Source organism: Paenibacillus rhizophilus (assembly GCF_003854965.1).
Lineage (GTDB): Bacteria > Bacillota > Bacilli > Paenibacillales > Paenibacillaceae > Paenibacillus_AQ > Paenibacillus_AQ rhizophilus.
Window position 1 is genome coordinate 1 of sequence record NZ_RQPI01000023.1, and the last position, 47,400, is coordinate 47,400.

A 47,400-nucleotide genomic window follows, 5' to 3' on the forward strand; every position below is an offset into this window, starting at 1 on the left:
ATTAGGCACGCCGCCAGCGTTCGTCCTGAGCCAGGATCAAACTCTCCAATAAAGTATTGAAAGAGCGATTCGCTCATTTTGAAACATCTGACGAGAATTTGCATTCTCTTCATTTTGGAACTCGCTAGAAGCGAATTCCCACTCACTCGTTGTTCAGTTTTCAAAGATCAATTTCTCTTCCAGTGCATCGCCGTGTCTCTTGCAGCGACCTTTATAATATATCACAGTCTAGTTACTATCGTCAAGCTTTTTTATTTTTTCTTTTTAAAAGCGCTTTTCGATAGCTTGCTGCTTCATATCATGTCCGAAGAGCCGAGTATTAATGTATCACATAACGCGAATGCGCGTCAACTACCCAAATAAGGTAATTTTTAAACCTACGAGCATGGCTACTCCCGGGAGCCCCAGAACCGACACCGTTCCTATCGTTGCAGGGTTCAATGGGATATACACTCCTCCGGCTAATTGGGTGAAATCGACGATATACAGACCTAACGCCGCCAGGATCAGGTGGGAGCCGAAAAGGCCCAGCCACCCCCAGCCCAATCTTTTTTTAAACAAAACTGCCACCAGCAGCACTGCGGAGAGAATCAGTATGCCTGTCGCTATTATTTTCATTGCAGCTCCTCCTTATCTTCAAACGGTTCTCGTAGCCGGTCGCGGTTTAATCCGATTCTTTTGGCATGCTTCAGATGAATTTGATACTTCCGTTCAGCGGCCTCCAAAATAAAAATGGCATAATCGATCTGGTCTTGGCCTACGGCTTCATCAAACATCAGGTGAGCTCTTTCCCACTCCATATGAGCCTTCCTTACCTCGGTAAAAACATCCCACTCCTCCCGGCCCTCCTCCTGCCCATTACCGTTCTGCCTGCGCCATGCGCTCAACCAACCCATCCCGATTCCTCCTTTATAGTGAATTTACTGTGAAGACCACTTTCATCTCCATACATTCTCATTCATATCGGGACAAGGACAAACTTAGAACTATGAAGTAGCAGCTTCGCGTAGCGTTTTTATGGACAGGCACCGCTTCGCGCCGGAATATAGGGTGTTTTACCAAAATAGATGTTATAAAAAGTTTCCAAATAAAAAAGAAGCCTTTAAGCAGGCTTCTTGGGCAAAATAAGATTTTATTGGATTAAAACAACTCGCGCCGGCCCTCCAGCGCCTTGGACAAGGTCACCTCATCCGCATATTCGAGATCGCCGCCAACCGGCAGACCATGGGCAATTCTTGTTACTTTGACTTCAAAAGGACGGACGAGCCGGGAGATATACATCGCTGTAGCCTCTCCCTCAATATTGGGATTCGTCGCCAGAATAAGCTCCTGCACTCTTTCGTCGCTGAGCCTTGTCAGCAGTTCCTTTAACCGGATATCATCGGGTCCGACGCCCTCCATTGGAGAGATAGCGCCCTGCAGAACATGATAGTACCCGTTAAATTCTTTGGTCCGCTCCATGGCGACAAGATCTTTGGAATCCTGCACCACGCAAATTACCGAGGCGTCACGCTTCTTGTCCTGGCAAATCCGGCACGGGTCGGTATCGGTAATGTTGCAGCAGACCGAGCAATAGTGAAGATTGCGTTTCACGCTGACGAGAGCTTTGGCAAAATCAATCGTCTCGTCTTCTTTCATGTTCAGCACATGAAAGGCAAGCCGGGCGGCCGTCTTGGGGCCGATTCCCGGCAAACGCGTAAAAGCATCGATCAGCTTGGCAAGCGGTTCGGGGTAATACAATAGGCTATCTCCTTTATGTTTAGCTTAAGCTTTTGCCCTTGTTTAGAACAGGCCCGGGATCTTCATGCCTCCGGTGAATTTGCCCATATCCGAATTAGCCAGCTCATCCGCTTTGGTCAGGGCGTCGTTTACCGCCGTAATCACCAAATCCTGCAGCATTTCCACATCTTCCGGATCTACCGCTTCCGGCTTGATTTCGATGGACAGCAGTTTCTTGTGTCCGTTAACCTGAACGGTTACAACCCCGCCGCCGGAGGAGCCTTCCACCGTCTTGCTGCCAAGCTCTTCCTGGGCCTTCAGCATCTGCTCCTGCATTTTTTTGACTTGCTTCATCATTTGGTTCATATTATTCATTCGTTATCGTCTCCTTTAACTGCGCGCATTTGGCGCATATGGTATGCTGCGGGTCAATCTTTTATGACAACGAGGTCCTCGCCAAAAAGCTGAATGGCCTCGTCAATCCAAGGTTCCTTGGAAGCCTCTCCGGTCTCATGCTCATGCTCCAGACGGAGTTCCTCCTTGTCCAGAGGCTTCGCCGATTTCACGGAAGCTTCGTTCCAATCGCGGAGCATGACAGTGACCAATCGGTACGGCTTGCCGAGACGGGTCTCCAGAACGCGTTCGATAACCTGCTTATTTGCCGGCTTCTCGGTCGTTTCCCGGTGTATCGTATTCTTGAAAGCAACCAGTACCGCGTCGTCGGTCATCGATACGGGTTCTCCATCGACAAACCAGGCGTGAACCGTTACCTTCTCTTCCTTGACGGCCTGAAGCACCTGGCCCCACTGCTTATACACAGCCGCAAAATCGCCGCTGTCCTTGCCCGCTAAGAATTTATCCATTTGGGGCGGCAGCTTGGAGGAGGAAGACACCCGCGGAGCAGAGGAAGAACGGCTGCCCGCTGGTTTCGGCGCGGCGTTATCCCGGCCATTTGCTGCAATACCGCCGGACTGAAGCGCCTGTTCCAGCTTTTTCTCCAAGGCGGCAATCTGCCGCTTGAGCACATCCAGCTCCCCGTTATCGGCCGGTGATGGGCTTCCGCCCATATGCGCCTGCGTCCCGAGAGTATTATCACTCTCCTTCGGACTGCACAGCTTCATAAGCGCTACCTCAAACAGGGTCTGAGGATGCGTGGCGTATTTCATCTCGCTCAAATAACGATTCAGCGTATCTACAGTTTCGAACAGCCGCTCACGCGAGAAGGCCGCAGCCATATCCTGAAACTCCGCAGGATTCAGCACTCTGTCGGTCAAACCGGCAGAGCCCGGCACCATTTTGATCATAAGCAGATCACGGAAGTAATGAAGCAGGTTCTCCAGGCATTTGTCGGCGCTCTTCCCCTCGTGCATCAGTTGTTCGACCAATTCGAGCAGTTGACCCATATCGCTCTCCAAAATAGCTTTGGCCAGGCGGGCAAATTGTTCCGCCGGTATGCCGCCGGTCATGCCCAGCACCTGCTGATAGGTCACATGTCCATCTGTAAAAGAGGAGATCTGATCCAGAACGCTGAGCGCGTCGCGCATCCCCCCGTCCGACAGACGGGCAATATACTGCAGTGCGTCGTCCTCGGCGGAAATGCCCTCCTTTTCGCAGATGACCCTCAGGCGGGCTGTCTGTTCCTCGAGCGAAACTCTACGGAAATCAAAGCGCTGACAGCGCGATATAATCGTCGCAGGCAGTTTATGAGGCTCCGTTGTCGCCAAAATAAACATGACATGCGCAGGCGGTTCCTCGAGCGTCTTCAGAAGAGCGTTGAAAGCCTCCGTAGTCAGCATATGCACTTCGTCAATAATATACACTTTACGCCGCACCTCGGTAGGTGCGTACTTCACTTTATCCCGCAGGTCGCGGATTTCCTCCACGCCCCGATTGGACGCAGCATCGATTTCCTGTACATCCATCACCGCGCCCGAAGCAATTCGCAAGCAGGAAGGACATTCATTGCACGGCTCCGGGCCCGGGCCCCGCTCGCAGTTGACCGCTTTGGCCAATACTTTGGCAGCAGTCGTCTTGCCGGTGCCCCGAGGGCCGCTGAACAGATAGGCGTGTGAAACCCGCTGCTCGCGAATCGCGTTCTGAAGCGTCTGGATAATGTGCTGTTGTCCGACCATGTCCTGAAACGCTTGAGGCCGCCAGGCACGGTACAACGCGATGTGTTCCACTTAAGCATTACCCTCTTTCAACCGCCGCTTCCCGGGCGTTAATCGCTTCATTAATTATACTATATTCTCCGGTCCATGACCAAAAACAAAAAGCATCTCCGCTTGTCGCAAAGATGCTTGTTATTATCCTAAATGTAAACCGCGCACCTGTTATTGATGGCTGCGATCCGAGCGGCAACCCTACGCCGCTGCTCGGGCTAGGCTGCCCTCCGGCACAAGAGCAAACTTGCTTATGGCTGCTTCCTTCCGGACCTGACCAGGTTCACAAGCACTCATTGCGGAGGACCCAACCGTCAACACAGCACGTAGGGACCAAGCCTCACATCGACAGCACCTCTAACAGGAATTCAACCTCGCTATAGCGGATTGCGAGTTACAGGGCACCGCTACCTCCCCGTCTAGCACGGCGAAGATAAGTATAGCCTACGCCGGGGCAAAAATCAACTGGATAAGAAAACCGTCCTCGCCGTCTTTATAAAGACGGTTTGTTCTCTCTGGAAGCATACACAATATAATGAGTTTAGAAAAAAACGAAGCCCTCTGCCATAAAGCAGAGGGCTTTCTACCGATTCTTGCCGACCAGCGGCAGACCGGATTAGATTCCGTATTTCTTCTTGAATCTGTCGACGCGGCCGCCGGCATCCAGGAACTTCTGCTTGCCAGTGAAGAACGGATGGCATGCGGAGCAAATTTCGACGCGAAGATCCTGTTTCACAGAACCGGCTTCGAACGTGTTGCCGCAGGCGCAAGTTACAGTTACGACATTATATTTCGGTTGAATTGCAGTTTGCATTTAAATTTCACCTCTTTTGCCCTGAGCCTCAGGCGGACCCAGAGTTAATATAAGACACATAAATGTAGTTTAGCACGAACAAAGCAGGGAGGCAATAGCATTCCATCCCGAATTATTCATTGCCGCTTCATGGCGAAACCCGCACTATGGCTTTTTTCTGCCGCGCTTCTCCTGCCGGAGGCACATGCGTATACGAGCCGATGACCACTTCCGGCAATTCCTCACGGAAAATTTCGAGCATCGTCTTCATTCCCAGGATCTCTCCTTGGGGCGGCGGGATCAGCTCAAGATAGCTCTCCGGGTCAATATTTAGATTGCGCATCTGGATCAGCTTGAGCCCGGTGCGCTTTACAAACTCAACCATGGCTTCAACCTCTTCTTCCCGATCGGTGACCCCCGGAAATACCAAATAGTTGATGGAAGTGTATACGCCCTGAGAGGCTGCATATATCAGCGACTTCTCCACATTGGCAAGAGTGTAGCCGCGAGGCTTGTAATAGGCGTTGTAGTGATCACCCAGCGCGCTGATCGTGCTGACGCGCATTAAATCGAGTCCGGCGTCGACAATCCCGCGAATATGATCGCTGAGCCCGGCGTTGGTATTGATGTTGATGTAACCCATATCCGTAATCGACCGGACTTCACGGACCGCCTCTATGATAAGCTTCGCCTGCGTGGAAGGCTCTCCCTCGCAGCCCTGACCGAAGCTGATAATCGATTCCGGCGTCTTCAGATGCTCCAGCATCACCTGTACAATCTCGTCGACTCTTGGCCGGAAATTCATCCGCGTCTGCGGCGAGACAAAGCCGCTGTCATCCGGCTGCTCGGAAATACAGCCGAAACAGCCCGCATTGCACGAATACGACACCGGAACGGCGCCCTCCCATCGGTTCAAAAAGGTATTGGAGGAGGTCAGGCATTCATAGCCGAGCGCACAGTTCGAGAGATGTCCGTACAGACGGTTCTCGGGATATTTCGCAGTCAGGCTGCCAACCCCGCTGTGCACAGCGTCCCGGTCGCAGTTCATCGGATTCCATTTCTGGGGATCGTCGGACTGCTCGGCGGCCACATAGAAGCCACCGTCTTTCCATACGACGGCCGAATAACCGAACAGCGGCAGCTTGTACGATTTATCGGTCTTGATATATCCCGGCAGACAGAGGCGGGTAAAGCCCTGCGGAAGCAGCGCTCCTACCGCCTGCGAGCCTTCCGGCAGCGGCAGCATTTCGCCGGTGGACGGGTTCATTCCGACGGCTCTCGTATTCGGCAGAAGAGAAAGCATCGCCCCTTCCGGCAGCGGAATCAGTTCTTCCTCCAACAGTTCGACAATCATATCCCCGCTGCGGGCCAGCCCGTACAGCTCGGGATGATCGTATACGTTTCCTTGCCCGTCGGCATATACCAAATGCATGTTATTCTCCTCTTGATCTTATTTCTTAGGTTGTAGTCGTTACGGAAGCCGGTTTTGTGCGCATCGGGCGCCGGGCGGAAGCTCCGCTGTTCGACGTCCCGCCGCTGCTTGCGGTGCCGCTGGCCGATTCCTTGCTGTCGGCCGTATCGAAGGAGGCCAGGAACTCGGCATTCGTCTTGGTGTTGCGCAGCTTTTTGATAAAGTTCTCTACAAAGTCGTAGGAGTCATTCATATTTTTACGGATGGTCCAAATAGTATCCAGTTCTTCCTTGCTCAGCAGCACTTCTTCGCGGCGCGTGCCGGAACGGCGGATATCGATGGCCGGAAAAATGCGGCGTTCCGCAAGCTTCCGGTCAAGATGCAGCTCCATGTTGCCCGTACCCTTGAATTCTTCATAAATAATATCGTCCATCCGCGAGCCGGTATCAATCAGCGCCGTCGCGAGAATGGTGAGACTTCCGCCTTCCTCGACATTCCGCGCCGAACCAAAAAAGCGCTTCGGCCGGTGGAATGCCGCCGGGTCGATCCCGCCGCTAAGCGTACGGCCTGAAGGAGGGACAACGAGATTATAGGCGCGCGCAAGGCGAGTAATGCTGTCCAGCAGTATGACGACGTCTTTTTTGTGTTCGACAAGACGAAGCGCCCGCTGAAGCACCAGCTCCGCCACCTTGATATGATTTTCGGGAAGCTCGTCGAACGTCGAGGCGACCACTTCGCCTTTTACGGAACGCTGCATATCGGTAACTTCCTCGGGACGTTCGTCAATCAGCAGTACAAACAGTTCAATCTCGGGGTTGTTCGTGGAGATGCTGTTGGCAATTTCTTTGAGCAGGAGCGTCTTGCCGGCTTTGGGCGGAGCGACAATCAAACCGCGCTGTCCCAGCCCAACGGGTGCAAGCAGGTCCATGATGCGGGTGGACAAATGGGTAGGCGTTGCTTCAAGCGTAAGCTTATCTTGAGGATATAACGGCGTAAGGGCCGGGAAATGAAGGCGTTCGGCAGCAGTGGCCGGATTCTCGCCATTGACGGCATTGACTTGCAGCAGCCCGAAATAACGCTCGTTCTCCTTGGGCGTCCGACATTTGCCGGATACCAAGTCTCCGGTCCGAAGGTCGAATTTGCGGATTTGCGAAGCCGAAATATAAATATCCTCCGCGCTGGGCAAATAGTTGATCGGTCTAAGAAAACCGTAGCCCTCCGGCAATATTTCCAGCACGCCTTCCATAAACATCAGACCGCTCTGTTCCGCCTGGGCGCGCAGAATGGCAAAAATCAATTCTCTCTTCTTCATCTGCCCATAATAGGGAATCTGATATTTCTTAGCCAACTTGTATAATTCGGTCAGCTTCATTTCTTCCAAGTCGGAAATTTGAAGATCCATGTAATAACCACCTATTCAATTTATAAGTTCATAACAATAACGTGAACGCGCAAACTAAAAAAGCCAACAGTAAAGCAAATCTGGCATATCAGAAAATTAGAATGACAAAATGCAGAGGGTGGGTGAGCGGCAACTGGACGCGCCGGGCGCCGATGGATAACCGCAGGACCTTGCGCTTGCGGTATATGCCTGAATTCAGAAGCGAGGAATCGGTTGAACAGCATCATATAATCGTCGGTTGTGCTGCAATACTTGATTTCGCATGGATTGTTTCGGTTGTATAATAAAAATCCTCATTAGGATAGCATTACCCAAAATGGAGGAAGATATGCAGATTATTGCAAATCTTTTTTGAAAAATCGGGGGAATTCCTTAACGAATCGCATGGCGGCCGCCAATAAATGATATGTCTTCGCTATTGGCGGCCCTCCATGCGTTCCGCTTCAGAATAAAAGCGCTTGAGGACTATTCTTCCTCCCGCCAGACCTCGGCACCCAGTTCACGGAGATTGGATACCAGATTGTCATAACCGCGGTCGATATATTCGACCCCCGTCACTTCCGTTATGCCGTCTTCAACGGTCAGTCCGGCAATGACGAGCGCAGCGCCGGCTCTAAGGTCGGCTGCTTTGACTTTGGCCGCATTCAGTCTGTTGCCCTCAATAATGGCCGACCTTCCTTCAACACGTATCTTCGCTCCCATACGCAATAGCTCCGGAACATGCTTGAAGCGGTTGCTGTAAACGAAATCGCTAAGCACACTCACGCCTTTCGCCTGGGTCAGCATCGTGGTCATCGGCGATTGAAGATCGGTAGCGAAGCCGGGATAGACAAGCGCCTTGACATCGGCCGGTTCGTAGACCGCTTTACCGATGACGCGGATGCTCTCATCGAGTTCTTCCACTTCGACGCCCATCTCCAGCAGCTTCGCCGTCAATGCCTCCAGATGCTTGGGTATCACATTGTCTATAAGCACGTTGCCGCGCGTGGCAGCTGCAGCGATCATGTATGTTCCTGCTTGAATTCGGTCGGGGATAATGGAATGACGGCACCCGTGCATCTCTGATACACCCTCGATCCGGATCGTTTCGGTTCCGGCGCCCTTAATAACGGCGCCCATGGAATTAAGTAAAGTGGCTACATCTATAATCTCAGGCTCTTTAGCCGCATTTTCGATAATGGTAGAGCCTTTGGCCCGGGAAGCCGCAAGCATAATGTTAATAGTCGCACCGACGCTGGATACGTCGAGGTAAATCTTTGCGCCGCGCAGTTCCTTGGCATATAAATGAATGGCGCCATGTTCGTTGGAGACGGTCGCACCAAGCGCTTCGAATCCCTTGATATGTTGGTCGATAGGTCTTGGTTCGAAATTGCAGCCTCCGGGAAGTCCGATGGTCGCTTCTTTGAAGCGTCCGAGGAGTGCTCCCATCATGTAGTAAGAAGCCCGAAGCTTCTTGACAGGACCGTTGGGCATAGGAATGGAAATGATTCGGGAAGGATCGATTCTCATTTGGCTGCCCGACCAGGATACTTCGGCGCCAAGCTCTTGAAGAATTTCAGAATAGACGGCCACATCGCTAAGGGAGGGCAAATTATCCAGAACAACTTCCGATTCTGCCAAAATCGCCGCAGGTATGAGCGCAATCGCACTGTTCTTTGCTCCGCTGATCGTCACCATGCCTTGCAGCGGACGCCCACCGCCAATCATTAATTTTTCCATTGATTATCTGGTTCCCCCTAGATGTATTGCAGCTGCTTTCGATAATAATAGCTGACGCATCATAAAAAATGGCGGGAAAGCACAGCGGGGCTGCCTGAAACGCAGCCCCGCTGCCCGCATCGCTTGATCCGAAAGGATATGAATTATCTGTATTTAAATGGAAAGACACCGTCTAAGCGGTGTGCTCTCCAAATGACGCTATTCCATTCATTATAACCGATTGAAGCTGACTTGCCCATTATACACGATTAAGCTTTGTTGTTGGAACCGAATTCGCGGATTTTGCCGATAACCGTTTGTTTGATGGCTTCGCGGCCCGGTGCGATGAACGTACGAGGGTCATAAGCGTCCGGTTTGGCTGCCAATACTTCGCGGACAACCTTGGCGAATGCGATTTGGTTCTCGGTGTTTACGTTGATTTTGGAAGTGCCAAGGGAGATCGCTTTGTCAATGTCATGTTTCGGGATGCCTGTGCCGCCATGAAGAACAAGCGGAATTTGAACAGCGTCGCGAACTTCTTCCATTTCCTTAAATCCAAGGTTAGGCTCGCCGAGGTAAGGTCCATGTACGGAACCAAGCGCCGGAGCCAAGGCATCAACGCCAGTTTCTTTTACGATAGCTACACACTCATCCAGTTTGGCGTACATAATGCCGCCAATAACGTCGTCTTCCTGTCCGCCAACCGTACCAACTTCGGCTTCAACGGAAACACCTTTGGAGTGAGCGTAGTTAACGACTTTCTTGGTCATTTCGATGTTCTCTTCGATCGGATGGTGGGAGCCGTCGATCATAACGGAAGTAAATCCGGCGTCGATAGCTTCTTTACACTTGTCAAAGCTGGATCCATGGTCGAGGTGAATCGCTACAGGAACCGTAATTTTCATGTCTTGAATAAGACCTTCCACCATTTTAACCACAGTGTTGAATCCGCCCATATGACGCGCTGCGCCTTCGGATACACCGAGAATAACAGGGGATTTCTCTTCTTCTGCTGCGCCCAAAATTGCTTGGGTCCATTCAAGGTTGTTAATGTTGTATTGACCAACCGCGTATTTTCCTGCAAGAGCTTTGTTCAACATGTCTGTCATCGATACCAATGGCATAATTCATCCTCCTAAAAATGGTTTCTCGCTTTTTTATTAAGCCGACATCACATACAGGCCTATTATAGCACAACCTGTCTCAAATACTAAATAGTTTAGACAAAAAAATGTCCCGGCGGGACGTAATTCGCCCAGCCCTCTGGTGTTAAGATAATGTTGCGATCCGGTCTTCTTTTTATTACCCCAAATGATCCACAAGCATACATCCGGAAAGTATCATGTGACTGCCAATCCCGAGCCGGCGGAAGTCCCTCAAAAAAGGGACTCTGCTTATCGCAGAATCCCCGGCTTTAACTGTAATGGTCGACAGAGCCTGTGCTTAAATGCATATTGACCGCCACCCGCATTTCATCAATATCGAACGGTTTGGTAAAATGCATAAGTGCCCCGAGCTTCGTCGCTTCCTTGATCATGTCCAGCTCACCGTACGCCGTCATCAGATTACCTTGATCTCCGTATTGATCTCTTTAATATGCTTTAAAATTTCCAGTCCGTCCATTCCCGGGATTTTCATGTCGAGGAGAACCAGATCGGGGCAGTCGCTGCGCACAATATCCAAAGCCGCTTTTCCGTTAGCTGCTTGAAAAGTCGTGTAGCCTTCGCTATTAAAAACCTCCATAAGCAGGATTCGAATCCCGTTTTGGTCATCGACGATCAATACTTTCTTTTTCTTTTTCTCCATTCGTAACCCTCCCCAGATATGTGGCCGATCCACCTTACCGCGTCCGACAGTCTTCGCATAAATCCATACGAAGAACTATAATTCGTGCTTGACCACGAAACTCCTGCTATATGGAAAAAAATGCGTAATTATACGTCTTAAAACAGTACAAATGCAGGTTGCCGCCCCCAAGTGGAAAGACCGCTCCACAAAGTTCGGCCTGGACCTTAACCATACTCAGGGATTGCCTGGCCCCGTAGCCCCTAAAAAAAGAGCCTCCCGCAAGGGAAGCTCTTAATGTCCGGAGGTCCGGATTATGGAAAACGCCGGCCGATCTTACAATTGCTCCGCATGAACGAGCGAGGCTTTGACAAATTCACGGAACAGCGGCTGAGGACGGTTCGGACGGGAAATGAATTCCGGATGGAACTGAACCGCCAGGAACCACGGATGACCCGGAAGCTCTACGATCTCGACCAAACGTCCGTCCGGGGAAGTACCGGAAATCAGCAGGCCTGCTTTTTCGATTTGATCGCGGTAGGAATTATTGAACTCGTACCGGTGACGATGGCGTTCATACACAAGCTCTTCTCCGTAACAGGATATGGCCAGGGAATTCGGCTGAAGCTTGCAAGGATAAAGACCCAGACGCATCGTGCCTCCAAGGTCCTCGATATCCTTCTGCTCGGGCAGCAGGTCAATGACAGGGTATGGCGTTGCCGGATCAATCTCCGAGCTGTTCGCTCCCGCCATTCCCAGGATCGAACGGCCGTATTCGATAACGGATACCTGCATTCCCAGACAAATGCCGAAGAAAGGCACACCCTTCTCGCGGGCATAACGGATCGCGGAAATCTTGCCTTCGATGCCCCGGTCGCCGAAGCCGCCAGGCACCAGTATTCCGCCGACGCCGCGCAGTATCTCGTCCACATTCTCGTCGGTTATCTCCTCAGCGTTCACCCAGCGGATGTTGACTTCGGAATTAGCGTCGAATCCCGCGTGGGAGAGGGACTCGACTACGCTGAGGTAAGCATCGTGCAGTGCCACGTATTTGCCGACAATCGCGATCTCCACGTTGCGCTCCAGCTTGTTGATGCGCGCAAGCAAGGCTTCCCATTCACGCATATCCGGCGCCGGCGTAGTCAGCTTCAGATGGTTGACGACAATCTCGTCAAGTCCTTCGTTGCGCAGATTAAGCGGAACCTCATACAGCGTCGAAGCGTCGCGGCATTCCACAACCGCATTCGCGTCGATGTCGCAGAACAGCGCAATCTTTGCCTTCATGTCTGCGGAAAGCTCGTATTCCGTGCGGCAGACGATCACATTAGGCTGAATTCCGATGCTGCGAAGCTCTTTGACGCTGTGCTGGGTCGGTTTGGTCTTCACTTCGCCCGCAGCCTTGATATAAGGAATGAGGGTTACGTGGATATACATTACATTTTCACGGCCGATATCGCTCTTGATTTGACGGATGGCTTCAAGAAAAGGCAGACTCTCGATGTCGCCGACGGTGCCGCCGATCTCGGTAATGACGACGTCCGAACCGGTCTCGCGGCCTGCGCGGAATACCCGTTCCTTGATTTCGTTCGTAATATGGGGAATGACCTGGACCGTGCCGCCCAGATACTCTCCGCGTCTTTCCTTGCTGATTACCGAAGAGTACACTTTACCTGTCGTCACGTTGCTGTTCTTGGACAGGTTGATGTCGATGAACCGCTCGTAGTGCCCGAGGTCAAGGTCGGTCTCCGCTCCGTCATCCGTAACGAATACTTCACCGTGCTGGTAGGGACTCATCGTTCCCGGGTCCACATTAATGTACGGATCGAATTTCTGGATCGTCACCTTAAGACCCCTGTTTTTGAGCAGCCTGCCTAGCGAAGCAGCCGTAATTCCCTTGCCCAGGGAGGACACAACGCCACCCGTTACAAAAATATACTTTGTCAATGCATAACCCTCCTAAATAATATCCGTAAAATCAGGCGATATATGATGTTATCGTAACCCGTTTTCAGAGCGGCAAAACGGAGAAATTCAAAATCACCTAAATCTCTCGGGGAAGCCCTCACGTTGGTCCGACTTGCGTCATAACAGCGTTATCCGGCATCAAAATGATATCTAAAAAACAAAAAAGTGACACCCGCAGAACCGGGGGCACTTTTTATTTTTGAAAATATAGAATTTAAATTCATCATAAGCCCATCAAATAGTTTACTCTGTCGGCTTTGTTGATGTCAAGAAAGAATTATTGGACGAGAAACGTCTTAAATTTTGTCGTCGTCTTCATCATCCGAAGCTTCATCGTCGGCCTCTTCCTCGGCTTCCTCATCGTCCTCTATATCCTCTTCCTCTATATCCTCATCGTCTATTACGACTTCTTCGTCGACTTCCTCATCGCTGTCATCGTCGGAATACAGATCGTCGCGGTCCTCGTCGATCACGTCAAAGTCTTCGTCATCGCCGGAGTAAGAGTCTTCTTCTTCGGTGAAATCGTCATCGTCATCATCGTCTTCATCATTGATGATGCGCGGACGCTTGGAGTTGCCGATCGGATCGTCGGAGCGCTCCAGCGGATACCAGCGCTTCAGACCCCACAGGTTGGTTCCGACACAGGCAAAACGCCCGTCGATATTAATTTCGGTATATAACTGGGCAATCGTATCGTTGATCTCTTCTTCGGACATTCCGCGCAGCTTGGCCACCTCGACCATCAGATCACGGTAATAGAACGGCGTATTGGCCGTTTTCAGAATCAGAAACGCCAAGTCCACCATCGGCATTTCTTTGATTTTTTCAGGATCCAGCTTCAAATTAAGTGGCGTACTCACTTTCGGGACACTTCCTCTCACGCATTGTTCACGCTATGGCTTTACTCAGTCGTTATTTCGTTAACATTCATTGACAAACCTAAGTAAAACCTATTTGGGAACAAAATGCAAGTCAAATTGGTGCATAGGGATGCCCCTGATTTCGGAAGGCCGGTATCAACCGTTTAATGAAGTTTCCCCGAAAAAACTGGGTGGACGGAGTCTCGAAAAAATGCCGCCGATTCCGAAGTGGCTGTCAACCGGACGGCGAAGATGTGCGGAGACAAGAAGAAACGGCTGCGCCATCCTCTCCGGAGCTTATGCTTCCGAAGCGAGCGATACTCGTATCGCCTGCAGGCATCCGTTTCTCGTCGAAATATAAAGCCCCTAAAATAAGGGCGCAGCTTATAAATTCTTATTATTTTAATAAAAAGGCGGAGGAAGCTCCTCCGCACCTGACTGTATCCACGCCAAGGATTGGCTCGGCGTTGTTTCAAAGAGGGCCTTCCCTCTTACACTATTTTATGTGTTCGACTCTCTTTTGACACGACACACGGCCTATTTCAGCAAAAAAAGGCAAGTTCCCACGCGGGCTTCTCCCCCTCCTCATAAAATATGGAAGTACGGCAGCAGGAGGGGATTGCAGAACAATGGACTTTCACGAATTTTGGAAACTGGTGCTTGAAGAAGCAGCGGCCGCTCCCGGAAACGCTGAACGGCGAATCGTTACTTTTCACGATCCCCGTCAGTATGCCGGAGCGCTGTCGCAGTGGAAATCCCTAAAGTCGCGCCGGCCCGGACTGCGCAGGGTCAAAGTGTCTCCACTGATCCGGGCCTTTTTTGTGCCAGCGGCCGGAGCCGTGAAGCTGGTGCAAAGATATTCCGAAGCTGTCGCCGTCGAAGAGGATCTGCGCATTCAAATCCATTCACATACCCAGTCTCCTGCCGCGAATAAGAATTCGCACTCTCTGCCTTGGGGCGTCAGGGCGATTCGCGCTCCCCAGGCATGGTCGAGATCGACCGGCGTTCATATTAAAATCGGCGTCATTGACACCGGAGCGGATTTCCTCCATCCCGATCTTAAGAGTTCGCTCGCCTCCGGAGTGAATCTGTTGCATCGCGGCATGCTGCCTATAGATGATAACGGGCACGGCACGCATATCGCCGGAACGCTCGCCGCCGCTGGCGGCATGCGGGGCATGATGGGGGTGGCGCCGCGTTCCCTAATTTATCCGGTCAAAGCCTTCGATCATACCGGCTCGGCTTTTGTGTCCGATATCGTGCTCGCCATCGATTGGTGCGTTCAGAACCGGATCGATCTCATTAACATGAGCTTCGGAATGAAAAGCCGCAGCAATGCGCTGCATGACGTTGTCGTCAAAGCCTACCGTGCCGGCATTCCGATTATTGCCTCGTCGGGCAATGACGGGAAACGGGGGGGAGACTACCCGGCCCGGTACAGCGAGGCCATCGCCGTTGGCGCTATCGACCGCAAGCGCCGCGTCGCCTCCTTCAGCAACCACGGTTCCTATATCGACGTATACGGCCCGGGGGAAAATGTCACTTCCTGTTGGCCGAAGGAAGGCTACAAAGAAATGAGCGGCACCTCCATGGCAACCTCCCATGTGACGGGAGCCGCCGCCCTGCTGCTCGCTCTGCGCCCGGGGATTACGCCCCGGGAGCTGAAGCTGGCGCTGCGCCGCACCTCATCGCCGCTGCTGCTGCGGAAGGGCCAGCGCCGCGCTACGCTGGGCGGAGGTGCGGTAGACGCGATGCGCCTGCTGCGGGCGCGGGCAAGGCGGCCGACAGGCGCCGGGTCGGCGCCGCGAATGCCGGGCTGAAGGCTGAGTCGGCATTCAGCTTTAAATCCATGATAAGAAGCCGCCCCGGGGGGGCGGCTTCTGGCTTGCGTGCGGTTAAACGCGGCTGGTGGATGCGCGTATTGGGTATAAGGCGCCTACATCCGTTCCGGCGCCGTCACGCCAACAAGGCGCAGCACGTTCGCAATGGATTGGCGGACGGCGCCGAGGAGCGCGAGCCGCGCGAGCGTCTGGGCGGCGTCTTCGGTGATGACGCGCTCCGCCTTGTAATAGCTGTGGAAGAGCGCGGCCAGCTCGTACACATAGCGGATCAGGCGGTGCGGCGCGTAGCCCTCGGCGGCCAGAGCCACCTCGAAAGGAAGCTCGCCGACTTTGCGCAGCAGGGCGTATTCATGCTCCGCCGTCAGCTTCGAGTAATCGATTCCGGCCAATTCCGGCAGGGTAATACCCTGCTCCTCGGCTTGACGGAATACGCTGCAAATACGCGCATGCGCGTATTGTACATAGAATACCGGATTTTCGTTTGAGGTCGAAACGGCGAGATCCATGTCGAAGTCCAGATGGGAATCCATGCTGCGCATAGTAAAGAAATAGCGGATCGCGTCGACGCCGACTTCGTCCATTAAATCCTCCATTGTGACCGCCTTGCCGGTCCGCTTGGACATTTTTACCTTTTCACCGTCCTGGAACAGACTGACCATTTGGGCGATCAGTACGACCAGCTTGTCCGGATCGTTGCCCAGCGAAGCCATCGCCGCTTTCATCCGCGGAATGTATCCGTGATGGTCGGCGCCCCAAATATTGATCATTTTGTCGTATCCACGGCCGTATTTATCGCTGTGATAGGCGATATCCGGCGTAAGGTACGTATAGGTGCCGTCGTTCTTAATCAGCACGCGGTCCTTGTCGTCGCCGTACTTGGTGGTCTGCAGCCAGGTGGCGCCGTCCAGCTCATATACTTCGCCGCGGTCCCGCAGCTCGTCAAGCGCGCGCAGCACTTCCCCGGTTTCGTATAACGAAGTTTCGCTGAACCAGATGTCGAAAGGCACGCGGAATCGTCCGAGGTCGCGCTTGATTTTGTCCAGTTCCTTCTCCAGTCCGTAAGTGCGGAAAAAGGCGGCCCGGTCTCCGGGCGTCATCTCCAGCAGCGAATCACCTTTTTCGGCGACAAGCTCTTTGGCAAAGCCCTTGATGTCTTCGCCAAAATAGCCATCCTCCGGCATTTCCGCCGGCTGGCCCAGCTCCTGCAAATACCGGGTCTCGATCGACTTGCACAAGTTGGCGACCTGGTTGCCTGCGTCGTTGATATAATACTCGCGCGTAACCTCGTATCCGGCGAAATCCAGCACGTTACATAGCGCATCACCTACGGCTGCTCCACGGGCATGGCCAAGGTGCAGGCTGCCCGTCGGGTTGGCGCTGACGAACTCGACTTCAACCTTCTGTCCCTGACCGGCGTCGGTGCGGCCGTAATCATCACCCTGCTCCAGGGAAAGACCGATGACCGGATACAGGTAGGACTTGGACAGCGTAAAGTTAATGAATCCCGGGCCGGCGATTTCCGCTTTTTCAATCGAGGCCTTGCTCAAATCCAGATGCTCCACAATCGCCTCGGCGATCTGGCGCGGATTGCGCTTCGCGATCTTGGTCAGCTGCATGGCGGCGTTAGTCGCCAGATCGCCATGGGCTTTGTCCTTCGGCACTTCCAGCACAATGCTCGGAAGCTCTTCCCGCTGAACCAGGCCGGCGGTGACAACCGCATCGGCGATGGCTTCTTTCACCCTTTCATTGATCAGGGCAAGCGGATTTTGACTTTGTTTCATCTTTAGGGTTCCTCCTGTATATGCAAACTGATGGCAAACTGTCCCGACGGCTCGTTGTACACATATAATTCGTATTCCCATTTTACCGTCAGGGAACGTCCTTGCCTCGAGATGCCGAGCATTCTTGTCTCGGTGGAAAGATTGAATTGGGTATATGGAGACCGGTAAAATCCAGGCAGACGCTGTCCGCTCCGAAAAGACTGCTCGGACTCGACTCCGCCATGACGGATAATCCGGAGCTCGTCATCCAGAATCTTGATCGTTGTCCGTACGGAGTCTGCCGGGCCTTCCGGTCCCTGGCTGGGCTCCTCGAAACGGATATACAGCTGCGGCCCCTTCTGCAGGGCCTCCCCGCCAACGCTGAAAACGCTTGTCTCTCCTTCATGCAGGCTGGCGAGCGTAACGGAAACGCCATATTTATGCGGCTGGTTGTCTGGCACCCTCGCCCCTCCATTCTTCGCGGCTCCGCTTCCGCGCGGGCCGTCATCTTTCCCATTGTATTACTATAATCAGTTCATCGGGCCAATTCAATCGCTATATTAATGAATATTCAAATTCAGACAAAGCGTTGCAGAGCGATCGCCTGAATCCCCCGCAGCCATTCACGAACTTCTCTAATATAGAAAGGCATTGAACTTTCCGGCTGAAGGCTGCACTGGATTATGTAGAATTTTAACATACCGCACTTCATAATCACACTCGCCCTGACCGGTTCCGCTAGATAGATGCAAATAAAAAGGGGGCCCCGCAGCCATTTCTTGACTTTCGGGTCACCCCCAATGCTCTATTCCTTAAAGGTCATTCCATTCAGCACCCGCCGTTCTTGCGCTGTCTGCTCCCGGGATGCTCGGCATTCCGAATGCTACTTACTTCGTATTAAAAGAGAGCTTCAGCTTCCATGTGTAGCCGCCGTCCTGCGTGGCATACAGTGAAGACTGCCCCGGCCCTCTGACGGCAAGCCAGCCCTCCTTGTCTCCGGTGAAAGAAATCACTCCGTCAAATCCCGGAATGCCGGGCAGGTTGCTCCACTGCTTGCCGCCCGTGTAAGAGCGGCCTACGCCGACCTCTTCCCCGGCCGGTGAGTAGCCGAGCAGGAAGGCGCCGCCGCCGGCCAGCTGCATATTGCCGGGCTTGCCAGCGACTGGACCTTTCGCCAGCGGATTCCCGCCGCTTCCCGGCGCCGGTCCGCCGCCCGCCGTTGACTGGGCGATAACGCGCCGCCAGCTCCCGCCGCCGTCCGCGCTGGCGTACAAAGAATAGGACGTCTGGGACATGCCTGTGTCCCCGTACAACACCGTCCATACCTGACTACCCTTGGCGTAAATATCGCCGAGTACCGGATAGGAGAACGCTGATTTCAGCTTAAGCGACCATCTCTTACCTCCGTCTGCCGTCTTCATGACCCGGTAGCCCGCGCCCGGAGCGACCGTTACCGCCCAGCCGCTGCTGCGGCTTGTGAAGACCGCACCGCGGGTGTTGGCGGGGGTCCGAATCTTGCTCCAGCTCTCCCCTCCGTCGCTGGTGTAGTAGGCAAAGGCCCAATCATATGCAAATCCGTGCTGGCGGTCGATAAAATCGATTTTTGTAAAACTGACCGGATCGTTTGATAGCCGCTTCCAGTGCGACCCTCCGTCCATCGTCCGGATCAAATAGCCGGATTGTCCGTCCTGAACGGACGCCAGCGCCCAGCCATAGACATTGTCGGGAAAGTCGATTTTCCGGAAAGACCATTGGCCTTCATAAATCGTCTGAAACGTACAGCCGCCGTTCGATGTTCCGATCATGAAGCCGTTTCCCACCGCGCGGCCCGTATTTGCGCCCAAAAACTGAATATCGGAGAAGACCAGCGGCGATTCATTGGCATTCAAATGCTTTTTCTGAAGCTCCTGGAGCAGTCCGTGATCGCCGGTTCCGCAGACAGGCGCCTGCGCTGACGCCGCCCGCGGCGCCTCCGCGCTCCAGCCGGTCAAAGCCAACAGGGCCGCTGAAAGAAGCAGCAGCGCTTTGTTGCGTAATCTTTTAGTCAATATCATGTCAGCACCTCCTTTATCCATTACCCGGCTCTCGCCCTTCTATAAAAGGTATACGCCAAAGTCGTACAGGCATCCACCTAATAATAATCACAGAATGGAGACAATTTATTCACCGGCGGCCGGTTCCGGAATAGGTCACGCGCCGTTTCCTCAGCCTTCATGAATATCCGAACTCTTCCTTCCCCATAATGAATAGAAGAATCCATCTTGTGCAAAGGAGCATGGTATCATGCCGTCTCAATCTTCCGATAAGCCTGTACGGAAAAAAAGCCGCTGGCGCAGAGCCCTCCGGCTGCTGGCCGGTACCGCGGTTCTGCTGCTTCTCGCCGCCGGCGCGCTGCTCGGCTATTTATACCAGAAGGACCTCCCGCCGATTCCGGACGATGCCCGCTCCAGACTGCTGGACTCCCGTGGAAATGTGCTGGCCGTCTTCTCTGCCGACGGGCGCAGCCATGATCCGGTGGGGCTTAAAGATATATCCCCTTTGCTGATTCAGGCGACGCTCGCGGTGGAGGACCGCAAATTTTATGAGCATACCGGATTTAATTTCAAGAGCATGGGGCGGGCGGTGCTGGTTAATCTGGAAAAGGGAAGCCGCTCCCAGGGCGCCAGCACGCTGACCCAGCAGCTTGCCCGAAACCTGTATCTTTCCCATGAAAAAACGTGGACCCGCAAGGCCAAAGAAGCATTTTATACGCTGCAGTTGGAGATGAAGTACAGCAAGGACGACATTTTGCGCATGTACCTCAATGAAATTTATTACGGCCACGGCGCATACGGCGTCGAGGCAGCCTCCCGGATGTATTTCGGCAAACCCGCCGCTTCGCTTGATCTTGCGGAAAGCGCGCTCCTGGCCGGTATTCCGAAGGGGCCGACGTATTATTCACCGTACAATCACCCGGACAACGCCAAAAATCGCCAGAGGATCATCCTGTCCTCCATGGTAGAAATGGGCGAAATCACAAAGGCGGAGGCTGCCCGGGCGGAGGCGGAGACTCTGGATATTAAACCCCGGGAAGAGCAGACGGCTTCGCAATCGGCGCCCTATTTCCGCGACTATGTAGGCACCGCGGCTGCAAAGCTGCTCGGCATCGGCACCGATGAGCTGGAACTGGAAGGGCTGAGCGTATATACCACGCTCGATCCGGATATGCAGCAGGCGGCGGAAGCGGCGGTTGCACAAGGGATGGCGGGAGCGGGCGGCCTGGAGACGGCGCTCGTCTCCATTGATCCCCGCACCGGTTATATCAAGGCCATGGTCGGAGGCGTCAATTACCGCGCCAACCAGTTCAATCATGCGCTCGCGACAACCCGCCAGCCCGGTTCCTCCTTCAAGCCGATTATGTACTTGACCGCGCTGTCCGGGAAGGAAATGACGGGCCTTACCGTCTTCAACAGTCAGCCGACTCTGTTCCATTACGACAACAACCGCAAGACGTACCAGCCCCGGAACTTCGGGGATAAATACCTCGGCGAGATCAACATGCGCCAGGCGATCGCGGCCTCGGACAATATCTACGCCGTCAATACCATCATGAAGGTGGGGCCGGAAAAGGTCATTGAAATGGCCCGCAAGATGGGCATCGTCAGCCCGCTTTCGGACGTGCCCTCGCTTGCGCTCGGCGCTTCGCCGGTCAGCCCGCTCGAAATGGCCGGAGCCTTCTCTGTAATCGCGGACGGAGGCGTCAAAATGCCGGCGCCGGCGATCCTGAAGATAACGGACGCCAAGGGAAACATACTGTACGAAGCGCCCAAGGCGAAAGGGGAAAGCGTCGTCTCACCGGCAGCCGCTTATGTGCTGACCCGGCTGATGGAAGGCGTGTTCGAGACGGGGGGAACCGGCAACCGGGTAGCCTCGCTGATCAAGCGTCCCGTCGCCGGCAAGACCGGAACGACGGATACCGATGCCTGGATGGTCGGCTTTACACCGGAGCTGGCCACCGCCGTCTGGGTAGGCTATGACAAAGGACGCGATATTACGACTACCGAAGGAAGACGGGCGGCGCCGATTTTTGCGCAGTATACGGAAAAGGCGCTGGAGAATGTGCCTCCGAAGATTTTTCCGATTCCCGACGGCGTCGTCAGCGTCTACATCAACCCCGAATCCGGCAAACTGGCCACCGCGGCCTGCCCGGATAAGGCGCTGGAGACCTTTATCAGCGGCACCGAGCCGACCGCCTACTGCGATTTGCACGGAGGTGGCAAAGAAGGGGCGCAGGCGGCAGGAAATGACGCCAAGCAGGGGGGCGTTTCCGGAGAAGACCATTCCTGGTGGAGCGATATCAAGCGCTGGTGGCTCAATTAGTTCCTGCCCTTGCACGGCGGGTAAAGGTCCGGTACGATAAGACACATCAAGCTAAGAAGAAACGGCTTCGCCGTCCTCTGGAAGAGGAAGGCATCCGTTTCTCGTAAAAATATCAGGTTAAGGTTAAGCGCGAAGCTTATACTTTCTGATATTTCAAGAAGAACGGCTTCTATCCGCTTTTGTAAGAGAGGTGGCCTCTATACGTGGTACCTATTAACCAAAATGACTGCCGCAAGCCTGAAGGTCTGCCTCCATCCTCACTCTATGCCCTGTCCGCACTCCATGCGGCGCCGCTGCTGCTCGGCCAGCATCTCGTCCGCCTCACGGAGGACGGGGAGATCCGCTGCCGGATCGTGGAGACGGAGAGCTATGGCGGAGCGGAAGACAAAGGCAGCCACGCCTATGGCGGAAGGCGGACGGACCGCACCGACGTCATGTTCCGCGCCGGAGGAATCGCTTATGTGTATCTCATCTACGGGATGCATCACTGTTTCAATATAGTCACAGCGGGGGAGAACGATCCCCACGCGGTGCTGATCCGCGCGGTGGAGCCTCTCTCCCCCCGGGATGCGCAGCTTATGGCCGCCAATCGCGGAACCGCCATCCGCAAGCCGTCCGACCTGTCCGGCGGTCCAGGCAAGCTGTGCCGGGCGCTGCGCATCGACAGAAGCCTGAGCGGGCTGCTTCTCGACCAGCCCGGCGGACCGCTCCGGCTGGAGAGCGGCGATGATCCGCGCAGTCTTCCTGTTGTCCAGGCTCCGCGCATCAACATCCCCTACGCGGAAGAGTATGCGGCCCTTCCCTGGCGCTTCTACATCAGGGATAACCCGTACGTCTCGGTGCATGACAGCCGGGCCGAGCCCTTTATCTGGACAGAAGACTGCATATAACGTTTCTTCTTCGGTTAATTGGGTAAAAGTGAATAGACCCCAATAAAAGCCTCTCCTTTTATGTGAACCCAAGGAGAGGCTTTTCATTCTGCAACTTTTTCATTCCTCATTCGTCACTATATAGAGTGAGGAATTTCCATTTTTTTGAAAGAAAGAGGGTAAGTCATGATTATCCAAAGCAAAGTCTCCAGAAGAACCGCCGCCCTGTTCACCGCTTCCTCTCTTGCCGCCTTCCTTCTTGCCGCTGCGCCGGCCGAGGGGGCATCCGCCGCCGCTCCGTCCCTTGCTCCGGCAGCCGCACCGTCGACGGCCCAAAAAGTGCCCGTTCAGAGCGTGTTGACCCTGGAGCATGCCGGCTTTCAGGAGAACGGCGCCACTTACGTCCCTTTGAAAGATCTCTCTTCTTCTCTGGATCTTCAGCTGCTGTGGAATCCGGGCAAATCCAGCCTTGAGGTGACGGGGCTGTATCAGGCCGTCAGCCTGAAGGTCGGCCAGCCGAAGGCCTATACTGCGGCGGGGAAGACGATTATGCTGGGCGCTGAGACGCTGGTCCGGAACGGAGTGACGTATGTGCCGGACAAGTTGTTCTCCAAGGCGTTCGGCCTTCCCCTCGCCTGGGAAGGCGGCAATCGGTTCTCCGTGGCTTATACGCCAAAATATATGATGACGTCAGCGGGACGGGAGCTGTTCTGGCTGAACCGGGAGCATGGCGTCCTGTACAGCGGACAAAGCGGCTCTGTGCCGCTCCGGGCAGGGGTGATCCGGGTTGCCGATCTCGACTGGGCAAGCATGTCCGCGCGCCGGATCAATTCCGCCAGTTATGCCGTCGAAATCGAGAATGCCAGCGGTGAGCCGCATATTAATAACACCCGCTGGCGCGCACTTGTTTCAGGCGGTTCCCTGGTGCGTCAGGCAAAGACCCACTATTGGAACCCCCGAATGCTCGGAATGAAACGGGACGTCTTTGCTTTTCAGGGCAATGTGGTCATGGTCGACGGGCAGACAGTCATGCTTGTCAATCCGGACGGCCATATTTATAAAACGTATAACTTGCTGGAGCTTACCGGCATCAATGATGCCTTCGCGGTAGAAGCCGTGGATTCCGACTTTTTGCTGGTCCGGCCCTTCCAGAAAGGCACGCTCATTCTGATAGACCGGCGCAGCGGCCAGACCGTCGAGCTCTACAAGCAACTGATTAGCGCGGCCGATCAAGCCTGGCTGAAGGCGTATCCCGACACCGAAATCGACTATCCCGGCGACAAACTGGCTTATACCGGACGCTCGGGAGATCTGCTTTCTTTCGAGTGGACATCCTTCACCGAAGGGCAGAAGATTCATTTTACGTACATGCTTTCCCCTTTATCTTAAAATACATTTACTGTTATAATAATTAAATAACACCAAATCTGAAGATATAAATGAGGGACATGGGATGAAGGATACCGGCATGATCCGAAGTTTAGACAATCTTGGACGCATTGTGGTTCCCGTAGAAATCCGTATGACGCGCAATATCGACATTGGGGATCCTATCGAGTTTTTCATTCTGGACGATCACATTATTGTATTGCGGAAATACACTTCAACGGAATGTACCTTTTGCAGGAGTCTGGACAATGTCACCTATTTCAAGGATCAATTCATCTGCAGCCGCTGCCTTCAGGAGCTGGTGAACCCGGGTCTGGATGATCGCACACCTGAGCAGGAACCGGATGAGGAGGCCCATGTACCCTCTTCGGATCTTTACGCAGGCAAAAAGAAAACCAAATCGGATGAGCTTCGTGACCGGCTGGAACAAACGATGCAGGAACATCCCGCCGCCAATCAGAAGGAACTTGCCGTGATGCTCGGCATCAGCCAGGCCAGAGTCAGCCAGCTTAAGCGAAAGTTCGCAAACGGCCGGTAGAAACGGCTGTCCCGATGCCTATATATAAAAGGCTTCGCTCTTCCTTGTAAGCAAGGAAAGGCGAAGCCTTTTTTCACGTGTACTTTTTTCGCGTGTAACGGTTCTTCATATCCGCACAAGGTTAAGATCTTACCGCCGTATTCAGCCTTCGAGGGCCTGCTTCAGTTCCTCGGGCGACGCGTTCCACCAGTCCGCGTTATGCGAGATGAGCAGCGACTTCAGCGCTGCTTTCTCCTGCGCGCCGAGCCCCTCGACAACAATTCGCCGCTTAAGCGCTGAGTCAAGCTTGTTCACATGATCCGCAAGGATCTTCCAGCCGCGCTTCGCCTCGCTGTCAATCCACATCTCGCATGCGGTAAGCCCCGCGTAATGCTGGCCTTCCTGCGTGCGTTCAACGGCTACCCAGACCACCCAGACCTGTCTGCCGTCTTGCACATCCTCGCGGTTCATGGAGAACTTGATCCCCTTCTCCACCTTGCTCTTGGCGTGCATGGCACCAATGTCGATGACCGCTTCGCCCCCGTCGATAATTACAGGCGACACGTTGTTCAGTTCGATCGAACCCGCTCCGAATCCTTTATGCTTGCTTTTGGCGTTCACAATATTCAAAGCAATCTGCTTCTTGCCATCCGGCTGCTTGTTGTCCATGCCGCACTCCCTTCCCTGGTGTATAAATTAATGGTTTATAGGCGTCCTTCAAGAACGCTGTCAGACGTTTCTTCTTGAAATATAAGAATGTATAAGCTGTGCGCTTATTATTTTGACTTATATTTCTACGAGAAACGGTACCGTCCCTAAAAGGACGGCGAAGCCGTTTCTTCTTGAATAATTTAATTTTAGCTAATAATACGGCGAATGCCAACATATACATCCCGTAGAAGCTTGTCAACGGGAGGAATTACAGTATGAAGCGACGATTCCGTACGACCTTTCTCTTCTCCGCCCTGGCCGCCCTCTGTCTGCTGGGCGGAGGAATATGGGCGCTATCCGGATCTTCCCCGGTCTCCCGGTCCGCTGTCGCCCCGGAAACGGCCAAGTCCCCGGCTAGTCCCCGTCAGGAAACGGCCGGAAAGCCCCCTCTGCCCGTGCCACCGGCGGCAAACTCCGCCCAGGCACTCAGCAGGAGAGTGGCAGAGTACCATATCAGCGTGCAGCTCGCTCCTGACACAAGCATGCTGAACGCAGCCGAGACGGTTACGTGGACCCATCCCGGCAAGACGCCGGTCAGCGACCTGTATTTCCACCTTTACCCGAATGCCTTTGCCTCGGACAGCACGACATTCATGAAAGAATCCGGCGGGAAGCTGCGCAGCGACAGCATGCCTCAGGACGGATTCGGCTCCATGACGCTGACCGATGTGCGCACAACCGATGGCGTCTCCCTTATGCACCGGATGCAGTACATTCAACCCGACGACGGCAATCCCGAAGACAAAACGCTGATCAAGATCCATCTGCCGCAGCCGGTGAACGGCGGGGAAAGCGTTACGATCAAGCTGCAGTATGAAGTGCGTCTGCCGAAAATCTTTGCCCGCATGGGGGAATCCGGAGTTTTTGTCATGGCCGGGCAGTGGTTTCCGAAGCTTAGCGTCTACGAGCCCGCGGGTACGCGCAGAACGGAAGAAAAAGGCTGGAATTTGCACCAGTACCACGGCACCTCCGAATTTTACAGCGACTTCGGCATATACAGCGTGGCCATTTCCGTTCCCGCGAATTATACCGTGGCTGCAACCGGTTTTCCCGTTAGGAACGCCAAAGTTTCAGAGGGACGAAAAATATACCAATTTTATGCCGATGACGTTCATGATTTCGCCTGGGCCGCTTCTCCGGACTTTGTCTATGCGGAAAAAGCCTACTCCTCTGCGGAAGTGCCCGGCGTGCGGATCAAGCTGTATCTGGACCCCCTGCATAAAAATCTGGAGGAGCGCTATTTCCAGGCCGCCGAGGCCGCGCTGAACGCTTTCAGTAAATGGTACGGCCCCTATCCGTATACCACGCTGTCCATCGTCGTTCCGCCCAAAGCGGGCAATGGAGCGGGAGGCATGGAGTATCCCACCTTAATCACCGCCTTCGGCGCGGAGAGCGGCTCTGCCGATACTTCGCTGGAACGGACGGTGATTCACGAAATCGGGCATCAGTACTTCTATGGAATGGTGGCCAGCAACGAGTTCGAGGAAGCCTGGCTGGACGAGAGCTTTACCTCCTATGCCGAGGACAGGCTGATGCAGCAGGAATACGGGCTCGCCTCCAATCTTCCTCTGCAGGCCAGTCTCGTTACAAAACCCAAGCCACTGACTCTGGATACCTGGAAATACGGCAGCGCGAATGTCTACACCCAGAACGTCTACATTCGGGGCAAGCTGGTGCTCAAAGATATCGAACGGCAGGTCGGCGCCCAGACAATGGGTTCCATTATGTCCTCTTATGCCCGCAAATATCGTTTCCGCCACCCGGGCACCGCCGATTTTAAAAAAATTGTGGAAAAGGTGACCAAAAAATCGTGGCAGGATTACTTTGACCGTTACGTATACGGCGGAGGCGCTCCCGATTTCTCCGTTGAGGACATTATCGTAAGCAAAAGTAAAAGCGGCGTCTACGAGTCGCTGACGACCGTCGCCAATAAGGGCAGCCTGTATTCCGGCGTGAGCGTCAAGTTCACCTTCGCCGATGGCCACACGCTGCATAAAGTCTGGGATGGCCAGGGAGGGAAAACTTCGTTCCGGCTCTCCTCTGCGGCTCCTCTTGTTTCGGCCGAGGTGGACCCGGGTCACGAAGTCCTGCTGGAGAACAAGCATATTAACAACTTCAGAAAAGCGGCTCTCCCCGCGGCCCTCGTTTCCCGCTGGACGCTAAGCCTGACAAACGCGATCGAAACAGTGCTCGGCATTTTCGTCTGGTGAGGTGAATCGAATGAGAAAATGGATAATCCGCGGCTGGGGCAGCGTCAAGGAACAGCTCTATATACTGATTCTGCTCTTTATCTACCGGCTGCTCTGGGGCTACTTTCTGTACCGCTTTGTAAGGTCGGCTGTCGTTCCCGCGCTTCTGCGTTACCCTTCCGAGAATGCCGGCGGCAGTGCGGCAGGCAGGCTGCTGTATTATATCGACGCCCAGCTCAGCCTGTCTTCCGAACCCGATGTGCGGCGTTGGTTGTGGATACTTCTTATTCTGGCGGGCGTGCGCCTGCTGGCTACGCCGTTCATCCGCGCCGGGCTGCTGCATGAGCTGCATCAGGAGAGCCGGGGCGAACGCGGGCTGTTCTTTTTTCCCGGCATGAAAAAGTACGGGCTGCCCGTTCTGCTCTTCAGCGCCGCCGAATGGATGTTGTCCCTGCTCCCCCTTTACTGGCTTCTGCCGAAGGGGCACAGACTCATTCTGTCATCTTACTGGGAGCCGGCGCTGTTCCTCAAGCTGCTACCTTTTATTCTCGGATGGCTTCTGTACGTGTTTATCATCCGCCTGATCCTGCTGTATATGCAGTTCGGTTACACCGGCGGCACCGGAATATTCCCTTCGCTGCTAGACGCCTTGCGCTGCTTCCTGCCCGCCGCGGCGTTGCGGATTCTGTTCGGGTTAGGGGGGCTGTTGATCTTTCTTGTATCCGCGGTGACAGGGTTTCTCAGTCCCGGACTGCCCGCGCTCTTCATTAGGCAGCTTGCGCCTCTCCCTTCCACTTTATTCGATATGTGGGGATTGTCGGCGCAGTATCATCTATGGCGCAGCAAAACGAAGGATTCATAATTAGAAAAACTCTATCATTTATGCAAAACAGGCGAAAAGAGTTCAAATTCCGTGACAGGAATCTGAACTCTTTTTTATTTTTATATTGGCAAATATTTCGTCCGCTAAATTAAATTTGCCAAACCCCAAATCGTCTGATACAATGAGGCTTGTGTTGAGGTGACAAGTTTGTAATCTTTTAAAACTATTTTGTTATCTTGTCGTATGATGATGAATCAAGTCGATTGTTCTGGTGCATAACTAGCCAAATTCCCGGGCACCGGGGAGCGGGGGAACCATTTTTTGGGTGAATTGATCTTGTAACAAAGAGGTCATAGGGAACCTTCAAACCGAATCCTTAAGCTAACCACGCAGGCATTGGAAGGGGAACACAAGCTTTGAAAGGTCAACATATCAAGAAAAAACTTGCAGCCGCTGCGATAGGCCTTGTGATGGTTTTCACTCTGGGGTCCGGAAGCGCTTTCGCAGATTCGAAAATGGACACTGTTATTGCAAAAACTTTGGGAACCTCATATAAAACCGGTGGAATGAGCACAGCCGGGTTCGATTGCTCCGGATTTACCAAATACGTTTTCAAAAAGGTAGGACTTACCCTTCCTCGTACATCCAAAGCGCAATTCAAAGTAGGAACTTCCATATCGCGCAGCAAACTGCGCTCAGGAGATCTGGTATTCTTCAATACGCTCGGAAACGGCGTTTCCCATGTCGGCATTTATGTCGGCAACGGCAAATTCGCGCAGTCCTCTTCTTCGCGCGGCGTAACTATCAGCTCGCTTAGCCAGTCCTATTGGGCCAACCGTTATGTCGGCGCCAAACGTGTCATGAGCACAAACGCATACCAAGCCGTGGCTTACGATTGATTAATCTCTTACCCGGAACATGATCTCGCTAATCATTTCCGGGTTTTTCCTTTTTTCTGTATATAGTTTAGCTATACACCTATTTCGGCGGCTTGAACCAGCTTTTCCAAAAAACAACGCCAAAAAAATTTTTTAGCATAAAAACCCGATTTTTATCCAGGGTTTTTAAGTGAATTCATGAATGTAAGCGCTACAAAATCGAACTTTGCTATGTTAAAAGTGATTGCCAACCAACAAAAGGTTTGTTACAATAAGCGCAATGAGTTTTTAGTAACATTTTTGTAATGATTATTAAGATTTTGACGATAATTTTGTCATGATCTACCCACTATAATCCGAACACTATACAGTATGTGCCGAGTTCCCTGACCATCAGGGAAGCGGGGGAACCATCTTTGGGTGAATTGACCTCCTGATCAAGAGAGGGGTCATAGGGGACCTTCTACCGAATCCTTAAGCTAACCTCGCAGGCATTTGGAAGGAGTCAAATCTTTTGAAGAAGAAGTTGGCGGCAGCATTCCTCAGCTTTTCCATCGTTCTCACACTCGGAGCAGGCAGCGCATTTGCCGATTCGAAAATGGATAAAGTGATTGACGGCGCTATTGGAACCAAATACGTATCCGGCGGCACGAGCACAAACGGATTCGATTGTTCCGGATTCACCATGTACGTGTTCGATAAGATGGGCATCGATCTGCCGCATCAGTCGGGTTCCCAGTTCAAAATGGGAGATGCCGTGTCCCGCAGCGATCTGAGAGCCGGCGATCTTGTATTCTTTAACACCACCGGAAAAGGCGTTTCCCATGTCGGTGTCTATGTCGGCTCCGGAAAGTTCGCCCATGCTTCCTCTTCGAAAGGCGTTACCGTCACTTCCCTGAACGACAGTTATTATGTCAGCCGGTTTGTCGGCGCCAAACGGGTGATGGGCTCCAGCGCTTATCAATCCGTAGCCGTTGATTCTGAAGACAATGATGATGTGCAGTAATACTGCCCTATAGGACCCCTTCCCGGATTTAACCCCGGCGAGGGGTTTTTATTTTAATATAAGAACTTATAACCTGCGCGCTTATCGTTTAGTCTAATATTTCAACTAGAACGGGCATCGTCTCCAAAAGGATGGCGGAACCGTTTCTTTCTTGTGCTATTCTTATTTTTACCCCCTCCTGGATTCGTCAACCACGGCAGCCGAACTTTCAGCCAAATCCCCCAAAAAAATTTATTGCGCTCGCCAAGTTCTTCCTTTCTGTAAAGTTTTTGCGTCGAAATCACCTTTTTTTGTATATAATTTAATATAAAAGGTTTTCCCCTGCGGGGAGAGGAGGTCGCTGAACGTATGATTAGCTCTAACGTCATCTTTCATGTCGGGCCCATGACATCTGCGCATGCCAGGGATATCTGCGGGTGGGAATACAAGGCGCCCTACAATATTTACGGTTGGCTGTCTTGGGATCAAATGGAGGCGCTCGGCATTGAATTCGGAGATCCGCGGATTCGGAGGGAGCAGTATGTTTCGGTATTGAACGAAGAGGACAATCTTTGCGGCTTCGCCCAGCTTTTTCCGATGGAAGGCACGGTGCGTCTGGGTATCGGTATGCGTCCCGAACTGTGCGGGCATGGCCTAGGCCATTTGTTTGTGGGTGCGGTTGTAAAAGAGGCGCTGAAACGCTATCCCAGTCGGGAGGTCGACCTTGAAGTTCTTACCTGGAATCAAAGAGCCATCCGGGCCTACCGCAAATGCGGCTTTACGATCACCGATACCTACGAACGCCGGACGCCAAATGGAGATAAACCTTTTTACTGCATGGTCTATGATAAATCCCTCCATAAAAGCTGAATCGGACGGACCACTGTTCATTTTTTTGTCACAAACCCTATGATAACGCTTCACCATCCGTTATAATTAGAGAAGCAGCTTACACAGGGGAGGACGATTGGGGATGCAAAAGTGGATCATGAGCGGATTATTTTTCGCTGCCTGCGCCTTCGCGGTAATACTGATGTTCACACTGCCCGGAAAAGAGCAGGTCGCCGAGCAGAACAATCCGACCATGCCGACCGTTAAGGCTGATCCCGCCAAAGCGGAAGCGACAGTTAAAGCCAATTGCATCACCTGCCACGGCGATCAGCTTCAGGGCGGAGTCGGACCCAATCTGCAAAAGGAAGGCAACGAGCATACGGCCGAGCAGATTTACAGCATCGTTACCAAAGGACGGGGACAAATGCCTTCCTTCAAGGATAAGCTGGCCCCGGAGGAGATTGCCAACGTCGCCATGTGGCTGTCCGAGAAAAAATGAGTGCCAAGACAACAATACGCCTCTGCGCAGGAGCATAATGCTTCTGGCACAGGGGCGTATTTTTAATAAAACTCTTCTCCTGTCGTCTATCGGGTTTCTGCGTAATTAACGGGTCTTCATTTAACGGGTCTTCTCAAACGCCTCATTAAACTCATGGGCTTCACGCACGTCGAGCGCGGTAATGCCGCCTTCCTCGCTTGTCGTAAGCCGCAGAATTACCGTTTTATAATCGATCGTGATATGCGGATGATGGTCGAACGCCTCCGAGATGGCGGCCACCTCATCCACGAACGCAATACCCTTCATAAATTCGTTGAACTGGTATTTGCGCACCATGGCCCCGCTGTCCAGCTTCCAGCCTTCCAGCTTGCCCACCTGCTCATGCAGTTCTCCCTCGGTTAATAACACTTTATGTTTCCTCCCTTGAAAAGCAGCCGTTTAAGTTCCTTTAGCCTTCCCGTTAAACAAAACATCCCTCAGGTTCTATCGTCCAAGGGATGCGCCAGGAAAAACGCTTATTTTCGGTTTAATGTATTCTTGAATCCCGGCAAATATACCTCAGACACTATCAATTTTAACATGGAGGACGGACTGCGGCAAATGCGGCCGATTTTTCTTCTTCTGCCTGCTTAAATCAACGTTACCGATTCCAAGTCTTCTTCACCGACCAAAATATTGATGCGGTGCGCATCCTTGTCGTAGATCACGACGCCGCTGCCAACATGGATGACCGGCTCATTCCCGAGGGCGAAGAATAAATCTTCCGCCAGCGCTTCCCATACTTCCAGCTTTGACTCAAGCGGCAGCTCCTGCCATTCGCCAGGTTCCATCTCGAAAAAAAGGTAACTGTCCGGTATGCACTCAACCGCTTTTGTCAAATCGCGCAAAATATCTCCGTAATCTCTTCCATGCTTTACACCCACCGCTATCACTCCGCTTCATAACATATGAATACCCTTTCCTCATCCATTATAGCCTAAATGCCTTCACAAAAAAGGGCCGGCTGTCGATAAATAAGAATAGACATAGTTGTTCTCCGTTAGTAAGCCCGCCGCCCATTCAAGGATGATAGACGCGGCATTCGCGAGATCACTTTTAATACTCATGGACGAGGTGTACAAATGCAGATTTCTTCAATTATTGGCCTAGTGCTCGGTATAATAGCGGTGGTTTATGGTATGTATCTCAAAGGAGCGCCGCTCATCGCCCTCAAAAACCCCGCCGCCTTTACCATCATTCTTGTAGGTACCGCAGCATCGCTGTTCATGGCCTTCCCGATGTCGGAAATCAAAAAGGTGCCGAAGCTGTTCAAAATTCTGTTTCTCGGCGGGAAGAAGCTGATCGATAAAGGAGAGGTCATCACCATGTTCATGGAGTGGGCCTCCATTACGCGGCGCGAAGGCCTGCTGGCGCTTGAGTCGAAGGTGGAAGAGATTCAGGATGATTTCCTGCGGAGCGGCATGCGGATGATTATCGATGGCAACGACCAGGAGTTTGTCCGGGATGTGCTGCTTGAAGATATCCACGCGACCGAAGAGCGCCATAAAACAGGCGCGCTGATCTTCTCCCAGGCCGGTATGTACGCGCCTACCCTCGGGGTGCTTGGAGCCGTTATCGGTCTGATCGCCGCCCTTGCGGACATGAGCGCGATGGAGAAGCTGGCACACGCCATCGGCGCGGCCTTTATCGCTACGCTGCTCGGTATTTTTACCGGTTACGTACTTTGGCACCCGATGTCCACCAAGCTGAAGCGTTTGTCCAAACAGGAAATCCAGATCCGAATGATGATGCTGGAGGGTCTCCTATCGATCCAGTCAGGCGTATCCACCATTGCGATCAACCAGAAGCTTTCCGTGTTTCTGACCCCTGCGGAACGCGCCAAGCTGAACGAGAAGGAAGGTGCCTCCGGTGAGCAAAAAGACTAGACACGAGGAACATGAGGAGCACGCCGACGAATCCTGGCTCCTCCCCTATTCCGACCTGATGACGCTGCTCGTCGCCCTGTTTCTGGTGCTGTACGCCATGAGCGCAACGGATGCGAAGAAATTCGAGGAAATGGCCCAGGCGTTCAACTCCGCCCTCAATGGAGGAACGGGAGTGCTGGATCATTCATCCATGGCCCCTACCAACAGCGATTTGGATCAAGGAAAATCTACAAAGCTGAACACGATCGCAGAAAAGAACAGCACGGAAGCCGATCTCGACAAGCTCCGCAAGAAGGAACAGGAGGAACTGGAAAAGCTGAAGAAGCAGTTTGACCAGTATATCAAGAACAACGGCCTTACCGATCTGCTCAGTACGAAACTGAACCAGTCGCAGCTTTTGATTACGATCAGCGACAACGCGCTGTTCGCCTCCGGCCAGGCCAACGTCAAGCCGGAATCCCGGCAGCTCGCCAGATCGATCTCGCAAATGCTTCAGCAGTTCCCGGATTACGAGGTGGTCGTGCAGGGTTATACCGACAACATTCCGATTTCCAACAGCGAATACTCCTCCAACTGGGATCTTAGCGCCAACCGGGCTCTGCAGTTCATGAAGATTCTGCTGGTGAATCCCTATCTGAAGCCGGAAAAGTTCAGCGTCATTGGCTACGGCGAATACCATCCGATTGCCGATAACTCGACCGCCACCGGACGGGCGAAGAACCGCCGGGTGGAAGTGTCCATTCTCCGCAAGTACCAGGAGAATAAGAGTACTGCGCTATCCGCCAAATAACGGCGCTTAGCTGGCGGCAGAGTAAAGTGTTGCCCTTCTATGTTTTATAAAATACAAAGAGCTGCTTTCGCCACCCGCATCGGGGCCGTAAGCAGCTCTTTATTTGTGTCCATCGCTCTTAGAGAACCGGCTCTGGAGTCTTGATCGCTGGAGTCTTTTATTGAAGTCTATAGCTCAGCATGTCGCCAAGCTCTTTCTTCTCCGCTAGCGTAAGATCGCGCCACTTGCCTACCTGAAGGTTCCCCAAGCGGATATTCATGATTCGAATACGCTGCAGCCGCCGCACTTCATAGCCGAAGGCGCTGCACATCCGGCGGATCTGCCGGTTCTTCCCTTCGGTCAGGATAATCCGAAATACCCGCTCCGTCATCCGGGTAACCTGACAGGGCAGCGTCTTCTCTCCAAGAATCTTTACCCCGCTGGACATTCCGGCGACAAAGGAAGGCGTAATCGGACGGTCCACGGTAACGACATACTCCTTCTCATGCCGGCCTTCTGCGCGCAGTATTTTGTTTACGATATCCCCATCATTGGTCAGGAGGATCAGACCTTCCGAATCCTTGTCCAGCCGACCGATTGGAAAAATCCGCTCATGATGTCCGACAAAATCCACGATATTTCCTTTAATGTGGCCCTCTGTTGTTGAAGTAATGCCGACCGGCTTGTTCAGTGCGATATAAACGGTCTGGGATTCGCTCTCCAGCCTTTTCCCGTCTATCCGCACATCATCTCCCGCTTCAGCCTGGCTGCCGAGCACGGCGCGTTCGCCGTTAATGGTCACCCGGCCGCTTTCCACCAGCTTATCCGCCTCACGCCGCGAGCAGTAGCCGGTCTCGCTGATAAACTTGTTAATTCTCATGATGCTATAGTCACTCCGTTTCTTTTCCTGTACCGGCTTCCGCGTTGACAGGTCCCGCGCTCTCAATGGCGGCCGGGAGCGCAATCGTTACCGAGGTTCCCCGGCCGACCTGACTTTCAATCTCCATCATTCCTTTATGGGCTTGAATAATCCGCTGGCTGATCATCAGGCCAAGTCCCGTTCCCGTCTCCTTGTTCGTAAAGAACGGCTGTCCAAGCTTTGGCAGCATCTCCGCCGGGATGCCTTCTCCCTCATCGGTAATGACAATAACGATTGAATCTTCGATACGCTTCTGTTCCAATGTTAGCGTTCCGCCTGCGGACATGGACTCAATTCCGTTTTTGATAATATTGATAAATACCTGCTTTAGTTGGTTCTCTTCACAGTGTACCATTGCCGGAGTTATTTCAAACTCATCCTTGACCTCGATATTATGCAAATGGGCCTGACTGTCCAGCAAGGAGATGACATCATGCAGAATTTGGCGGACGTCCTTTTGCTGAAACCGCACCGCCTGCGGCTTGGCCAATATAAGAAATTCGCTGACAATCAGATTGATCCGCTCAAGTTCCGAGAGCATCAAATCCACATGCAGGGGGACAAGCATCTGTTTTTCCCTTTGCAGCTGTAAAAAACCCCTCAGCGTCGTCAGCGGATTCCGGATTTCATGGGCCACGCCGGCGGCAAGCTGACCAACGGTAGTAAGCTTCTCGGATTGTCTGAGCAGCTCTTCCATCCGGTTCCGCTCCGTCATATCCCGTGAGACATGCACGAAGGACAGCGGATTGCCCTCTTCGTCCCGTATGACAGAGGTGCTGACGCTGACTTCGACGACAGATCCGTCCCGTTTCAAACGCCGCGTCTCCGTCGGAGGCAGATGTGCTCCCCGGATAAGCCACTGAAGCCTAGTTCCCTCTTCTTTAGATGCGGAGTCCGGAACGAGATCGATGATCCTGCCTACAACCTCGCGTTCTCTCCAGCCGTATAGCTCTTCAAAAGCGCGGTTAACGCTGATGATCCTGCCGGTCATATCCGACGTATGGATCGCATCGGAAGTACCGTTGATCACCGACTCCAGATGCTCTTTTACCTCCCGGTTCTCCTCAAGTGTCTGCCTTAGACGGCTTGTGTGCAGGGCAAGATTTCGCGTCATGGCGTTAATGCGCAGCGCCAGCTGCCCCAGCTCGTCCCTGCTTCCGACCTCCAGCGGCGGCTCGAACTTGCCCCGGGAGACGTCCTGAACCTTGGTGAGTATCGCCTGAATGGGCCGAATAATAAAACCCGCCAGAATGTTGCTTCCCGCGAGGAACAATGCAAGCAGCAGGAGGGAACTCCGGATGTTGTTCCATAATTGTTCTCTAATGACCGACGTAATGACCGAGTAATCGATCACTACGCTGATAACATAGGCGCCCGAATCGGGCAGGGTAACCGGAATAAAGCTCTTCATCACCCTTACACCGCGTGCCGTCGCATCCACCATGACGGGCTCTTTTTTGGCCAGTGCTTCTTTCACCGCCCATTTGTCCCGCTCTACGTCTCCGAACCGGTAGGTACCGTACGTAATCGGCCGGTTGCGCAGTTTGACATTTACACTGTCGGTGCCGTCCGGAGCCATAGTGGAAGAACCGAATGTGGAGGGATTGATGCCTGTAATCTCTAAAATATCAGGGTTTACCTCCATGGTCTGCTTCACAATTTCTTCCGGACTCATAATTCTGACATAATCGCTAATAGACGTGCTCCGGATATACGGATCGATAATGTAATTGCTTCGTCCGTCATAGTAATAGCCCCACTTCTCGATAAACTCGGGATTGGAGGATGAATACTCAAAAGGACCGGACCAAAAATGCTCCATGCGCTGCCCTTTGGCAACCGATACTTCCCGTCCTTCGAACAGATCAACAAATGCCGTATACCAAAATCCAAAGCCTTTTGTAGGTAAGTCTAGTTCTTTGGGGTCCGAGGACTTCTTCACCACAATGTCGTCCTTGGTCCTGACAAGCAGCGAAATATTGGAAACCCCTACTTTCGAGGCCAGTTTCTTCAATTCGGCATTCGTTACGTTCGCTATATCGGGGTCCAAGTCGCTGGATATCAAAATGGCAGCCATCCGCAAATTTTGCGCTATCAGCTGTTCCGCATAATTGGAGCTGTAGTTGCTCTGTTCTACGGAAACGGCAATCTGCATGGCCGCCGTCTTCATGTTTCTCTCGGTCTCGCTTCGCAGATTATTGCGGGTCGCATAGGAATCAAGAGTCAAATTCAGTGCCAGAATAAGTAGTACGGAGCCGAATATTATTGCAGAAAGCTTCGTTTTTATAGACAAGCTAATTTTTCACCTCTTAGCCGGCTGGTCATTTCTAACGTTTATTCAATAATTATCATACCTTTTGCCCTTCCATTTGAAAAGCATTTAAAAACATTTATATGAAGCATTCCGTTTTCTCAACATTGAAAATCCATCGCTACTTCTCTACAATAGGATAGAAAGAGTCCACAGGTTATGCACATATAAACAAAATCAACATCCCCCATGTGTATAAAATTGTGGATAACAACCGGGTTTTCCACAGAGTTATGCACAATTTGTTAAGAACGAATACTCGTTCGCAGAACAATCCGGCCCGGAGCGGAAAGGAAGAATCTTTTGAACAACTGGGATAATGGGACATCCTCTGGGCAGCAGGAAGAACATGAACGGTGGATGAGCGAAGCAATCGCGGAAGCCCAAAAAGCGGAGGCGCTGGGCGAAGTCCCGATCGGTGCGGTCATTGTCAGGGATGGCGAGATTATCGGAAGAGGATATAACTTGCGCGAAACGACGATGGATTCCACAGCTCATGCGGAAATGGTGGCGATTCGCGAAGCGAGCGCCGCGCTGAACTCCTGGCGACTGCTGGAATGCACTTTATACGTTACACTCGAGCCGTGTCCGATGTGCGCGGGAGCCATCGTACAGTCCAGAGTTCCGCTTACGGTGTACGGCACGCCCGATCCGAAAGCAGGCTGCGCCGGGACATTAATGAATTTGCTGGAGGAACCGCGGTTCAACCATCGGACCGAAGTCATATCCGGCATTAGGCAGGCGGAATGCGCCGGACTCCTGACCTCCTTCTTCCGCCGGCTCCGGCAGGAGCGCCTGCAGAAAAATGCCAGGGAGGAATAAGCGGCAATGTCATTCATTTTAACTAATCAATCGGCCGGGATTTATCTTGCCCCGATCCGCTCTCAGAACGCGGAGAGCCTGCTGGAACTGCGCCTGCGCAACCGCAGCGTCCACAGCCGCTATGAGCCCGAGAGGGAAGACGGCTTCTTTACATTGAAAGGCCAAAAGCAGCTCATTCTTCAGCGAATGGAGGATGAGGAACTGGACAGAGCGTATATGTTCGGGATCTATTCTGCCGAAGAGGAACGTTTAATCGGACAGATTACCATCAACAACATTGTACGCGGGGTGGGCCAGTTTGCCGATCTCGGCTATTTTATCGACCATAAGCATCAAGGGCGGGGCTTTATGACGGGAGCTGTCGGCCTGGCCGCGGAATATGCTTTTCAGGTACTCGGTCTGCACCGGCTGCAAGCCGCCATTCTCCTGCATAACGACGCTTCCAGAAGGGTCTTGGAGAAGAACGGGTTTCAGCCGGAAGGCATTGCGCGCCGCTTCCTTAAGATCAATGGACAGTGGCAGGACCACCGGACTTACGCCCTTTTGGCCGATGAGGCTTCCTCTGCGGGAAATCCGCCGATGTAAACATCTGCCGTTCAGGGCTTAAGTCGCGGATCGATACAATGGCCCCACAAAGCGGAGACTTAGCTTCGAGGCTGCCCAGGTATTGTGAGAACCCCAGAGAACCTAAAAACTCTTACCAAAAACCCCGTATAAAGCGTATCTACGCTTTATACGGGGTTTTTGGCAAACTGACACACTCTTTTGAATATGCTGCTTTGGGCTCTTCTTGGTTAATAGGAACCCAGCGAGCCAAGCTGCTGCTGCAGCTCTTCCTCGGTAATGACGTCGCTGCCTTGCGGGATGCCGATTTTGAATGCCGGCTTTTCATTAATTTTGCTGTATTGATTGCTGCCGGTCAGCGACAATCCTACTTTTGTCCCGTCATCCGGATTGGTGACCTTGACGTCCAGCGCCAGATCCTGATAAACAGGGAATTCATCTTTATTGATCGCGGTGTTGAAGCGGAACTGATTCACGGTCAGATACTGATCCAGCTTAGCCAGATTTTTGTCGAACTCTGCCTTCGTCTCGCTATTCTGCAGTTCCGCCTTGGCATCGTCTAGCTGTTGTTGGTCGATCTGGAGCAAATTCTTGTACTCTTCTTTGGACAGAATATCCAAAATTTTCGGCAGCGCATTGTTGACAAAGATGGTTACGGCTTCTTTCACATTCTCATTCGTGATCTGGAACTGCACCACCTGCTTAGCGTCTACGTCCTCCGGGAGATTCGCATCTTTGGGATCGATGTTATTAAAATACTTGCTCTCGTCATATTCGGCCAGCAGTGTGCTCAGCACCTCGTTGGAGAGCTTCTGGGTCTTTTGCGTATCCAGCATGCCGGGATTAAATTCGGTGCCTTCCTGTTCCGCAAGCTTCTTCAGGTCAAGCATAACGAACTTGCCTACGACATTTTCCGGAATAGGGAGGAACGGAATGCTCGGAATCTTAACATACAGCTTCTCCGTCGTCATCACCATCGGAATGGTAAAGCTCATCGTCATATCGCCTTTTAAATTCAATACCAGCGTCATTTCCGTCTGCATCGGATCGGCCTGATACACGCCATCGACCGAAATGTCCGCGTTCTTGAGCATACTCAGCACCTGTGCCGTCATCCCAGTAGATTGCTCGCTTGGCGCATCAATCGTCAGGTTATTGATAACGAACTTGCTCTTCATTTCATAAGAAGTCATTGCAGCCGCTTTGCTTGCCGCTCCCTGCAGTGCTTCCTTCGGAGCCTGTTTGCTTCCGCACCCTGGAAGGATTACGACTGCTGCAAGCAGCATCGCCGCTGCGGAAATTCCCCACTTTTTAAACATTTTTTCTCTCCTCTCCCAATTAAAGAACTATCTCCCCCTATCTAATGATAAACGATTTACTTCCCCGGATAAACAATTTCAATGAAAAATGTTATCCTTGCGGATTGTTATGGCTAACGTGATTCGCCTGCTTCACCTTCTTGGAGCCGGAAAGCGGCTCCGGACCGTCACTGTTATGACGCGTCTTCATTTCGTCTACCGCGGGCTGTGTTCCGGGAACCTGGATCGTCTTCGGCTTGCTCATGTTGGCGTCCTCCTTTAGGTTAGGGATTGGTAACATCTTTCAGCGCTTGTGCGCACTCGTGAATCTGCCGCGTGTACCGCTGCGCCATCTGCTGTACGGCGTCGGTCCGCTCATCGGTATGCAGTCCGGCCCGCTCGACATCAACAAGGTCTACCGCAACCTCCCGGCTGTCTACATACGTGCAGCGAAAATCCAGAGAGTAGCTCTGACGTCCCGCCGCGTTAAAATGAATAAGCATGCTCTTCCGGTCGGCTTCGTCAGCCTGTACGGAAAAGCTGTCTCCATCATCCATAAAAGAGGGAAGACGCTCCTGCCAAGCGGATACGAGCTGCTGCTGGTCCAGCTGTAATTGTTGATCCATAAATGTAATCAGCCTCCTTCTCTAATACATTGCGGAGAAAGCGGGCTTTTTATTCTCTGCTTCTGTACTCCATGTACGCTTTGGCAAGAGTTTCGCCAAACATTAAAAAGCCGTCTCCCGAAGGAAACGGCCTGTACTCTTACATATTCAAAAATAATGGATATGGCGGAGAGGATGGGATTCGAACCCATGTGAGCTTGCACTCTAACGGTTTTCAAGACCGCCCCGTTATGACCGCTTCGGTACCTCTCCATCTGCAGCAAATATCACATGCATTAGAGATTGTACCATATTAGCCTATACGGAAGCAACTCCATTTACTGGTTCGTCTTTGGCCGTATCGCCTTCACGTTGCCCATATAAGGCTGAAGACGTTCCGGAATAAGCACACTGCCGTCCTCCTGCTGATAATTCTCCAGAATGGCAGCTACTGTGCGTCCTACCGCCAAAGCCGAGCCATTGAGCGTATGCACGAATTCCGGCTTGGCTTTCGGCTCCTTGCGGAATCGGATGTTGGCCCGCCGGGCCTGGAAGTCCTCGGTATTCGAGCAGGACGAAATTTCACGGTACATGCCGCTTTCCGGCAGCCAAACTTCGAGATCATAGGTCTTGGCCGCGGTAAAGCCCATATCGCCTGTACAGAGCGCCAGCACGCGGTAGGGCAGCTCGAGCAGCTGCAGTACGCTTTCGGCGTTCGCCGTCATTTTCTCAAGCTCTTCATAAGAGGATTCCGGCGATGTCAGCTTGACCAGCTCTACCTTGTTGAATTGATGCTGGCGGATCAGCCCACGGGTATCCCGTCCGGCCGAACCGGCTTCCGAGCGGAAGCAGGAGCTGTAAGCGACAAAATACTTCGGCAAATCGGAAGCGTTCAGGATTTCCTCCCGGTAATAGTTCGTTACCGGCACTTCGGCCGTCGGAATCAGGTAGTACTCCGTGTCGCGCAGCTTGAACAGGTCCTCTTCGAATTTAGGGAGCTGCCCCGTGCCGTACAGACTGTCTTTATTGACAATATACGGCGGCAGCATTTCCTCGTAATGATGCTCCCCGCTATGCAGGTCCATCATAAAGTTGATCACCGAGCGCTCCAGGCGGGCTCCAAGACCTTTATAAAACACAAAACGCGATCCCGTCACCTTGGCAGCGGCCTCAAAGTCTAGGATATCCAGGTTCTGCGCCAGCTCCCAGTGAGACTTGGGTGTAAAGCCGAATTCACGCGGCTGCGACCAGCGGCGCACTTCCACATTCTCTTCCTCGGATCTGCCTACCGGCACCGACTCGTGGGGAATGTTCGGAATGCTCAGCATCAGCTCGGAAATTTGATTTTCCAGCTCCCGCACTTCATCGTCCAGTTCTTTAATCCGGTCCGATACATTCCGCATTTCGGCAATAAGCTCGTCGGCCGGCTCTCCGCTCTTTTTTCTCTTGGCGACCTCGCCCGAGACGGTGTTGCGGCGGTTCTTCAAGCTTTCCGTCTCCTGAAGCAGTTCGCGGCGGCGAAGATCCAGTGCCGGAAATCCGGAGATCAAATCCTGCGATTTGCCGCGTTTGTCGAGCGCCTCCTCAACCTTGGCATAATCTGTGCGCAATATTTTAACATCTAACACGACATTTCCCTCCTGAAACAGCCCTAACTCTTTCAATTAGCCAGTGAAGGCTTTGAAAGAGTCAGGATGTTTATATATGCGGTTTTACTGTCCGGCCGTACCGGCAGCCTGCACCATATCCGTAAAGTACTGATGCAGCCGGTAATCATCCGTCAATTCCGGGTGAAAAGAAGACACAAGCAAGTTACCCTCACGCGCGGTTACAATCTCGTCTTTATAGACGGACAGCACATCAACATTCGGGCCAACTTTCTCAATAAGCGGAGCCCGTATGAATACTGCCCGGACCGGTTCCTCAATTCCTTTTACATCCAGGTCGCATTCAAAGCTTTCCCGCTGTCTTCCAAAGGCATTCCGTGCCACGGTAATATCCATCAGTTCCAGATGTGCCGGTTCTCCGCCCGCAATTTCCTTTGCCAGCACAATAAGTCCGGCACATGTCCCGAAGACCGGCTTGCCTTGGCCTGCAAACTCGCGAACTGCTTCAATGAAGCCGTACTTGCGCATCAGCTTGCCGATGGTTGTGCTCTCGCCTCCAGGAATGATCAGTCCATCCACCTCGTCAAGCTGCTCTATCCGCTTGATTGGCGTCCCTTCGGCTCCCGTCTTGCCGATGCTCACAATATGTTCCGTTACAGCGCCCTGAAGCGCCAGCACTCCTATCTTCATTTCAAACCCTTCTCTCTATTACCAGCCGCGCTCGGACATCCGTTCGGCTGCGGTCAGAGTTGCAATATCAATGCCTTTCATCGCTGCGCCAAGATTCTTGGACACTTCAGCGATCAGCTTATAATCGGTGTAATGGGTAGTCGCCTCAACAATAGCACGGGCGAATTTCTCCGGGTTGTCCGATTTGAAAATACCGGAGCCTACAAATACGCCATCCGCTCCCAGATGCATCATCAGTGCGGCATCGGCCGGAGTGGCCACGCCGCCTGCAGCGAAGTTAACGACAGGCAGCTTGCCAAGCTCATGAACTTCAAGCAGCAGATCGTAAGACACGCCAAGATTTTTGGCTTCGGCATACAGCTCGTCCTTCGACAAATTTTGAACCTTGCGGATTTGGCTGTTGATATAGCGCATATGACGTACAGCCTCTACGATGTTGCCGGTTCCCGGCTCGCCTTTGGTACGGATCATGGACGCGCCTTCGCTGATGCGGCGCAGCGCTTCTCCCAGATCCTTCGCTCCGCAGACGAACGGCACGGTAAATTCATGTTTATCAATATGGAATACTTCATCCGCAGGAGTCAGCACTTCGCTTTCGTCCAGGTAGTCGACTCCCAGGGATTCCAGCACCTTGGCTTCTACATAATGACCGATTCTGGCCTTGGCCATAACGGGGATGCTTACAACCTTGATAACCTCTTCCACGATGGTAGGATCGGCCATACGGGCCACGCCGCCAGCTGCACGAATGTCGGATGGCACACGCTCCAGAGCCATAACGGCAACAGCGCCTGCAGCTTCGGCAATTTTAGCCTGTTCCGCATTCATGACGTCCATGATGACGCCGCCTTTCTGCATTTCTGCCATACCCCTTTTAACTCTCGATGTTCCTGTTTCCATATCTTCAAGCCTCCCGATAATCTATCTTAATCTAACTTTTTATTTTACCGCATGGCGGCTAAATATACAAGCCATTTACTCGGAATTAAGTGCTTATCTTTAAAATTTAGAACAAATTCTTAATTCCCGAAAAAATGTCGCTAAAGAAACTCCCAATCGCTCTGAAGAGCAGCTTGAACCAACCGGCTTTCTCCGCTTTCTCGGATGTAATGAGATTGACTGTTTTTTGCTGGGTCCCTATTCCGTTCACTTTATACGTATAGGTAACCTTCCCCACTTTCGTGCCTTGGGCGATCGGCGCAACCAGCGTCGATGCGTCGTTGACCTGTACCGCCGACGTAACTTGCGGAGAAGCCGTTCCCTTCGGAACGACAAAGGTCGCGCCTGCGTCGGTTACCACCGGTACCGTACTCTCCTTGCCTTTCTCAACCGGAACCGTCTCATGACCGGCAACGGTTGCTTTGGCCGAAACCACCTGCTTGACTTCAAAATTGTTAAATCCGAAATCAAGAACCTTCTTGGTCTCCGTGAAACGGTGGGCTTCGGAGTTGGCTCCCATAACCACGCTGATCAGACGCATGCCGTCCCGCACGGCGGTGCCGGTGAAACAGTTGCCCGCGCTGGAGGTATGTCCTGTCTTCAACCCATCAAGCCCAGGATAGGCATAGGCTTTAAAGTTGGCGATATTTTTGTTCGCTTCGAGCATCCAGTTATAGTTTACCATAGGTGCTGCATCCCGTTCGCGGAATTTGTAGGATTGAATGGTCGTATATTTCGTGAAATCGGGATGGTCTGTAACAATATGCTGGGCAAGAATCGCCGCATCCATGGCCGACATTACCGTTTCCTTATCCGTATCGGGACGGAACGTAGAGGGCATATCTTCACGGCTAAGCCCGGTCGAGTTGATAAAGTACGCTGTCTTCATTCCCATCTTCTGGGCGGTCTCATTCATCAGCTTGACGAATTCCTGTTCCGAACCGGAAAGCGTCTCTGCCAGCGCTACGGTAGCATCATTAGCTGATCCAACCGCCATGGCTATGTACAGTTCTTCAATTGTATGTTGATCTCTCTCGGCCAAAAAAATACGCGAACCAATCTGCTTGGCGGCATTTTCAGCAACGGTTACTTTCTGATCCCATGACAGTTTGCCGTTCTTGACCGCATCGGCAATCAGATATTCCGTCATCATCTTCGTCATACTCGCTGGAGGAAGCGGCTGATCCGCATTTAGCGACAAAAGAATCTGTCCAGTCGTCGGCTCAAGCAGTACGGCCGATTTCAGCTTCAAACGGAGCGATTGGACCGAAGGAATCGTTACGGCTGTTCCCGCAGCAGCCGGTGCGGCGGCTGTATCCGCCGAAGTCGGGACTGGCGTCTGGACGCTTCCGGCTATCGCCGGAATAGGGGATAACACAAGCATATTTAAAAGCAGACCCGCTGTTGCTGTCTTCACTGCCATTTGTTTCACACTGGATTTAGTCTTAAACTTCAATGGTTTTAAACTCTCCTTATGATAATCATCTCAATTGCTTGTTCTATTCTAACACAGGGGTACAATCAAAAAAAGACGGACAGGGCGAAATTCGTCCTGTCCGTCCGTATTTTAAATATTGTATCGCCTATAGGGAATAGTTGGGCGCTTCCTTCGTAATCTGCACATCATGAGGATGGCTTTCACGAAGCCCGGCTCCGGTAATCCGGATAAAGGAGGTGTCATCGCGCAGTCCAGACAACGTCTCTGTACCGCAGTAGCCCATACCGGAACGCAATCCTCCGATCAGCTGATGCACTGTATCGGACAGCGGGCCCTTGAAGGCGACGCGGCCTTCAATCCCTTCCGGCACGAGCTTTTTATCGTCGTCCTGGAAGTAGCGATCCTTGCTGCCCTGCTTCATGGCGCTCATGCTGCCCATGCCGCGGTATACCTTGAATTTACGGCCCTGATAAATTTCGGATTCCCCAGGGCTCTCCTCCGTGCCTGCAAACAGGCTTCCCAGCATAACGGCATGCGCGCCGGCTGCGATAGCTTTTGTAATTTCTCCGGAGTACTTAATGCCTCCATCTGCGATAATCGGCACCCCGTACTCACGCGCTACAGAGGCGCAATCGTAAATGGCCGTAATCTGCGGAACGCCGATACCTGCAATGACCCGGGTGGTACAGATCGAGCCAGGACCGATACCGACTTTGACTACCGAAGCTCCCGCTTCGATCAGATCGCGTGTAGCATCGCCGGTAGCTACATTTCCCGCCACAATCGTCAAATCGGGATACAACCCGCGCAGCTTGCGAACAGCATCGAGAATGTTGATGTGATGCCCATGGGCCGAATCGACGACAACCAGATCGACTCCGGCGCTAACCAGCGCTTCCGCCCGCTCAAACGTATCTTTCGAAATACCGATAGCTGCTCCCACCAGGAGACGACCTTGAGCGTCCTTGGCTCCGTTAGGGAACTGAATCGCTTTTTCAATATCCTTAATAGTAATGAGGCCTTTTAAAATGTAGTTGTCATCAACAAGCGGAAGCTTCTCGATCTTATGGCGCTGCAGTACAACCTCGGCTTCTGCAAGTGTCGTACCGACAGGAGCAGTGACCAGATTTTCCTTTGTCATTACTGCGCTGATTGGAATATTGAAATCGTGGATAAACCGCAAATCACGGTTCGTAATAATTCCTACCAGTTTATTGTTCTCATCTACAACCGGAACACCGGAAATACGGTACTTGCCCATCAGACGCTCAGCGTCGGAAACCATATGTGTTGCGGTAAGCGAAAAAGGATTGGTAATAACACCACTCTCGGAGCGTTTGACACGGTCTACTTCTTCCGCTTGCTGCTCAATCGACATATTTTTATGGATAATGCCGACGCCGCCCTCACGTGCCATGGCAATCGCCATAGCCGCCTCAGTGACCGTATCCATACCAGCGCTAATGAGCGGAATATTCAGCTTTACATTCTTGCTTAGCACAGTGGACAGATCCACTTCCTTGGGCAGCACTTCCGATTTGCGCGGCACCAGCAACACGTCATCAAAAGTCAATCCCTCTTTACCAAATTTATCTTCCCACACCTGGGTCATTCCTCCTTGTATTCTTTGTTCTCACGGCCCGCGAACTTTATAAAAAAGAACATACTTCGTCTCAAGTCCATCCACGGAGGACAGATATGCCGATCTGGAAGTACACTGGTTCTAATCGTCAAAGTAAGTTGGAGCGGTATGTCCAAAAATATATTATTGCCATCTTAGCAAAGGCCTTTTATACTGTCAAGAACATTACATGAGCAGGGATTTCTTTGAAAAAATCGGCGCTGCCTTAAACAAATCCCCGGCTATTTGTCCATCATCAGCGTACAGTTGCGTCCATTTCAGCGATAAAAAGATAGGATTTACCAGAATCAAATAAAGTATACAAAAAACCACTGCTGAAATTCAGCAGTGGTTCATGTGCTTGGCGGCGTCCTACTCTCCCAGGACCCTTCGGTCCAAGTACCATCGGCGCTGGAGGGCTTAACGGTCGTGTTCGGGATGGGTAC

The 47,400-nt window shown here is 52.6% G+C and carries 45 protein-coding genes, 1 tRNA gene, 1 rRNA gene, 1 other RNA gene, 1 pseudogene and 2 riboswitches; of the genes and pseudogenes, 17 read left to right on the top strand and 32 right to left on the bottom strand.

Going from position 1 to position 47,400, the window contains the following annotated elements; translation table 11 throughout:
- Positions 1-351: 351 nt before the first annotated feature.
- The 9 genes from EH198_RS22905 to rho form a co-directional block, all read right to left on the bottom strand.
- A complete protein-coding gene (locus EH198_RS22905) occupies positions 352-618 on the bottom strand; it encodes a pro-sigmaK processing inhibitor BofA family protein (RefSeq protein WP_124697829.1) in 267 nt (88 codons plus the stop codon).
- Positions 615-896 (bottom strand): hypothetical protein, encoded by a 282-nt coding sequence (locus tag EH198_RS22910; RefSeq protein ID WP_246014506.1) that lies wholly within the window; start codon positions 894-896, stop codon positions 615-617. Before EH198_RS22910 ends, EH198_RS22905 begins: the two co-directional genes overlap by 4 nt.
- 244 nt (positions 897-1,140) lie before the next feature.
- A complete protein-coding gene (gene recR / locus EH198_RS22915) occupies positions 1,141-1,740 on the bottom strand; it encodes a recombination mediator RecR (protein WP_124697830.1) in 600 nt (199 codons plus the stop codon).
- 42 nt (positions 1,741-1,782) lie between these two features.
- Entirely contained in the window at positions 1,783-2,094 is a 312-nt protein-coding gene (locus tag EH198_RS22920; protein WP_124697831.1) for a YbaB/EbfC family nucleoid-associated protein, read from the bottom strand.
- A gap of 53 nt (positions 2,095-2,147) precedes the next feature.
- Positions 2,148-3,902 (bottom strand): DNA polymerase III subunit gamma/tau, encoded by a 1,755-nt coding sequence (gene dnaX / locus EH198_RS22925; RefSeq protein WP_124697832.1) that lies wholly within the window; start codon positions 3,900-3,902, stop codon positions 2,148-2,150.
- Positions 3,903-4,041: 139 nt separating this feature from the next.
- An RNA gene (gene ffs / locus EH198_RS22930) (signal recognition particle sRNA large type) lies at positions 4,042-4,309 on the bottom strand.
- 188 nt (positions 4,310-4,497) lie between these two features.
- Complete coding sequence (rpmE, locus tag EH198_RS22935; protein ID WP_025695904.1) at positions 4,498-4,695, bottom strand: 50S ribosomal protein L31; 198 nt, start codon at positions 4,693-4,695, stop codon at positions 4,498-4,500.
- Positions 4,696-4,822: 127 nt separating this feature from the next.
- On the bottom strand, positions 4,823-6,106 hold the full coding sequence (locus EH198_RS22940) for a radical SAM family protein (protein WP_124697833.1): 1,284 nt from the start codon (positions 6,104-6,106) through the stop codon (positions 4,823-4,825).
- A 25-nt stretch (positions 6,107-6,131) separates the two neighbouring features.
- Positions 6,132-7,487, bottom strand: a complete 1,356-nt coding sequence (rho, locus tag EH198_RS22945) for a transcription termination factor Rho (protein ID WP_124697834.1) — start codon at positions 7,485-7,487, stop codon at positions 6,132-6,134.
- 41 nt (positions 7,488-7,528) lie between these two features.
- On the opposite strand from rho, the gene EH198_RS24410 reads away from it, so the two are divergent.
- Positions 7,529-7,771, top strand: coding sequence for a hypothetical protein (locus EH198_RS24410; RefSeq protein ID WP_148091530.1), 243 nt, complete (start codon positions 7,529-7,531; stop codon positions 7,769-7,771).
- A 181-nt stretch (positions 7,772-7,952) separates the two neighbouring features.
- Here the strand turns inward: EH198_RS24410 and EH198_RS22950 are convergent, their stop codons facing one another.
- From EH198_RS22950 to rpoE, 5 genes and pseudogenes are all read right to left on the bottom strand, one after another.
- The gene (locus tag EH198_RS22950) at positions 7,953-9,206 is read right to left on the bottom strand and encodes a UDP-N-acetylglucosamine 1-carboxyvinyltransferase (protein WP_124697835.1); all 1,254 of its coding nucleotides are present in this window, start codon (positions 9,204-9,206) and stop codon (positions 7,953-7,955) included.
- 248 nt (positions 9,207-9,454) lie between these two features.
- Positions 9,455-10,309 (bottom strand): class II fructose-1,6-bisphosphate aldolase, encoded by an 855-nt coding sequence (gene fba, locus EH198_RS22955; protein ID WP_124697836.1) that lies wholly within the window; start codon positions 10,307-10,309, stop codon positions 9,455-9,457.
- Between the two features lie 290 nt (positions 10,310-10,599).
- A pseudogene (locus EH198_RS22960) lies at positions 10,600-10,991 on the bottom strand (response regulator).
- A 315-nt stretch (positions 10,992-11,306) separates the two neighbouring features.
- Positions 11,307-12,914: a CTP synthase gene (locus EH198_RS22965; RefSeq protein ID WP_124697837.1), complete on the bottom strand. Its 1,608-nt coding sequence runs from the start codon at positions 12,912-12,914 to the stop codon at positions 11,307-11,309.
- Positions 12,915-13,231: 317 nt separating this feature from the next.
- Entirely contained in the window at positions 13,232-13,795 is a 564-nt protein-coding gene (rpoE, locus tag EH198_RS22970; RefSeq protein ID WP_124697838.1) for a DNA-directed RNA polymerase subunit delta, read from the bottom strand.
- A 130-nt stretch (positions 13,796-13,925) separates the two neighbouring features.
- Here rpoE and EH198_RS24840 point away from each other — a divergent pair, with 130 nt between their 5' ends.
- Positions 13,926-14,156 (top strand): hypothetical protein, encoded by a 231-nt coding sequence (locus EH198_RS24840; protein WP_185703032.1) that lies wholly within the window; start codon positions 13,926-13,928, stop codon positions 14,154-14,156.
- A 268-nt stretch (positions 14,157-14,424) separates the two neighbouring features.
- On the top strand, positions 14,425-15,615 hold the full coding sequence (locus EH198_RS22975) for a S8 family peptidase (RefSeq protein WP_124697839.1): 1,191 nt from the start codon (positions 14,425-14,427) through the stop codon (positions 15,613-15,615).
- 116 nt (positions 15,616-15,731) lie between these two features.
- Here the strand turns inward: EH198_RS22975 and argS are convergent, their stop codons facing one another.
- The 3 genes from argS to EH198_RS22990 form a co-directional block, all read right to left on the bottom strand.
- On the bottom strand, positions 15,732-17,417 hold the full coding sequence (gene argS, locus EH198_RS22980; protein WP_124697840.1) for an arginine--tRNA ligase: 1,686 nt from the start codon (positions 17,415-17,417) through the stop codon (positions 15,732-15,734).
- A 2-nt stretch (positions 17,418-17,419) separates the two neighbouring features.
- The gene (locus EH198_RS22985) at positions 17,420-17,857 is read right to left on the bottom strand and encodes a YwiB family protein (protein ID WP_124697841.1); all 438 of its coding nucleotides are present in this window, start codon (positions 17,855-17,857) and stop codon (positions 17,420-17,422) included.
- A 426-nt stretch (positions 17,858-18,283) separates the two neighbouring features.
- Positions 18,284-19,450, bottom strand: coding sequence for a hypothetical protein (locus EH198_RS22990; RefSeq protein WP_124697842.1), 1,167 nt, complete (start codon positions 19,448-19,450; stop codon positions 18,284-18,286).
- A gap of 229 nt (positions 19,451-19,679) precedes the next feature.
- Between EH198_RS22990 and EH198_RS22995 the strand changes: the two genes are divergently transcribed.
- The 4 genes from EH198_RS22995 to EH198_RS23010 all read left to right on the top strand — a co-directional run bounded on the left by EH198_RS22995 (position 19,680) and on the right by EH198_RS23010 (position 24,551).
- Positions 19,680-21,755 carry a transglycosylase domain-containing protein gene (locus EH198_RS22995; protein WP_124697843.1) on the top strand — a complete coding sequence of 692 codons (2,076 nt, stop codon included), beginning with the start codon at positions 19,680-19,682 and terminating at the stop codon, positions 21,753-21,755.
- Positions 21,756-21,958: 203 nt separating this feature from the next.
- Complete coding sequence (locus tag EH198_RS23000; protein ID WP_342772051.1) at positions 21,959-22,645, top strand: DNA-3-methyladenine glycosylase; 687 nt, start codon at positions 21,959-21,961, stop codon at positions 22,643-22,645.
- Positions 22,646-22,810: 165 nt separating this feature from the next.
- Positions 22,811-24,013, top strand: a complete 1,203-nt coding sequence (locus EH198_RS23005; protein ID WP_124697844.1) for a stalk domain-containing protein — start codon at positions 22,811-22,813, stop codon at positions 24,011-24,013.
- Positions 24,014-24,077: 64 nt separating this feature from the next.
- Entirely contained in the window at positions 24,078-24,551 is a 474-nt protein-coding gene (locus EH198_RS23010; protein WP_124697845.1) for an AbrB/MazE/SpoVT family DNA-binding domain-containing protein, read from the top strand.
- Between the two features lie 141 nt (positions 24,552-24,692).
- Here EH198_RS23010 and EH198_RS23015 read toward each other — a convergent pair whose 3' ends face one another.
- Entirely contained in the window at positions 24,693-25,199 is a 507-nt protein-coding gene (locus EH198_RS23015) for a YwhD family protein (RefSeq protein ID WP_124697846.1), read from the bottom strand.
- A gap of 257 nt (positions 25,200-25,456) precedes the next feature.
- Between EH198_RS23015 and EH198_RS23020 the strand changes: the two genes are divergently transcribed.
- The 6 genes from EH198_RS23020 to EH198_RS23045 all read left to right on the top strand — a co-directional run bounded on the left by EH198_RS23020 (position 25,457) and on the right by EH198_RS23045 (position 31,446).
- Positions 25,457-27,451, top strand: coding sequence for a M1 family metallopeptidase (locus EH198_RS23020; RefSeq protein ID WP_124697847.1), 1,995 nt, complete (start codon positions 25,457-25,459; stop codon positions 27,449-27,451).
- A 10-nt stretch (positions 27,452-27,461) separates the two neighbouring features.
- Positions 27,462-28,292 (top strand): hypothetical protein, encoded by an 831-nt coding sequence (locus EH198_RS23025; protein ID WP_124697848.1) that lies wholly within the window; start codon positions 27,462-27,464, stop codon positions 28,290-28,292.
- A gap of 232 nt (positions 28,293-28,524) precedes the next feature.
- Positions 28,525-28,664: riboswitch (cyclic di-AMP (ydaO/yuaA leader) on the top strand.
- A gap of 20 nt (positions 28,665-28,684) precedes the next feature.
- Positions 28,685-29,152, top strand: coding sequence for a C40 family peptidase (locus tag EH198_RS23030; protein WP_124697867.1), 468 nt, complete (start codon positions 28,685-28,687; stop codon positions 29,150-29,152).
- Between the two features lie 344 nt (positions 29,153-29,496).
- Positions 29,497-29,640, top strand: a riboswitch (cyclic di-AMP (ydaO/yuaA leader).
- 5 nt (positions 29,641-29,645) lie between these two features.
- The gene (locus tag EH198_RS23035; protein WP_379310897.1) at positions 29,646-30,137 is read left to right on the top strand and encodes a C40 family peptidase; all 492 of its coding nucleotides are present in this window, start codon (positions 29,646-29,648) and stop codon (positions 30,135-30,137) included.
- A gap of 348 nt (positions 30,138-30,485) precedes the next feature.
- Positions 30,486-30,986 (top strand): GNAT family N-acetyltransferase, encoded by a 501-nt coding sequence (locus EH198_RS23040; RefSeq protein WP_124697849.1) that lies wholly within the window; start codon positions 30,486-30,488, stop codon positions 30,984-30,986.
- A gap of 103 nt (positions 30,987-31,089) precedes the next feature.
- Entirely contained in the window at positions 31,090-31,446 is a 357-nt protein-coding gene (locus EH198_RS23045; RefSeq protein ID WP_124697850.1) for a c-type cytochrome, read from the top strand.
- 120 nt (positions 31,447-31,566) lie between these two features.
- Here the strand turns inward: EH198_RS23045 and EH198_RS23050 are convergent, their stop codons facing one another.
- Positions 31,567-31,854, bottom strand: coding sequence for a 4a-hydroxytetrahydrobiopterin dehydratase (locus EH198_RS23050; RefSeq protein WP_124697851.1), 288 nt, complete (start codon positions 31,852-31,854; stop codon positions 31,567-31,569).
- Positions 31,855-32,075: 221 nt separating this feature from the next.
- Positions 32,076-32,369: a hypothetical protein gene (locus EH198_RS23055; protein ID WP_124697852.1), complete on the bottom strand. Its 294-nt coding sequence runs from the start codon at positions 32,367-32,369 to the stop codon at positions 32,076-32,078.
- Positions 32,370-32,567: 198 nt separating this feature from the next.
- Between EH198_RS23055 and motA the strand changes: the two genes are divergently transcribed.
- The gene (gene motA, locus EH198_RS23060) at positions 32,568-33,371 is read left to right on the top strand and encodes a flagellar motor stator protein MotA (RefSeq protein ID WP_124697853.1); all 804 of its coding nucleotides are present in this window, start codon (positions 32,568-32,570) and stop codon (positions 33,369-33,371) included.
- Positions 33,355-34,161 carry a flagellar motor protein MotB gene (gene motB / locus EH198_RS23065; RefSeq protein ID WP_124697854.1) on the top strand — a complete coding sequence of 269 codons (807 nt, stop codon included), beginning with the start codon at positions 33,355-33,357 and terminating at the stop codon, positions 34,159-34,161. Before motA ends, motB begins: the two co-directional genes overlap by 17 nt.
- A 157-nt stretch (positions 34,162-34,318) precedes the next feature.
- Here the strand turns inward: motB and rluF are convergent, their stop codons facing one another.
- Positions 34,319-35,020 (bottom strand): 23S rRNA pseudouridine(2604) synthase RluF, encoded by a 702-nt coding sequence (rluF, locus tag EH198_RS23070; protein ID WP_124697855.1) that lies wholly within the window; start codon positions 35,018-35,020, stop codon positions 34,319-34,321.
- Between the two features lie 10 nt (positions 35,021-35,030).
- Positions 35,031-37,352 (bottom strand): sensor histidine kinase, encoded by a 2,322-nt coding sequence (locus EH198_RS23075; protein ID WP_124697856.1) that lies wholly within the window; start codon positions 37,350-37,352, stop codon positions 35,031-35,033.
- A 321-nt stretch (positions 37,353-37,673) separates the two neighbouring features.
- Between EH198_RS23075 and tadA the strand changes: the two genes are divergently transcribed.
- Together tadA and EH198_RS23085 are read left to right on the top strand one after the other, a co-directional pair.
- On the top strand, positions 37,674-38,192 hold the full coding sequence (tadA, locus tag EH198_RS23080) for a tRNA adenosine(34) deaminase TadA (RefSeq protein ID WP_281278030.1): 519 nt from the start codon (positions 37,674-37,676) through the stop codon (positions 38,190-38,192).
- Positions 38,193-38,198: 6 nt separating this feature from the next.
- Complete coding sequence (locus EH198_RS23085) at positions 38,199-38,777, top strand: GNAT family N-acetyltransferase (RefSeq protein WP_124697857.1); 579 nt, start codon at positions 38,199-38,201, stop codon at positions 38,775-38,777.
- A gap of 209 nt (positions 38,778-38,986) precedes the next feature.
- Here EH198_RS23085 and EH198_RS23090 read toward each other — a convergent pair whose 3' ends face one another.
- The 10 genes from EH198_RS23090 to rrf all read right to left on the bottom strand — a co-directional run.
- The gene (locus EH198_RS23090) at positions 38,987-40,075 is read right to left on the bottom strand and encodes a hypothetical protein (RefSeq protein ID WP_124697858.1); all 1,089 of its coding nucleotides are present in this window, start codon (positions 40,073-40,075) and stop codon (positions 38,987-38,989) included.
- A gap of 91 nt (positions 40,076-40,166) precedes the next feature.
- Positions 40,167-40,319, bottom strand: coding sequence for a small acid-soluble spore protein P (locus EH198_RS23095; protein ID WP_124697859.1), 153 nt, complete (start codon positions 40,317-40,319; stop codon positions 40,167-40,169).
- A 19-nt stretch (positions 40,320-40,338) separates the two neighbouring features.
- The gene (locus tag EH198_RS23100) at positions 40,339-40,680 is read right to left on the bottom strand and encodes a hypothetical protein (protein WP_124697860.1); all 342 of its coding nucleotides are present in this window, start codon (positions 40,678-40,680) and stop codon (positions 40,339-40,341) included.
- A 163-nt stretch (positions 40,681-40,843) separates the two neighbouring features.
- Positions 40,844-40,932: transfer RNA gene (locus EH198_RS23105), tRNA-Ser, on the bottom strand.
- 65 nt (positions 40,933-40,997) lie between these two features.
- Positions 40,998-42,287, bottom strand: coding sequence for a serine--tRNA ligase (gene serS / locus EH198_RS23110; protein ID WP_124697861.1), 1,290 nt, complete (start codon positions 42,285-42,287; stop codon positions 40,998-41,000).
- 84 nt (positions 42,288-42,371) lie between these two features.
- The gene (pdxT, locus tag EH198_RS23115; protein WP_124697862.1) at positions 42,372-42,956 is read right to left on the bottom strand and encodes a pyridoxal 5'-phosphate synthase glutaminase subunit PdxT; all 585 of its coding nucleotides are present in this window, start codon (positions 42,954-42,956) and stop codon (positions 42,372-42,374) included.
- Between the two features lie 18 nt (positions 42,957-42,974).
- Positions 42,975-43,856: a pyridoxal 5'-phosphate synthase lyase subunit PdxS gene (gene pdxS / locus EH198_RS23120; RefSeq protein WP_124697863.1), complete on the bottom strand. Its 882-nt coding sequence runs from the start codon at positions 43,854-43,856 to the stop codon at positions 42,975-42,977.
- Between the two features lie 106 nt (positions 43,857-43,962).
- A complete protein-coding gene (locus tag EH198_RS23125; protein WP_124697870.1) occupies positions 43,963-45,318 on the bottom strand; it encodes a D-alanyl-D-alanine carboxypeptidase family protein in 1,356 nt (451 codons plus the stop codon).
- Between the two features lie 160 nt (positions 45,319-45,478).
- Positions 45,479-46,936 (bottom strand): IMP dehydrogenase, encoded by a 1,458-nt coding sequence (gene guaB / locus EH198_RS23130; RefSeq protein ID WP_124697864.1) that lies wholly within the window; start codon positions 46,934-46,936, stop codon positions 45,479-45,481.
- Between the two features lie 377 nt (positions 46,937-47,313).
- Positions 47,314-47,400, bottom strand: a 5S ribosomal RNA gene (gene rrf, locus EH198_RS23135); the annotation flags it as partial.

What these genes read in the sequence shown, in the direction of transcription:
- EH198_RS22905 (WP_124697829.1), bottom strand. Translation starts at nt 618, where the DNA reads ATGAAAATAATAGCGACAGGCATACTGATTCTCTCCGCAGTGCTGCTG.
- EH198_RS22910 (WP_246014506.1), bottom strand. Translation starts at nt 896, where the DNA reads ATGGGTTGGTTGAGCGCATGGCGCAGGCAGAACGGTAATGGGCAGGAG.
- EH198_RS22920 (WP_124697831.1), bottom strand. Translation starts at nt 2,094, where the DNA reads ATGAATAATATGAACCAAATGATGAAGCAAGTCAAAAAAATGCAGGAG.
- rpmE (WP_025695904.1), bottom strand. Translation starts at nt 4,695, where the DNA reads ATGCAAACTGCAATTCAACCGAAATATAATGTCGTAACTGTAACTTGC.
- EH198_RS22940 (WP_124697833.1), bottom strand. Translation starts at nt 6,106, where the DNA reads ATGCATTTGGTATATGCCGACGGGCAAGGAAACGTATACGATCATCCC.
- rho (WP_124697834.1), bottom strand. Translation starts at nt 7,487, where the DNA reads ATGGATCTTCAAATTTCCGACTTGGAAGAAATGAAGCTGACCGAATTA.
- EH198_RS22950 (WP_124697835.1), bottom strand. Translation starts at nt 9,206, where the DNA reads ATGGAAAAATTAATGATTGGCGGTGGGCGTCCGCTGCAAGGCATGGTG.
- fba (WP_124697836.1), bottom strand. Translation starts at nt 10,309, where the DNA reads ATGCCATTGGTATCGATGACAGACATGTTGAACAAAGCTCTTGCAGGA.
- EH198_RS24840 (WP_185703032.1), top strand. Translation starts at nt 13,926, where the DNA reads ATGCCCCTGATTTCGGAAGGCCGGTATCAACCGTTTAATGAAGTTTCC.
- EH198_RS22975 (WP_124697839.1), top strand. Translation starts at nt 14,425, where the DNA reads ATGGACTTTCACGAATTTTGGAAACTGGTGCTTGAAGAAGCAGCGGCC.
- argS (WP_124697840.1), bottom strand. Translation starts at nt 17,417, where the DNA reads ATGAAACAAAGTCAAAATCCGCTTGCCCTGATCAATGAAAGGGTGAAA.
- EH198_RS22990 (WP_124697842.1), bottom strand. Translation starts at nt 19,450, where the DNA reads ATGATATTGACTAAAAGATTACGCAACAAAGCGCTGCTGCTTCTTTCA.
- EH198_RS22995 (WP_124697843.1), top strand. Translation starts at nt 19,680, where the DNA reads ATGCCGTCTCAATCTTCCGATAAGCCTGTACGGAAAAAAAGCCGCTGG.
- EH198_RS23005 (WP_124697844.1), top strand. Translation starts at nt 22,811, where the DNA reads ATGATTATCCAAAGCAAAGTCTCCAGAAGAACCGCCGCCCTGTTCACC.
- EH198_RS23010 (WP_124697845.1), top strand. Translation starts at nt 24,078, where the DNA reads ATGAAGGATACCGGCATGATCCGAAGTTTAGACAATCTTGGACGCATT.
- EH198_RS23015 (WP_124697846.1), bottom strand. Translation starts at nt 25,199, where the DNA reads ATGGACAACAAGCAGCCGGATGGCAAGAAGCAGATTGCTTTGAATATT.
- EH198_RS23020 (WP_124697847.1), top strand. Translation starts at nt 25,457, where the DNA reads ATGAAGCGACGATTCCGTACGACCTTTCTCTTCTCCGCCCTGGCCGCC.
- EH198_RS23025 (WP_124697848.1), top strand. Translation starts at nt 27,462, where the DNA reads ATGAGAAAATGGATAATCCGCGGCTGGGGCAGCGTCAAGGAACAGCTC.
- EH198_RS23040 (WP_124697849.1), top strand. Translation starts at nt 30,486, where the DNA reads ATGATTAGCTCTAACGTCATCTTTCATGTCGGGCCCATGACATCTGCG.
- EH198_RS23045 (WP_124697850.1), top strand. Translation starts at nt 31,090, where the DNA reads ATGCAAAAGTGGATCATGAGCGGATTATTTTTCGCTGCCTGCGCCTTC.
- motA (WP_124697853.1), top strand. Translation starts at nt 32,568, where the DNA reads ATGCAGATTTCTTCAATTATTGGCCTAGTGCTCGGTATAATAGCGGTG.
- rluF (WP_124697855.1), bottom strand. Translation starts at nt 35,020, where the DNA reads ATGAGAATTAACAAGTTTATCAGCGAGACCGGCTACTGCTCGCGGCGT.
- EH198_RS23085 (WP_124697857.1), top strand. Translation starts at nt 38,199, where the DNA reads ATGTCATTCATTTTAACTAATCAATCGGCCGGGATTTATCTTGCCCCG.
- EH198_RS23090 (WP_124697858.1), bottom strand. Translation starts at nt 40,075, where the DNA reads ATGTTTAAAAAGTGGGGAATTTCCGCAGCGGCGATGCTGCTTGCAGCA.
- EH198_RS23095 (WP_124697859.1), bottom strand. Translation starts at nt 40,319, where the DNA reads ATGAGCAAGCCGAAGACGATCCAGGTTCCCGGAACACAGCCCGCGGTA.
- EH198_RS23100 (WP_124697860.1), bottom strand. Translation starts at nt 40,680, where the DNA reads ATGGATCAACAATTACAGCTGGACCAGCAGCAGCTCGTATCCGCTTGG.
- pdxT (WP_124697862.1), bottom strand. Translation starts at nt 42,956, where the DNA reads ATGAAGATAGGAGTGCTGGCGCTTCAGGGCGCTGTAACGGAACATATT.
- pdxS (WP_124697863.1), bottom strand. Translation starts at nt 43,856, where the DNA reads ATGGAAACAGGAACATCGAGAGTTAAAAGGGGTATGGCAGAAATGCAG.
- EH198_RS23125 (WP_124697870.1), bottom strand. Translation starts at nt 45,318, where the DNA reads ATGGCAGTGAAGACAGCAACAGCGGGTCTGCTTTTAAATATGCTTGTG.